Annotated in this window: 48 protein-coding genes, 2 pseudogenes and 1 riboswitch; of the genes and pseudogenes, 44 read left to right on the top strand and 6 right to left on the bottom strand. The window is 55.1% G+C overall.

The features are described 5' to 3' along the window. Positions 1-282: 282 nt before the first annotated feature. The 19 genes and pseudogenes from C230_RS19730 to C230_RS0107140 all read left to right on the top strand — a co-directional run bounded on the left by C230_RS19730 (position 283) and on the right by C230_RS0107140 (position 19395). Positions 283-516 (top strand): GNAT family N-acetyltransferase, encoded by a 234-nt coding sequence (locus C230_RS19730; RefSeq protein ID WP_322786190.1) that lies wholly within the window; start codon positions 283-285, stop codon positions 514-516. A 43-nt stretch (positions 517-559) separates the two neighbouring features. After that, positions 560-853, top strand: coding sequence for an Mpo1-like protein (locus tag C230_RS0107225; protein ID WP_018131361.1), 294 nt, complete (start codon positions 560-562; stop codon positions 851-853). Between the two features lie 163 nt (positions 854-1016). Then, the gene (locus C230_RS0107220; RefSeq protein ID WP_018131360.1) at positions 1017-2195 is read left to right on the top strand and encodes an aminotransferase class I/II-fold pyridoxal phosphate-dependent enzyme; all 1179 of its coding nucleotides are present in this window, start codon (positions 1017-1019) and stop codon (positions 2193-2195) included. A gap of 72 nt (positions 2196-2267) precedes the next feature. Then, positions 2268-2465: a hypothetical protein gene (locus C230_RS0107215; protein WP_018131359.1), complete on the top strand. Its 198-nt coding sequence runs from the start codon at positions 2268-2270 to the stop codon at positions 2463-2465. Between the two features lie 94 nt (positions 2466-2559). Then, on the top strand, positions 2560-2937 hold the full coding sequence (locus tag C230_RS19725; RefSeq protein WP_018131358.1) for a DUF3054 domain-containing protein: 378 nt from the start codon (positions 2560-2562) through the stop codon (positions 2935-2937). Between the two features lie 300 nt (positions 2938-3237). After that, positions 3238-4023 carry an enoyl-CoA hydratase/isomerase family protein gene (locus C230_RS0107205; protein WP_018131357.1) on the top strand — a complete coding sequence of 262 codons (786 nt, stop codon included), beginning with the start codon at positions 3238-3240 and terminating at the stop codon, positions 4021-4023. 66 nt (positions 4024-4089) lie between these two features. After that, a pseudogene (locus C230_RS0107200) lies at positions 4090-4293 on the top strand (ectoine/hydroxyectoine ABC transporter ATP-binding protein EhuA); the annotation flags it as partial. 331 nt (positions 4294-4624) lie between these two features. Further along, a riboswitch (SAM riboswitch) is annotated at positions 4625-4726 on the top strand. Positions 4727-4882: 156 nt separating this feature from the next. Then, a complete protein-coding gene (metH, locus tag C230_RS0107195; protein WP_018131355.1) occupies positions 4883-8347 on the top strand; it encodes a methionine synthase in 3465 nt (1154 codons plus the stop codon). A gap of 231 nt (positions 8348-8578) precedes the next feature. After that, a complete protein-coding gene (locus tag C230_RS0107190) occupies positions 8579-9802 on the top strand; it encodes a type II secretion system F family protein (protein ID WP_018131354.1) in 1224 nt (407 codons plus the stop codon). Between the two features lie 68 nt (positions 9803-9870). Next, positions 9871-10341, top strand: coding sequence for a competence type IV pilus major pilin ComGC (locus tag C230_RS21285; protein WP_018131353.1), 471 nt, complete (start codon positions 9871-9873; stop codon positions 10339-10341). Between the two features lie 96 nt (positions 10342-10437). After that, positions 10438-11211 (top strand): prepilin peptidase, encoded by a 774-nt coding sequence (locus C230_RS0107180; protein WP_026174193.1) that lies wholly within the window; start codon positions 10438-10440, stop codon positions 11209-11211. 126 nt (positions 11212-11337) lie between these two features. Then, a complete protein-coding gene (locus C230_RS0107175; protein WP_018131351.1) occupies positions 11338-11826 on the top strand; it encodes a type IV pilus modification PilV family protein in 489 nt (162 codons plus the stop codon). Positions 11827-11839: 13 nt separating this feature from the next. Beyond that, entirely contained in the window at positions 11840-12337 is a 498-nt protein-coding gene (locus C230_RS0107170) for a PilW family protein (RefSeq protein ID WP_018131350.1), read from the top strand. A gap of 33 nt (positions 12338-12370) precedes the next feature. Beyond that, on the top strand, positions 12371-13585 hold the full coding sequence (locus C230_RS0107165) for a hypothetical protein (RefSeq protein WP_018131349.1): 1215 nt from the start codon (positions 12371-12373) through the stop codon (positions 13583-13585). Positions 13586-13608: 23 nt separating this feature from the next. Further along, the gene (gene pilM / locus C230_RS0107160; RefSeq protein WP_018131348.1) at positions 13609-14724 is read left to right on the top strand and encodes a pilus assembly protein PilM; all 1116 of its coding nucleotides are present in this window, start codon (positions 13609-13611) and stop codon (positions 14722-14724) included. Then, entirely contained in the window at positions 14714-15679 is a 966-nt protein-coding gene (locus C230_RS0107155; RefSeq protein WP_018131347.1) for a PilN domain-containing protein, read from the top strand. The genes pilM and C230_RS0107155 overlap by 11 nt, the downstream gene beginning before the upstream one ends. A gap of 28 nt (positions 15680-15707) precedes the next feature. Further along, complete coding sequence (locus C230_RS0107150; RefSeq protein WP_018131346.1) at positions 15708-16547, top strand: hypothetical protein; 840 nt, start codon at positions 15708-15710, stop codon at positions 16545-16547. Positions 16548-16597: 50 nt separating this feature from the next. After that, positions 16598-18259: a GspE/PulE family protein gene (locus tag C230_RS0107145; RefSeq protein WP_018131345.1), complete on the top strand. Its 1662-nt coding sequence runs from the start codon at positions 16598-16600 to the stop codon at positions 18257-18259. Positions 18260-18348: 89 nt separating this feature from the next. Next, entirely contained in the window at positions 18349-19395 is a 1047-nt protein-coding gene (locus C230_RS0107140; RefSeq protein ID WP_018131344.1) for a type IV pilus twitching motility protein PilT, read from the top strand. 247 nt (positions 19396-19642) lie between these two features. On the opposite strand, the gene C230_RS0107135 is transcribed toward C230_RS0107140, so the two are convergent. Next, the gene (locus C230_RS0107135) at positions 19643-20032 is read right to left on the bottom strand and encodes a DoxX family protein (protein ID WP_018131343.1); all 390 of its coding nucleotides are present in this window, start codon (positions 20030-20032) and stop codon (positions 19643-19645) included. A 176-nt stretch (positions 20033-20208) separates the two neighbouring features. Between C230_RS0107135 and C230_RS0107130 the strand changes: the two genes are divergently transcribed. Then, the gene (locus tag C230_RS0107130) at positions 20209-21282 is read left to right on the top strand and encodes an HAD family hydrolase (RefSeq protein ID WP_018131342.1); all 1074 of its coding nucleotides are present in this window, start codon (positions 20209-20211) and stop codon (positions 21280-21282) included. 30 nt (positions 21283-21312) lie between these two features. After that, on the top strand, positions 21313-22068 hold the full coding sequence (locus C230_RS0107125; protein ID WP_018131341.1) for a metallophosphoesterase family protein: 756 nt from the start codon (positions 21313-21315) through the stop codon (positions 22066-22068). 162 nt (positions 22069-22230) lie between these two features. On the opposite strand, the pseudogene C230_RS23865 reads toward C230_RS0107125, so the two are convergent. After that, positions 22231-22387, bottom strand: a pseudogene (locus C230_RS23865) (class I SAM-dependent RNA methyltransferase); the annotation flags it as partial. Positions 22388-22681: 294 nt separating this feature from the next. Between C230_RS23865 and coxB the strand changes: the two are divergent. From coxB to C230_RS0107095, 5 genes are all read left to right on the top strand, one after another. After that, a complete protein-coding gene (coxB, locus tag C230_RS0107115) occupies positions 22682-23608 on the top strand; it encodes a cytochrome c oxidase subunit II (protein ID WP_018131339.1) in 927 nt (308 codons plus the stop codon). A 33-nt stretch (positions 23609-23641) separates the two neighbouring features. After that, a complete protein-coding gene (gene ctaD, locus C230_RS0107110) occupies positions 23642-25291 on the top strand; it encodes a cytochrome c oxidase subunit I (protein ID WP_018131338.1) in 1650 nt (549 codons plus the stop codon). A gap of 101 nt (positions 25292-25392) precedes the next feature. Beyond that, entirely contained in the window at positions 25393-26346 is a 954-nt protein-coding gene (locus tag C230_RS0107105; protein ID WP_018131337.1) for a COX15/CtaA family protein, read from the top strand. Between the two features lie 12 nt (positions 26347-26358). Beyond that, positions 26359-27321, top strand: coding sequence for a heme o synthase (gene cyoE, locus C230_RS0107100; protein WP_018131336.1), 963 nt, complete (start codon positions 26359-26361; stop codon positions 27319-27321). Between the two features lie 31 nt (positions 27322-27352). After that, positions 27353-27985, top strand: coding sequence for a hypothetical protein (locus C230_RS0107095; RefSeq protein WP_018131335.1), 633 nt, complete (start codon positions 27353-27355; stop codon positions 27983-27985). A gap of 209 nt (positions 27986-28194) precedes the next feature. On the opposite strand, the gene C230_RS0107085 is transcribed toward C230_RS0107095, so the two are convergent. Then, complete coding sequence (locus C230_RS0107085; RefSeq protein ID WP_018131333.1) at positions 28195-28809, bottom strand: TVP38/TMEM64 family protein; 615 nt, start codon at positions 28807-28809, stop codon at positions 28195-28197. Positions 28810-28996: 187 nt separating this feature from the next. After that, complete coding sequence (locus tag C230_RS21280; RefSeq protein WP_018131332.1) at positions 28997-29446, bottom strand: YlbF family regulator; 450 nt, start codon at positions 29444-29446, stop codon at positions 28997-28999. A gap of 174 nt (positions 29447-29620) precedes the next feature. Between C230_RS21280 and C230_RS0107075 the strand changes: the two genes are divergently transcribed. The 10 genes from C230_RS0107075 to C230_RS0107030 all read left to right on the top strand — a co-directional run bounded on the left by C230_RS0107075 (position 29621) and on the right by C230_RS0107030 (position 41923). After that, entirely contained in the window at positions 29621-31138 is a 1518-nt protein-coding gene (locus C230_RS0107075; RefSeq protein ID WP_018131331.1) for a carboxypeptidase M32, read from the top strand. Positions 31139-31270: 132 nt separating this feature from the next. Continuing rightward, positions 31271-32062: an ABC transporter ATP-binding protein gene (locus tag C230_RS0107070; protein ID WP_018131330.1), complete on the top strand. Its 792-nt coding sequence runs from the start codon at positions 31271-31273 to the stop codon at positions 32060-32062. A gap of 175 nt (positions 32063-32237) precedes the next feature. Then, complete coding sequence (locus C230_RS0107065; protein ID WP_018131329.1) at positions 32238-33242, top strand: LacI family DNA-binding transcriptional regulator; 1005 nt, start codon at positions 32238-32240, stop codon at positions 33240-33242. Then, positions 33239-34219, top strand: coding sequence for a ribokinase (gene rbsK / locus C230_RS0107060; protein ID WP_083910487.1), 981 nt, complete (start codon positions 33239-33241; stop codon positions 34217-34219). Before C230_RS0107065 ends, rbsK begins: the two co-directional genes overlap by 4 nt. 2 nt (positions 34220-34221) lie before the next feature. Continuing rightward, a complete protein-coding gene (locus C230_RS0107055; protein WP_018131327.1) occupies positions 34222-35178 on the top strand; it encodes a nucleoside hydrolase in 957 nt (318 codons plus the stop codon). A gap of 252 nt (positions 35179-35430) precedes the next feature. Next, a complete protein-coding gene (locus C230_RS0107050) occupies positions 35431-36510 on the top strand; it encodes a BMP family lipoprotein (protein WP_018131326.1) in 1080 nt (359 codons plus the stop codon). Between the two features lie 168 nt (positions 36511-36678). Continuing rightward, the gene (locus C230_RS0107045) at positions 36679-38226 is read left to right on the top strand and encodes an ABC transporter ATP-binding protein (protein WP_018131325.1); all 1548 of its coding nucleotides are present in this window, start codon (positions 36679-36681) and stop codon (positions 38224-38226) included. Next, positions 38213-39295, top strand: a complete 1083-nt coding sequence (locus C230_RS0107040) for an ABC transporter permease (RefSeq protein ID WP_018131324.1) — start codon at positions 38213-38215, stop codon at positions 39293-39295. The genes C230_RS0107045 and C230_RS0107040 overlap by 14 nt, the downstream gene beginning before the upstream one ends. Further along, on the top strand, positions 39292-40257 hold the full coding sequence (locus tag C230_RS0107035) for an ABC transporter permease (RefSeq protein WP_018131323.1): 966 nt from the start codon (positions 39292-39294) through the stop codon (positions 40255-40257). The genes C230_RS0107040 and C230_RS0107035 overlap by 4 nt, the downstream gene beginning before the upstream one ends. A 130-nt stretch (positions 40258-40387) precedes the next feature. Then, positions 40388-41923, top strand: coding sequence for an NAD(P)/FAD-dependent oxidoreductase (locus C230_RS0107030; protein WP_156807383.1), 1536 nt, complete (start codon positions 40388-40390; stop codon positions 41921-41923). 68 nt (positions 41924-41991) lie between these two features. Here the strand turns inward: C230_RS0107030 and C230_RS19710 are convergent, their stop codons facing one another. Further along, a complete protein-coding gene (locus tag C230_RS19710; RefSeq protein WP_018131321.1) occupies positions 41992-42606 on the bottom strand; it encodes a histidine phosphatase family protein in 615 nt (204 codons plus the stop codon). Positions 42607-42754: 148 nt separating this feature from the next. Here C230_RS19710 and C230_RS0107020 point away from each other — a divergent pair, with 148 nt between their 5' ends. The 8 genes from C230_RS0107020 (at position 42755) to C230_RS0106985 (ending at position 51151) form a co-directional block, all read left to right on the top strand. Next, positions 42755-43978 carry an acyl-CoA dehydrogenase gene (locus C230_RS0107020; RefSeq protein WP_018131320.1) on the top strand — a complete coding sequence of 408 codons (1224 nt, stop codon included), beginning with the start codon at positions 42755-42757 and terminating at the stop codon, positions 43976-43978. Beyond that, a complete protein-coding gene (locus C230_RS0107015; RefSeq protein WP_018131319.1) occupies positions 43971-45053 on the top strand; it encodes a phosphotransferase family protein in 1083 nt (360 codons plus the stop codon). The genes C230_RS0107020 and C230_RS0107015 overlap by 8 nt, the downstream gene beginning before the upstream one ends. 24 nt (positions 45054-45077) lie before the next feature. After that, complete coding sequence (locus C230_RS0107010) at positions 45078-46244, top strand: acyl-CoA dehydrogenase family protein (RefSeq protein WP_018131318.1); 1167 nt, start codon at positions 45078-45080, stop codon at positions 46242-46244. A gap of 139 nt (positions 46245-46383) precedes the next feature. After that, positions 46384-47166, top strand: a complete 783-nt coding sequence (locus C230_RS0107005) for an enoyl-CoA hydratase/isomerase family protein (protein ID WP_018131317.1) — start codon at positions 46384-46386, stop codon at positions 47164-47166. A 19-nt stretch (positions 47167-47185) separates the two neighbouring features. Then, positions 47186-48034 carry an SDR family oxidoreductase gene (locus C230_RS0107000; RefSeq protein WP_018131316.1) on the top strand — a complete coding sequence of 283 codons (849 nt, stop codon included), beginning with the start codon at positions 47186-47188 and terminating at the stop codon, positions 48032-48034. A 29-nt stretch (positions 48035-48063) separates the two neighbouring features. After that, the gene (locus C230_RS0106995; RefSeq protein ID WP_018131315.1) at positions 48064-49038 is read left to right on the top strand and encodes a quinone oxidoreductase family protein; all 975 of its coding nucleotides are present in this window, start codon (positions 48064-48066) and stop codon (positions 49036-49038) included. A 309-nt stretch (positions 49039-49347) separates the two neighbouring features. After that, positions 49348-50103, top strand: a complete 756-nt coding sequence (locus tag C230_RS0106990; protein WP_018131314.1) for an SDR family NAD(P)-dependent oxidoreductase — start codon at positions 49348-49350, stop codon at positions 50101-50103. Between the two features lie 67 nt (positions 50104-50170). After that, positions 50171-51151 carry an NADPH:quinone oxidoreductase family protein gene (locus C230_RS0106985; protein WP_018131313.1) on the top strand — a complete coding sequence of 327 codons (981 nt, stop codon included), beginning with the start codon at positions 50171-50173 and terminating at the stop codon, positions 51149-51151. Positions 51152-51654: 503 nt separating this feature from the next. On the opposite strand, the gene C230_RS0106980 is transcribed toward C230_RS0106985, so the two are convergent. Continuing rightward, positions 51655-52236, bottom strand: coding sequence for a TetR/AcrR family transcriptional regulator (locus tag C230_RS0106980; protein ID WP_018131312.1), 582 nt, complete (start codon positions 52234-52236; stop codon positions 51655-51657). Positions 52237-53113: the final 877 nt, after the last annotated feature.

The raw sequence follows: 53113 nt of genomic DNA, 5'->3' as shown, positions 1-53113 counted from the left end.
GCGTTCATGGGTTCGCTCGTAGGGTTCCGCTTGGATCTGCTCCGATGCTTGCTTCTGTAAGAGTTGGTTCAAAAACGACTGCATGAGAGATGGAGCCAGTTTGCCATGTGTTGTAAGCAGTTGGTGTAATTCTTCTGCGGAAAGGGTAAGATGGAAGTGAGTCATTTCGATTCCTCCTTGGGATATTGTTGTAGACAAACTCCATGATTCCCAAAAAGAGGATTGAAATGACTCTTCCTATTTCAGATCCTTTTTACACATAATACCGGACACAACTAAGGAATCGGAAAACTGATGCTCCGCTCGCTGATTGGGCTGGCCAGCCGCTTGGAGGGCCTGGAGCAAATCGTGTTGTCGGTGACCGCCCATAACGAAACTGCCAAGAAACTGTACGACAGCCTGGGATTTCAAGTGTTCGGACGGGAACCGCGTGCCTTGCGGGCGAACGGGGAGTATTTCGACGAGGAGCACCGCGTGCTGTTGTTGAATATTGTCAAACTGGACGGCGAATGGTAACCTGTTGATAGAATATTTTGATATCTTGTAGGGAGGCGGAACCGTGCAAGAAAAACTGTCTTTCCTGGAGCGCTACAAACAGGATCATCAGCATCCGGTGAACAAGCTGACACACGCAATCGGCATCCCGCTGATCGTCGTCTCGCTGCCGCTGTTTTTCTGGAACTGGCAGTGGGCGCTCGCACTGTTTGTCATCGGCTGGATCTTCCAGTTTGTCGGCCATTACTTTGAAGGCAATCCGCCGTCATTCCTGAAAAATCCCATTTTTCTGCTGGTCGGCCCGTGGTGGATCGTCAAACGGTTCTGGGGATTTGTGACCGGGAAACCTTTAAAGTGACACAGCTGTTGTCGATTGCAGGAGGCATGCTCAAATGGGCATGCCACTTTGTTTTTCAGGAAATACTACCCATCAGCCAGCTGCCGGCTGTGTTATGGGGCGGTATCCCACACCGAAAGGGGGCGATTGGGCCGCGTGGTGACAGCCGGGAAGGAGGATGCAGATGCGCAAAGCGGAAAAATTGGCCGGGCTGCCTCCCTACATTTTTGCCCAACTGGATGAGAAAGTGTATCAAATGCGGGAAGCCGGCAAAACGGACATCGTCGATTTCGGCAAGGCGGATCCCGATCATCCGACACCGGCGGAAGTGGTGAAACGGCTGCAGGAAACGGCCGCCGATCCGGAAAACCACCATTATCCGGCGTTTCGTGGGTCGCTGTTTTTTCGGGAGAAAATCGCCGCCTGGTACAAGGAACGGTTCGGCGTCGAGGTCGATCCGGAAAAAGAGGTGCTCGCCCTGATCGGTTCGAAAGAAGGGCTGTTTCACATTTCGCTGGCCTACATTTCGCAGGGGGATGTCGGGCTGGTGCCCGATCCGGCGTTTCCGGCCTACAACGACGGGGTGTTTTTTGCCGGCGGCCAGGTGTACCGCATGCCGCTGACGAAAGAAAATCGGTTTCTGCCGGATCTCGGCGCGATTCCGGCGGAGATCCGGAAACGGGCGAAATTGCTGTTTCTCAATTACCCGAACAACCCGACCGGCGCGTTGGCATCCGCCGATTTTATCGAACATACGATCCGGTTTGCGCGGGAGAATCAGGTGATCGTCTGCTACGACAACGCCTATTGCGAGATTACATACGAGGGGGTACGTGCCCGCAGTTTCCTGGAATATGAGGGTGCGAAACAGGTCGGCGTGGAATTTTTCACGTTTTCGAAAGCGTTCAATATGGCGGGCTGGCGGCTGGGGGCTGCCGTCGGGAACGCGGAAGCGATCCAGTCGCTTTTGGTGGTACAAAGTCACATCAACTCGGGCGTGTTCGCGCCGATTCAGTTTGCTGGCGCAACGGCGCTCACCGACGTGTGGCACAGCCGGTTCGGCGACGAGATGCGGCGGGAGTACCAGCGGCGGCGGGATTACGCGATCGGCAAGTTCCAACAGATCAACTGGGATGTTCACAAACCGCAAGGCGCCGTCTATCTTTGGGTGCCGGTTCCCGGCGGAATGACGTCGCTTGAGTTTGCCAACCGGCTGCTGGACGAGTATTCGGTGGTGGTGGCACCCGGTACCGCGTTTGGCGAGACGGGTGAGGGGTACGTGCGGGTGTCGTTGACCACCGCCTACGAAAATGTGGTCAAGGGAATCGATCGGTTGTGCGAGGCGATCTGGAAGTGGGCCTGAGCGGGCCAGTCGGGCGGCGGTCTGGTTGGGCGGCGGCCCGGTCGATTTTGCGGCATGGGAGGTGAACGGTTGATGCATTCGTTTTGGGGGTTCATCGATACGATCCGGATGGAGATTTGGCTGGCGCTGATTTTTGTATTTCATCTGCTGCTGTATCTGGCGTTGCGCACGCCGCGCGGGGTTCTCGTCGCCTTGCTGGCGACCGCGGTTTACGGCGTGTTGATCGCCATACTGAAAGCGATCGCGAAACGGAAACGGCAGGAGATGTGACTGCCACCCGAATTGCCGGGTGGTTCTTTTTTGTTTTGTGGTACAATCATTCTCGTAGCAAAAATAAGTTGAGTGGAGAACGGAGGAATGATGGTTGAAACGGTGGATTTTGCTGATCGGCGACCTGCTGATGCTGATTCTGTTTGCGTTTATCGGGCAATCGGAACACAAGACGTTCACCACGCTGGGCGGAACGCTGAAAACGGCCGCTCCGTTTATGATCGCGTGGGGTGTGGTTGCTCTCATTTTTGGTCTGTACAACATGCGTCATTACGAAACGTTTGCGGCGATGTTCAAACGGACATTGCCCGTTTGGGCAATCGCCATCCCGGCCGGTTTGGCGCTGCGGGCACTCTTTTTGGGAAAGGGGATTAAGGTGCCGTTTCTTGTAGTGGCAATGATCTCGACGTTTGTGCTGCTGTTTGTCTGGCGGTTCCTGTTCACCTGGCTGGCAAGGTGGCTGAACACGTAATTTGTAGGAGAAAAGGCTTGCCTGTGTGGGTACCCAAAATTCGTAGTGTTGTACTCCATGTTGCCGAGCGCATGGATCGACCAGTCTCGAATGCGCCGCCTGATGGCGTGTTCGAGACCCGCTTGCCTGCCTCAGCGGAGGACTGCAAGAGTACGGTAAAGCGTATTATTATGTAAGTGGGTGCGATCTGCCATGTTAAAAGGTGGATTGCCTACCGTCCGGTCGGAAGATGGTGCCGGAAGTAGGACGAAGGATCGTAGACTGTAAACCAATAGGCGCAAGAGGAGAGGGGAGAGCGAAATGTACGAGACCGTTTTGTTTGAGAAAGCGAATCAATTGGCGACTGTCACACTCAACCGGCCAGAAGTGTTCAATGCGTTCAATCTGCAGATGCATGAAGAACTGTTTGACGCGCTCAACCGCGCGGCGGAGGACGCGGACGTACGTTGTATCCTGCTTCGCGGCAACGGGCCAGGATTCAGTTCGGGAGCGGATCTGAAAAGCGTCAGCGCGGAAGATGTGGCTTCGCTCGACCACGGGGCTTATCTGCAGCGGACGTACAACCGGTTGCTGCTTCGGATGGCGGAGCTCGAAAAGCCGATTGTCGGCGCTTTGCACGGCCCCGTGTTCGGTGCGGGACTCGGAGTGGCGCTGGCTTGCGATTTGCGGATCACAGCGGCAAGCACCACGTTTTCCATGGCGTTTGTAAAAATCGGTCTGATGCCGGACGCGGGCAGCCATTTCTTCCTGCCGCGGATCGTCGGGCTCAGCCGCGCCATGGAATTGGCGATGTTCGGCGATTCGATCGGCGCCGAGGAGGCGCTGCGGATCGGGCTGGTTAACCGGGTGGTGGCGGACAGCGAGTTTGCCGGGGAAACGCAACGGTATGCGGAGCGGCTGGCCCAATCTCCGACGACGGCACTCGGGCTGATCAAACGGACGATGTACAAGAGCTTCGAAAACGATCTGGCGACGATGCTGGAAGCGGAGGCGGCCGGGCAGACGATCTGCGGCAAGACGGCCGATCACCGGGAAGGCGTCACCGCGTTTTTCGAGAAGCGGAAACCGAATTTTGTCGGAAAATAGGAACATGGTCACTGGCATGCCGGGCGGCATGCCTCTTTTTGATGGCAATACCGGCCAGCAGGAGGGGGAATCGCACGCGCGATGGCGATGGAACCGGCCGTGTTGCTGTTTGACGAGCTGACCTCCGCCCTCGACCCGGAGTTGGTGGGCGAAGTCCTGAAAGTGATGAAAGAGCTGGCGCAGGAAGGGATGACGATGGTGGTCGTCGCCCACGAGATGAACTTCGCCCGTGAAGCGGCCGACAAGGTCGTGTTTATCGACCGGGGCGTGAATATGGACATACGAATTCACTTTCTACATACTATAACTTTTATTCCATCGTTCTTCCTCACAGAAAACGCCTTAGAGGAATCGCTGTGAATAAGTTTTTCTATAATTCATTGGGATTATATTAATAGTTTTTGTGTATTATATAGTTGAAAAACATAAAACATTCTGTATAATTGTTTTTGTAGATAGGATATCATAAGTAATGTGGATACGGGGTTATTGAAATTGAAAAAATGGTTCTTTCTCAAGCTATGAGAGCCGGTGATCACCCTTGACACAACCACCGGTTTCAGTGCAAACTAATAAAAAATCGAAAAACGATTTGTCATAACTTCTATCCAGAGTGGTGGAGGGATCTGGCCCGATGAAACCACAGCAACCGGTGTGCGCACACGGTGCTAATTCCAGCAGAACGCGTTCTGGAAGATAGGAGGAGCCAACTGTGAACGTTCAGCCCTCTCGGATCCGGAGAGGGCTTTTGATCATGGACGATCAACTCGGCGTTGCCTGCACGGATGCAGGCGCTTTTAGCCGAGTTTCCTTTTCAGGTGAGAACGATTGGGATTTGACGGGGAGAGGGGAACCGAACATGAGCAGCGAGACGGGAAAGGTGTCGCAACATCCGATATTGGAACAAATGAAGAAAAAAATCCTGATTCTCGACGGCGCGATGGGCACGATGATTCAGCAGGCCGGTCTGACGGCGGCCGATTTTGGCGGGGAAGCGTACGAGGGGTGCAACGAGTACCTGAACATCATGCGGCCGGATGTGATCCGCCGCATTCACGAGCAGTATCTGGATGCCGGGGCGGATATTATCGAGACCAACACGTTCGGTGCCACCCGGCTGGTGCTCGCCGAATACAACCTGGAGGAGCGGGCGGACGAGATCAACCGGGCGGCGGCAAGGCTGGCGGTGGAGGCGGCAAAAAAATACTCGACGCCGGAATGGCCCCGTTTCGTAGCTGGAGCGATGGGACCGACCACCAAGACGTTATCGGTGACGGGCGGCACGACGTTTGAAAAATTGGTGGAAAATTATTACCAACAGGCGAAAGCGCTGATTCAGGGCGGCGTCGATGTGCTGCTTTTGGAAACGGCACAGGACACGCTGAATGTGAAAGCTGGCGGCATCGGGATTCAAAAAGCGTTTGCGGAGCTGGGCGTCCGCTTGCCCCTGATGCTGTCCGGCACGATCGAACCGATGGGCACCACGTTGGCAGGCCAGAATATCGAATCGTTCTACATCTCGCTCGAACACCTGAAGCCGATTACCGTCGGGCTGAACTGCGCAACTGGGCCGGAATTCATGCGCGACCATTTGCGGACCCTGTCCGAACTGGCGCAGTGCGGGGTCAGTTGCTATCCGAATGCCGGGCTGCCGGATGAGAACGGCCATTACCACGAATCGCCGCAAGCGCTGGCGAAAAAAATGGCCGGTTTCGCTGAGCTCGGTTGGCTGAACATTGCGGGGGGCTGCTGCGGGACGACACCGGAGCATATCCGGGCGTTGGCGGAAGCGTTGAAGGACTACAAGCCGCGGCAACCGGCGTGCGGCCACCTGCCGGCTGTCTCTGGAATCGAAACCGTCTATCTGGAGGCGGACAACCGCCCGCTGTTGGTGGGGGAACGGACCAATGTCATCGGATCCAAGAAGTTCCGGACGTTGATCGCCAGCGGATTGTATGAGGACGCGGCGGAAATCGCCCGGGCCCAGGTAAAAAAAGGCGCGCATATCATCGACATCTGCCTGGCCGACCCGGACCGGGACGAGTACGGCGATATGGAAAAATTCCTGCCGTTTGTCGTCAAAAAAATAAAAGTGCCGTTGATGATCGATTCGACCGATGCGCGGGTGATCGAACTGGGATTGAAACATTCGCAAGGGAAGGCGATCATCAACTCGATCAACCTGGAGGACGGGGAAAAGCGGTTCGCGGAGGTGGCGCCGCTGATCAACCGGTACGGGGCGGCGGTGGTGGTCGGAACGATCGATGAGCAGGGGATGGCGGTGACGCGCGAGCGAAAGCTGGAAATCGCCAAACGATCCTACGATCTGTTGGTCCACAAATATGGCGTCCATCCGCAAGACATTATTTTTGATCCGCTTGTGTTTCCGGTCGGCACGGGCGATGAACAGTATATCGGAGCGGCCCCGGAAACGGTGGAGGGCATCCGCCTAATCAAGCGGGAACTGCCGGAGTGTGCGACGATCCTTGGGATCTCCAACGTATCGTTCGGGTTGCCGCCAGCCGGTCGCGAAGTGCTGAACGCGGTGTTTCTCTATCACTGTACGAAAGCGGGTCTCGACTATGCAATTGTGAACACGGAAAAGCTGGAGCGCTATGCGTCGATTCCGGAAGAGGAGCGGCGGCTGGCGGAAGAGCTGCTGTTCCATACGAATGACGAGACTCTTGCCCGATTCACCGCTTTTTACCGGGAGAAAAAGACGGCCCAGGTGAAGGAAGTGTCCAGCCTCAGCCTGGAAGAACGGTTGGCGAACTATGTGGTGGAAGGCAGCAAGGACGGCCTGATTGACGATCTGAACGAGGCGCTGACCCGGTATGCGCCGCTTGAGATCATCAACGGCCCGCTGATGAAAGGGATGGAGGAAGTTGGCAGGCTGTTCAACGACAACCAGTTGATCGTCGCGGAAGTGCTGCAGAGTGCGGAAGTGATGAAAGCGGCGGTCGCCTATCTGGAACCGTTCATGGAGCGGGCGGAGGCGGCCGTCAAAGGGAAGATTTTGCTCGCGACCGTCAAGGGAGACGTGCATGACATCGGCAAAAATCTGGTCGAGATCATCCTGTCGAACAACGGCTATCAGGTGATCAACCTGGGGATTAAGGTACCGCCTGAACAGTTGATCGAGGCCTATCGCAAGGAGAAGCCGGATGCGATCGGCCTGTCCGGGCTGTTGGTCAAATCGGCGCAGCAGATGGTAACGACCGCCCAGGACCTGCGGGCAGCGGGCATTGATGTGCCGATTCTGGTCGGCGGCGCCGCTCTCACCCGTAAGTTCACGCACACGCGGATCGCGCCGGAGTACAACGGGCTGGTTCTGTACGCGAAAGATGCGATGGACGGGCTGGAACTGGCCAACCGGTTAAGCGATGAAGAGCAGCGGAAAGCGTTGATTCAGGAGTTGCGGGACATCCAACAATCGTATGTGATGGAAGCGGGCAAAGGCGGGACGGACGGCCGGGCGGAAGCAGCGCCGGCGGCCGGGCGGTCGAATGTCAACCGGGACGCACCGGTGTTTGTCCCGCCCGATTTTGAACGGCATGTGCTGCGCGATTACCCGATCTCGTTCCTGCAGCCGTATTTGAACCTGCGGATGCTGTTGGGAAAGCACCTGGGCGTGAAAGGAAACGTCGAGCAGTTGCTAGCGGAAGGGGATCCGAAAGCGGCCGAATTGATGGGCGTGATCGACCGGCTGATGCGGGAAGCGAAGGAGCAGGGAATCATCCGGGCACACGGAATGTACCGGTTTTTTCCGGCGCAATCGGCGGGCAACGACATCCTGATCTATGATCCGCAGGATCATTCGAAGGTGATCGAGAGGTTCTCGTTCCCGCGGCAGAAGCAGGCTCCGTACCTTTGCCTGGCCGATTTTCTGAAACCGGTGGACAGCGGGGTGATGGATTATGTCGGCTTCCTGGTCGTGACGGCAGGCAAAGGCGTCCGAGAACTGGCAAATGAATGGAAAGACAGGGGCGATTACCTGCGGTCGCATGCGATTCAGGCTTTGGCGTTGGAGTTGGCGGAAGCGTTCGCCGAGCGGATTCACCAGATCATGCGCGATGTGTGGGGATTCCCCGATCCGCCGGAGATGACGATGCAGGAGCGGTTTGGCGCCCGCTATCAGGGGATTCGCGTGTCGTTCGGCTACCCGGCTTGTCCGAACCTGGACGATCAGGTGCAATTGTTCCGCTTGATGCAACCGGAAGATATCGGTGTGCATCTGACGGAAGGCTGCATGATGGACCCGGAAGCGTCCGTTTCAGCGATGGTGTTCGCCCACCCGGAAGCGAGATACTTTAATGTTGAGTAAAACATGGGAAGCAAAGCCGCACAGCAGACAGAGTGCCATGATGCACTCTGTCTTTTTTAGTGGCAGACTTGTCGGCAGATACTAGGAAAGTCAAACGGGGTTGACGAATTTTATCGAATTTTATATTTCCTTCCATTTGACAATCGAGTATAATTAACACTAGGGGAAACCGATCATTGCGCAATCATTTTGCAATCGATGAAGTTGGCAGTGGGGGAGGATAGGCTTTCGGTGGCTCAATTTCGTTACAGAGCTGTCAACCGTGCCGGAAAGAACTTGCGCGGATACATAGAAGCCGCCGATCAGGTAGCTGCTGCCGCCGAATTACGCAAGCAGGGACTGTTTCCGACGCAACTTTCGCCGAGGGCCGAGGCTGGCCTCAAGCGGCAGATCAACGTTCGGTTGCTTGCGGGCGGGCGCGTGAAGCTGCAGGAATTTGCGCCTTTCTGCCGCCAGTTTGCCACTCTGATCCGCGCCGGTGTTTCCGTTACCCAATCGCTTCAGGTGTTGGCCGAACAGACGGAAAACCGGCTTTTGAAGAAAGCGCTGCATGCAGTCGAGCAGGACGTCCGGCAAGGAATGTCGCTGCAGGAGTCGTTCGCCAAACACGAAAACGTGTTTCCCGAGATGTTTGTCCACATGGTCGGGGCCGGGGAATACGCCGGGCAACTGGAAACCATGTTGGACCGGATGGCGAACTTTTTCGAACGACAGCGCGTCACCTCACAAAAACTCGTTTCAGCTTTGATTTATCCAAGCATCGTGTTCTTGATCGCCATTGCGGTCAGCATTTTCCTGCTCATTTCAGTCGTGCCCACGTTTGCTGCGACGTTTGCGCAACAGGGCGTGGAACTTCCGTTACCCACAAGGATCACGCTGGGTATCAGCCATTTTCTTGTCCATCAATGGTATTGGGCACTCGCCGGTGTGATCGTGATCGCGCTTGCCGTCATCGGAGCGGTCAGCACGCAAACGGGACGCCTGTTTTGGGATACCCTCAAGTTTCGCGTGCCTGTGTTTGGAAAACTGTATCAAAAGGGTGTGATCGCCCGCTTCGCCCGCACCTTCGCCACGCTGGAAGCGAGCGCCGTGCCGATTTTGGACCAGCTTGAGCTAATCCGCAAAATCATCGGTAACCGGCTGTTCGACAAGGCGGTGACGGAAGCGCAGCAAAACCTGCGGAAAGGCGAACGGCTGTCCGTTACGCTGGCAAAATACCCGCTGCTGTTTCCGGCAATGGTGACTCATATGGTGGCGGTCGGCGAGGAGACGGGGGAACTTGACGGTTTGATGGAAAATCTGGCCGGATTTTACGAATTGGAAGTGGTTGAGTTCTCTTCCCGTTTGAACGCTTTGCTGGAACCGTTGATGATTCTGTTTCTGGCAGTGGTGGTTGGCCTGATCATTTTGTCGATTTATTTGCCGATGTTTACCATGATCAACTTTGCGCAGTAGCTGCCCATGGTGCGATCCCGGTGGGCAGTGGAATAAAAAACATATGGGGAAAAGGGAGAGGAAGCAAGATGTGGAAAACAAAGGTGCAGACGGCACAAAACGTGACAGCGGAACTGCCCTTCGAACAAAAGCGCCGCAAACGCCAGGCAGGTCTTACGCTGGTGGAGATGATGGCGGTTGTCGTGATCCTGTCGATCGTTGGTGGGGTAGGATTCATTGCTGTGACCAAACAAATTGAAGACGCGCGGGTCAAGACAGATATGGCGAACATAAGAACGATTCTCAATGCCTCTCAAAGGTATATCATGGATCACCCCAGTCAAGCTGGTTCCCTGAATTATACCAATGGCGACACTGTACAAAATGTTCTCGTGAATCAAGGTTATTTGGCCGAAGAGCCAAAAGATCCATGGGATGCGGCTGTTTACACCATTACCGTAACATTGCCCAATCAATCCGCATCAGGAACGATCAAAGTTACAAGCCCACATACTTTGAGCAGTACTGGAGTCCAACAGTTCGTTCAAATTAACTACTAAGAACCCATAAGCTATTCGTGCCTCCACCCTGGTGGGGGCACTTCTCTAAATAGTGAAACTTCTATAGCGTACGAAAGTGTGAGTGCCATCAATACGATGCAAACAGGACTATTCGTTTTTTTGCTAGTGATATACGGACTCACAATCGGCTCCTTCCTGAACGTGGTGGCCTTACGCTTGCCTGCGGGGGAATCGATTGTCTACCCGCCCTCCCGCTGCCCGCGCTGTCACACGCGGTTGCGCTCGGCTGATTTGGTCCCGATTTTCAGCTGGCTGTTCTTGCGGAGCAAATGCCGTTATTGCCAGGCTTCGATCCACTGGCAGTATCCGGTGGTGGAAGCTGTGACGGGCATTCTCTGGGGCATGGTCGGGTGGCGGTACGGATGGTCGGGTGAAACGGTTTTTGGCCTTGTCTTTGTCAGTTTTCTTGTTGTGCTTTCGGTGATCGATTTGCACGAATTAATCCTGCCTGACGTACTGACATACCCGTTGCTCGGGGTTGCTCTGATTGCCCGCGCTTTTACGGGGGGGCATGCTTGGTGGAACTATCTGGCTGGTGGTGCATTAGGAGCGGGAATTTTGCTGCTGCTTGCATGGCTGAGTCCGTATCTGTTCGGTAAAGAAGGGATGGGTCTTGGCGATGTCAAACTGATGGCTGGCATCGGTATGGCGGTTGGGCTGGCTGGCAGTTTGGTTACTTTATTTATCGCGTCCTTTAGTGGGTTGCTGGCAGGACTTTTTTTGCGGTGGACGAACCAGTTACGGGAAGGCGGACATCTCCCATTCGGACCGTTCCTCAGTCTTGGTGCGGTGATCGCCTATCTGTGGGGAGATCCGCTTGTTCAATGGTATGCAAATCTGTTTGTATAACGGCGTGCTGCATGTTTAAAACGACGTGTTGTGAGACAGCCCGATTTCGTGGCTTTGTCGCCTTGGTGTGACTTGTGTCATTCGGGTGCAAATAGGGGCAAGACATTCTGTTTCTGGAGGATGGCGATGTTGCTTGCCAGAACGCAAGGGAAGCGGCGTAAGCAGGCAGGGTTCACGCTGGTGGAAGCGTTGGCAGCGTTAGCGCTGCTTGGCATTGTGCTAATCCCGATCCTCACGTTAAAAAGTACAGTGTTGCAATCGGACGTGTACAGCGGGAAACGAAGCCAGGCGATCGGGCTGGCGACCGCCATGCTGGAGTTTATGCAACCAGGCGCCGGTGGGGTTGCCTCCTCCTTTATTCTGACCAGTACCGTACAAGGGCCGGGAGGCGTCGACCAAAATGCGAGCATCAGCCAGCGGATTGACATGCCGCAACCTGGAAGTTTTACTGGCTGGCAGCCGCTGTATTACATGTCCGGGGCTGATACGGGCATGTCGTACAACATATCGGTTACTGACAGGGATGCACACTTTACGGAAGTCAAGGTGCAAGTGAAATATAAAGTTGGAATGCAGGAAAAACAGGAATCGCTCTGGACCATTTTTAAAAAGTAGGTGTAGTATTTTTGTGCCGAACCGGGAAAAAGGGTTGACTTTGCTGGAAACATTGGCCTCGCTTACGATCAGCCTGATGTTGCTGGGAATTCTGTTCACGCTTGTCCTTTCCTTGCTCAAGCAACAAAATGGCACAACCAATTACAATGCGGCGAAACAAACCGTTTTGCTGATCAGCGATACGCTGTCCGCTAAAGTAAAAGAAGCAACGGTGGTCAATGCCGATTGGACGGCAGCTTCGTTTAACTTCCAGCTTGACACGGGGAACGTTTTTACGATGACCCAGAATGCGGCCGACCCTTCCCTTTGGGATGTGGTTGTCCAAGACACGAGTGGCAACCGGGTTGCTTTGGGCAGCGTCGGTTTCTGTTGGGAAAACCGGCCGCAGGTGTCTCCGGCCAACTCGTTGAATCATCTGGTGTTTACGTTCTGGCAGACCTATGTGGACGATACCGGAAAGACGCAGAGATATATTTTGACAGCGGGTTACCACACGTCTGTGGTGCATTGAGTATCCTGGTCAAAGCGGGTGAAGAAGACGAGAATGGGGCAATACAAACGAGAGCATGGACATGTGCTGCCGATCGCGTTGATGCTGGTCGTTTTGTTGACCGTGCTGACACCCGCTTTGCTGTTTTTGAGCAGCAACGGTTTTTTCCACTCCAAGAAAAACAGCCAAAGCCAGCAAGCCCGCTTTTTGGCGGATGCGGCGTACCAGGCGGCTTTGCAAATCATTTATCGAGCGGCAAAAACGGCCGATACGTCACCGCCCTTTCCGTTAAACGCGACAAATGAATTGGACCTGATCAACCAGATCCGACAGATCCGCTCGTCTGCCGATACAACCGACAATGGCTCCTACCAGGTGACCGATCTGCCGGGAACCAGCAATCCGGAAATTCGCAACGGACAACGGATTTATTATTTGCAGGCGCAAGGCATGGCTGGGCCGGTTGTCTCCACGATCCAGTTCAAGCTGCTGTTTGCGCAGAATGTAAGCCAAATTATCGTGCCACCGGGCGGTTTTCCCAACCCTCCCGGCAATGTCAAGGATTTGATCGTATATGATCCAAACACTCGGCAGTACGCTCAAAATCAGCTTTCGACGGGACTTGGCTCAGCAGCCTATACACCGAATGTAACTTGCATGTCGTGTACGACACCGCAAGCTGTGGACAACATCATTCAATCCAACTTGAAATACGATCCGCTCGTGATCCGAGTTGGGACGATTTCGCTACGGAACAACACCACCTGGCAATGCAAACGGTCGGATGGCAAACGATTGGTGATTATGGCTGATCAGGTGGTTCTTGCCGACAATGTGTCATTAACAATGCAAGGAACCCTGATCAGTGAAAAGACTGTCTCATTCGGCAACAATTCCAACGTTCGCGTGGAAGGTGATTTGATCATCAAAAATGGAGATTTCGTGATCGAAAACAACAGCATGTGCACCGTTTCCGGCCAGCTGGCTGTCAGTTCCGACATCCGACAAGATAATCAGAGTGAACTAACGGTCTCTGGATGGCTGGCAGCCAGCCAGATACAAACCCGAAACAACGGGACTCTCAATGCGCTTGGCGGAGCTGCCATCGTCAATACCTTGGTTGTTCGGAACAATGCGGGCTGCATTTTTAACAACCAATTGATTGTCGGGGAAACCATCACACTGCAAAATAATGCATCCCTGAAACCAGGTTCCGGTTCCGGATCGGACGGGGCAAATGTTTCGTTCGTCGGTGTCCAAAAATTGTAACAGCAGGTTAAAGGAGCAAATCTATGTGGTTCTTACTGCAACGGCATACAGGAGTAGGCATCAGCCTCCAGGAAGACCGGATCGAGGTGGCGCAGGTCCGCGGCGGCCGCGGCATCGATGTGGTGGCCCATACGGTGATCCCGTTTGCCCAAGGCGTCTACGAGAACGGGCGGGTTCTTGACGTCGGACGGTTTGCTGCCGAACTGAGAAACGCGTTCGATGCATACGATCTCCCGAAAAAAGGGGTGACCGTCAGTCTGCCGTCTCCCGTCTCTTTTTTGCGGATGCTGGCGATGCCGAACGTCAACCGAAAACAGATGGAGTCGCTGCTGCAGTTTCAGATCCAGGATGAGATTCGGCTGCCGATTGCCGACCCGATCTACGATTTTGCTTATTATCCGCCTGCTTTCCAGGCGGCCGCCAACTCGCATGCGGCAGAAGGGGAGCCTGAGCAGGCGTGGATTCTGCTGGTTGCCGCGCCGCGGGATTTGGTTGATGCTTTGGTCAGAGGTTTTCGGGAAGCGGGGATTCGGCTGGCCGCGATCGAGGTGAAAGGGATGAGTATCCTGCGGGCGATCAAAGCGATCAACAGGCTGCCGGAAAAGGCGGCGATCGCGATCGAGTTTGGCGCGGAACGGGTGGACGTTCATGTTTATCAAAAAGGGGGATTGCTCACCACCCGGTCGCTGGATCTGAGAGCGGATGACTATGTCGAGCAATATGCGGACGGGGCGCTGCAGGAGGTGGCGGCGTCGCAGGAAGCAGACGGCCGGAGGTTGTCTGTTGCCGGCAGCGGCACTTGGCCGACAGGCCAAAGCAGTTGGCGCGCGTTGGACGACGACGGGCAGGCGGCCAGCCTGGATTCGTTTTCACGCGATTTAAGCTTTCAATTGCAACGGTCGATCTCATTCGTACAGTACTCCTTGAAGCAAAGAGATGTGGCGGTCGAGACCCTGTTTTTGGCGGGAGATGTTCCGAATCCGCGACGATTGGCGGAAAATCTGCACAACCAGTTGGATCTGCCGGTTGAGCACCTGCAAATTCCAGCCGTTCTTCGGCAGCCCGACGGACGGCCGCAAATGGTCAGTTTATCCGCAGCAGGCGCCGCGCTTAGGGGGTTCGTCTCGAATGCAGATTAATCTGTTGCCCATCCAGTCATCGTCTGTCACCGTCCGGACGATCGTACTGTCTGCCGCGGCAGGCGCGTTGTTGCTTGGCAATCTGGTGGCGGTCGGTGAGTGGTGGAGCTTTGCCGGCGAAAAGCGACAGGCACAGCAGACGTTGACCAGTCATAAAGGAGAACTGGCGAAGCTGCAGGAAAAAGCGGCACAGGTGGGAAAAGCGCAAGAATTGCAGCGGCAGTCACAAGCGCTGGAAAAATGGGCAGACAGCCGACCGCCGCTTGAGGATGAGGTACGTCTGCTCTCGTCGCTGCTGCCGCCCCGCAGTTATCTGACGGCCGTTCAGTACGACAGCACCGGATTGTATCAGGTGCAAGCTGAACTTCCCGACATGGAGTCGGTCGCCACCTACCTGTACGCACTGCAGCATAATTCGCGGGTTGCGGCTGTTAGCGTCAAATCTGTGATCCTACAGGAGAGCATACAGAATTCAGCGGGTACTAGCCCGGCGCAATCGTCCAGGTCTGGCAGCGTGTCGCTACACCAACCGGGAAGACAGAGTGGATCACAGGCATGGACGCCGCCGCCGAATGCAGCAAACACCTCGCCGACTCACAGGCAACTGGCCCAGGCTGCTTCATCTGCCGGCGGTGGAATCATCGGCCAACTGCTTTCGCTGCTTCCCTGGCATACGGAGGTCGCCCACGCTTCCAGCGACGGCGGATATGTCCCGCAACCGAACCCCGCTGCAGGCGGGTCGGGGAATCCCGGTACACAGCCTGTGCAAGGCGGCGCAGGCAGCGCAAGCGGAATCGGGAGCATGCAGGACGGAGCAGGCGGGCAGGTCGGTCCGCAGGGCGGAGTGAACAGTGCGGGCAGCCCGCAAAGCGGGGGGAGTGCGCCGCAAACGTCCGACGTTCAACCGGTACAACGCAATTACAAAGTAGAGATCGAGGTTACCATCGCCCGCTAACACGGAGTTGGAGGAAAGGAACTGGCAGATGTTTTCCACTTTTACACTCCTTCAAAAAATCGCGTTGTCCCTGTCCGCCGTCCTGCTGCTCTCAGGCAGTCTGTTGGGATATGCCGCCTGGCAAAAAGCAAAGGAGGCCGCAGCGGCTGATACGGAAGCAGACGCGGTCGCTCAACAGGTGCAGCGGCTGCGGCAAAAAGTCGTGCAGCAGGTGAATCCGCCCGATCTGCTGAAGTTGGGGCGGGCGATTCCGAACGATTGGGAAATGGCCCTGTTTTTGGCCGACTTGACGAATACAGCGAAAGCCAACAAGGTGGTGGTCACCAGTCTGACGCCGAGCGGTCCGCAAGCCGACCAGCTCACAAAAAACGGCGGATCGGCGAAGGCGGATGGATCGCAGGCAAAAGGGGGCACGGCTGCAGAGCCGAAACAGGACAAGCAGGGAAGCAGTTCGGCTGGCGGAACACCCGCTCAGCTGAGGGGGCAGCAAGTGGGACAGCAGACGGGACAGCAGCAGCATGCTCAGCTGGGAAGCCAGGGTGCAGCCGTTGGCACCAGTCCGCCACCGGAACTGGTCGGCATCTCTTCGCTTGAAATCTCGCTGAAGGCGGAAGGGAACCCAACCGATCTGGTGGCGTTTGTCGACCGGTTGCAGCAGATGCCCCGTTTTCTCTGGATCAATGACTATAACCTGGACTTTTCGTCAACAACGGCCGGATCGCCGGGTACTGGACCCAAGCTTGCACATTTGCAACTGAAACTGACGATCTATTCGCGGGCGCCGTGGGATGCCAAAGCGGCTGCCTCGGTGGAGTGGCCGTTTTCCATTGCACCGGCCGGAAACGGGAATGCTTTTGGCGCCCCGTGACGGAAATACAAGTCTTGCATTGAACCTATGGGTAAGGAGATGGCAGTCGGATGGCCCGGAAACGACTTGGCGACCTGTTGCTGGAATTCGGTCTGGTAACCGCGGATCAGTTGGAACAGGCGTTGGCCGAACAAAAAGTGACCCGCCAACCGCTCGGCGAGATTTTGACCCAAAGGGGATGGCTCACCGAGGAACAGCTGATTGAAGTCATGGAGTTCCAACTTGGGATTCCGCATATCAACATCGACCGGTATGAGATCGAACGGTCGGTGATCGATCTGGTGCCGGAGGAACTGGCGCGTCGGTATCAAGTGCTGCCTGTGAAACGAAGCGGCAACCGGCTGACGCTGGCGATGGTCGATCCGCTGGATTACTTTGCGATCGATGACGTCCAGATGACTACCGGTTTGCAGATCGATCCGGTGATCGCGACGCGGGACAGCATGCAGCGGGCGTTTGAACAATATTACAGCTTGAAGCGGTCGATCAGCGAGGTGCTGATGGATATCCAGCCGGAAGAGATCGATGAGGAACACGTGCGCGGCGAAGACGCACCGATCGTGCGGCTGGTCAACCAATTGATCGAGCAGGCGGTCGACAAACGGGCGAGCGACATCCATTTTGATTCGCAGCGAACAGGAGTGGTGGTGCGGTTTCGGATTGACGGTTTCCTGTCCACCCAGATGCGTCTGCCCAAACATCTGCAGCCGGTGTTGACTGCCAGGATCAAAATCATGGCCAGCCTCAATATCGCAGAGCGGCGGCTGCCGCAGGACGGCCGCATCCAATTGCAGGTGCGGGGGCGGCCGATCGACGTGCGGGTCGCCACCTTGCCGACGATTTTCGGCGAGAAGGTGGTCCTGCGCCTGCTCGATCTGAAGAATGCGATCACCCGAATCGAAAAATTGGGCTTTTCTGAGCGCAATGAACAGGCGTTTCTGCAGATGATCAACTCGCCAAACGGTATCGTTCTGGTCACCGGACCGACCGGCAGCGGCAAGACTTCGACCCTTTACGCGGCCTTGCATCACCTGAACACAGAGCAGAAAAATCTGATCACGATTGAGGACCCGGTCGAATATCAATTGGACGGGGTCAACCAGGTGCAGGTCAACCCGGCGACCGGTTTGACGTTCGCAGTCGGGCTCCGTTCGATCCTGCGCGAGGATCCGAACATCATCATGGTCGGCGAGATTCGCGACAGGGAAACGGCGGAGATCGCGTTTCGCGCCGGTTTGACGGGTCATCTGGTGCTTTCGACGCTGCACACAAACGATGCGCCGAGCGCCATCACGCGTCTGCTGGACATGGGGCTGGAGCCCTATTTGATCGCATCCACTGTGCGCGGTGTGGTCGCCCAACGGCTGGTTCGCCAGATCTGTTCGGAATGTCGGAAACCGTATCGGCCACTGCCGGACGAGGCGGCGGTTCTGGAAAAATACGGTTTTCGCTTGGACAAGCTGTGGCGCGGGTACGGATGCAGCGGCTGCAACAGGACAGGCTATCGCGGAAGAGTGGCGATTCATGAGGTGCTGCCGTTTGAGGAGCCGGTGCGAACGATGGTCTCCCAGCGGCATCCCGTACAGGCGTATCGGGAGTGGGCGGAACAGTGCGGATACCATAGTATGTTGCAGGACGGCTTGGAGAAGGCGGTACAGGGAATGACCACAGTCGAAGAGGTCTTCCGGGTCGCCATCCAGGGAGGGGCCTAAGACGTCGGAAAGCGGGATGGTACATTGAGCGGCGTCAAGATCACAACGTCGGCAAGGGCCTAGATTCTCAACGGAAAGTAGGGATGTGCATGGCAAGAATAGAGGAACTGTTGCGGGAAACGGTCGAGCGGGGAGCTTCCGACCTGCATATTTCGGTCGGCATTCCGCCGTACCTGCGAATCAACGGCCGGCTGGTCCCACTGGAATACCCGGTGCTGACGGTTGAGGAGTGTGAGGATCTGGCAAGGCAGCTTCTGAGTGAGGAAGCGTGGCGCAGTTTCGAACAAGCGGGGGAGTACGACTGTTCCTATTCGATTGCCGGGCTGGCGCGGTTTCGGGTGAACGTGTTCCGGCAACGTGGCACCGTTTCATTGGCTTTGCGAACGATCACATTCGGCCTGCCGTCGATCGACTCGCTCGGCCTGCCGTCGATCACCGAGGAGATCATCAAAAAGCCGCACGGGCTGATTCTTGTCACAGGACCGACCGGCAGCGGTAAATCGACCACGCTGGCCGCGATGATCAACCAGATCAACCACACGATGGAACGGCATATCATCACGCTGGAAGACCCGATCGAGTTTTTGCATCCGCACCGCAAAAGTATCGTCGTACAGCGGGAGATCGGGCTTGACACGGCCAATTTTGCGACCGGCTTGCGGGCCGCCCTGCGGGAGGATCCGGATGTGATCCTGATCGGCGAGATGCGCGACCGGGAGACGATCGCGACGGCGATCACGGCGGCGGAGACGGGCCATCTGGTGCTGGCCACGTTACACACGCCGGATGCGCCGCAAACGATCGACCGGATTATCGATGCGTTCCCGCCCAATCAGCAGACGCAGATTCGCTTTCAGTTGGCGAGCGTGCTGGTGGCCATCTACGCGCAAAAGCTGTTGCCGCAAAAAAATGGAACCGGCCGCGTGGCCGCCGTCGAGGTGCTGGTCAATATCCCGGCGATCGCCAACCTGATCCGCACGGAAAAGGTGCATCAGATCAAAAACATCCTGCAAACGGGAGCCCGCTACGGCATGCAAACGATGGAGCAGGCGATCAACCGGCTGATTCAGGAAGGAAAAGTCGACGCCCGTGATTGTGAATCACTTCTGCTGGAGTTGCGTCAATCGGTCATTTAATTCTAGGATATACCTTTTTATTTTTAATATTGTATTATGCGATAGAATTGTGTAAGGTGGAGAAAAAAGGTTCAGCAAACCCGTCAGGCCGCGGAGCGGCGGAGAGTCTGAAGAGAAACAGGAACATGCGGTTGGAATCAGGAGCGGTTCAGCGCATGTTCCTGTTTTTTGTTACGGACGGGAGCTGCCGGCACGGTGACTCTACAAGAAAACCCCGCACTTCCGTACGAGGGTGTCGATCGTTGCTTCAGAACAGCGGCAACGTATATTCTCCGGCGCCGATCAGAGCCACACCAAGGACCACCGCAATCAGAACCAGCGGATATTCGATGCCGCCTTTGTCGACCCAGAGACCGTTTGCGGCATGGACTTTCAGAATCGCAACCAGCATGGTGCCGATCAGGAGAACTGCGGCTACCGGCAGCCACAGTCCAGCTGCGAACAGCAATCCGCCCACCAGTTCTGCCAGACCTGCCAGAATCACCATCGGCACTCCCGGTTTGATGCCGATCGATTCCATCCAGCCGGCGGTGCCTTTCACGCCATACCCGCCAAACCAGCCAAACAATTTCTGGGAACCGTGCCCGGCGAACAAAAGCCCTACAACCAAGCGGATAACCAACAAACCTGCGTTCATGCAAAATCCTCTCCTTTTGGTATTATGATCATTAATAACTAACTTTATGTTAGCATATTACTATACGTTAGAATTATATGCAATCCCTATTTTTTTATGCCAGCAAAAAATAAATTTTCTCCCGCGCCAAAACAGGGTATGATGGAAAGAAAGAATTTTTGGAGTGGAGGACAGGAATGAGCTACACAACTGTGTTGTTTGATGTCGATGGCGTTATGTTAGGGGAAGATACATATTTTAACGCTACGTCGCAGACGGTCCACGAGTTGATCGTGACCGACCGGTTTTTGGGGCGTGCGCGGCAGGAGCCGGACCCGAACCGCGAGCGGCTGGCGGAGATCCGGCGGCAGGTGCTCGGACCGCACGACGAGGTGCTCGATTTTCTTAAGGGCCGTGGCGTCAATAGCAATTGGGACATGGTGTATCTGATGGTGTGCCATTCGTTGTTGAAAAATCTGGCCCGTGCCGAAGACAAGCAGTGGGCGCAGGATCTGTGCCAACGGGGGATCGTTTTGGCCGATTTTCCGGGGATTCGGGAGAAGGTCGATGTACAGCCGGCGTTTGCCGATTTTACCGCCGATTTTCCCGGAGAATTGGAAAAGCATCAGTTCCTCAGCTATTTGAACCAGCTTGCCCGCGAATGGCTCGGTGTGGAAACGGATGCGTTCGGACGGACCAGCCGGTTGTGGGAGGAGACACGGCAAATTTTTCAGGAGTTCTATCTGGGGGACGGAAAGCAGAAGCCGGGCTATCTGGAGCGGGAGGAGCCGATCGTGCCGGGCACGGAACTGCAGGCGCTGCTTGCGAAATTGTCCGGTCTCGGCGTGCAGCTCGGAATCGCCACCGGACGGCCGCACCAGGAGACAATGATTCCGCTCGGTGCGCTGGGAGTTCTCAACTACATCCCGCAGGAGCGGATCGCTACTGCCAGTACCGTCTTGGAAGCGGAAGCGGAAACGTCTGTCGCCCCGCTTGCAAAACCGCATCCATTCTCTTACTTGCGGGCGCTGCGCGGGGCTGGCCCAACGCATGCCGAACTGCTGCAGGAGAAGCTGCCGCTGAACCGGCCGGATGTGCTGGTGGTCGGGGATTCGCTGGCCGATCTGCTGGCGGCGCGGGCGCTCGGCGTGTCGTTTGCGGCCACTTTGACAGGCCACGAAGGAGAGCGGGCCCGCGGGATGTTCGAGGCGCACGGGGCGGATCACATTTTGCGGGATGTGCGGGATCTGGCCCAGCTGTTCGAAGTCTGAGGACGGATGCAGGCCGGGAGGAGAATGAGAATGAGACTGGCGTTTTTGTCCGATATTCACGGGAATGCGGTGGCGTTGGAGGCAGTCCTGGCCGACATCGCAGCAAAAAAAGCGGACAAGCTGATCGTGCTGGGAGACATCGCCTACCGGGGACCGGAGCCGAAACGGGCGGTTGAATTGGTTCGCCGCCTGAATGCGGATGTGGTGAAAGGCAACGCGGATGTGTGGACCGTTCGCGGAGTGCAGCAAGGGGAAGTCCCGGACTCCATGCTGGAGATGATGAACCGCGAACGGGAGTGGACTGCCGACCGGCTGGACCACGACGATCTGGCGTATCTGAGCGGACTGCCGACCGAATGGGAGCTCGAACTGTCCGATTCAATCAAGCTGCACGCGTTCCATGCGACGCCGGACAATTTGTTTGACGTGGTGTTGCCAGATGTTGCGCCGGATTTGCTGCGGCAGAAGCTGATGCAGCGGCCTGACGTCAGTCTGTATGTGTATGCCCATATCCATCTGCCGTACGTGCGGTATATTGACGGCAAATGTGTTGTGAACATCGGCAGCGTCGGACTGCCGTTCGACGGAATGGCAAAAGCGTCGTACGCGATCGTGGAGGCGGAGGGTGACCGATTTTCGGTGACGATTGAACGGGTGCCGTATGATATTGAGCGAGTGGTTGCCCAGTTCGAGGAAGGCGGCTATCCGAACCTGGACACGATGACGCGGGTGATCCGCCAGGCGGTCAGTCCGTTTGCCTTGCCGCAAAAAACAGATAAGCGGTAGAAAAAGTCCCGCCCGAGTAGGCGGGATTCATCTACCGGGTGTGCCTGCCAGTGGCGCCAGCACGATTGGCTTCCACCGGGATGGTGCGGTAGCCGCGTTTGTGCAGACCGGTGCCGCTGGTGTCGATCGTCAGCCTGGCGATATCGTTTCGCAACGCCACCTCGACCGCAGCCAAAGATTGGCGCGGGCGATCGCCAGTTCATCGCCGGTGAATGTGACTTTCCCGTTTTCCACCGTGACGTCTTCATATCCGAGTTGTTTGACTTCGCGGACGACAACCGCCTCCAGTCCCATGGGGGGCCGTTGCAGTTAATTCGATCCGATTCTGGGGTATTTTTCTAGAAGAGGAAGCATCGCCAAAAATTGTGACAAATTCTTGAAAACATGCAAAAACTACCGAGCACGATTTCTGCAAAATTTGATGAAAAACTACTTCCATTATCGTAAAATAGGATGTAGTTTGCAAACTGCAGTCCTATTCATATGCAGCGAGACGTACATACGTCTCCGATGGAGATAGAGGCTTGAGAGGAGGAACGGCTTCCTGGGAAACGACAGAATGTATCACTCATTCAGTTGAAGGAATCTCGGATCAGAAACAGGAGGGAGAAACGTGCCTACAAATTGGCTGCCGGAGTCTGTCACTTCTTTGGCGAAACAGACTGACTCTCTGTTCGTTCTCATTTTCGGCATTGCCTTGGTTGTTTTTGTCTTGGTTGAATTCTTGCTCATTTTTTTCCTGCTGAAATACAAACGCAGCAAGCGCAATCAGGAAGGTCTCGCTGTGCACGGCAATACGCGGCTGGAGATCATCTGGACGCTGATCCCTGCGCTGATCTTGGTCGGTTTGGGGATCTACAGTACCCAGATGACCTACAACATCCAGAAGGCGAGTGCCGCCGATGCTTACGAGATCGAAGTGATCGGCCGCAAATGGTCCTGGGAATTCAAATACCCGAACGGAGCTTCGACGATCAATGACCTGCGCATTCCGGAAGGCAAAAACGTGGTGCTGAAGATCACCTCGGCAGACGTGATTCACAGCCTCTGGCTGCCGGAAGCGCGGATCAAGCAGGACGCAGTTCCGGGCCGTCAAACGATCATCCCGCTCGGCCCCCTCAAGCCTGGCACATATCGTGTGATCTGTGCGGAGTACTGCGGTACCGCGCACACGAAGATGCTGGCGACGATGAAAACGGAACCGCAACCCGAATTTGAAAAATTCCTGGCGGATGCGAAGAAAGCGTCCGAAGAAGGACCGCAAGCCGGTCAGAAGCTGGCGATGCAGAACTGCCTGTCCTGCCACTCGACGGATGGTTCCAAGTCGGCTGGTCCGTCGTGGAAAGGCCTCTATGGTTCGCAGCAAAAGTTGACGAACGGAAGCACGGTCAAGGTGGACGACGAGTTCATCAAGAAAGTGCTCGAAGATCCGACGGCGAACGTGCCGGAAGGATACAGCCCCTCAATGCCTTCTTTCAAGGGCAAACTGGATGAAAAGCAGATCAAGTCGATCATCGAGTTTATCAAGACACTGCAATAACGACTGAAACCGCGAGAGGAGTGAAGAGGGTCGATGGCTACTGCTGCAGTTGCTGGAACCGCTCGGCCAAAATCGTTTTGGCGCGATTGGGTTCTGACAGTTGACCACAAGAAAATTGGCATCATGTATGCCGTTACCGCGCTGTTCTTTCTGATTTTCGGCGGTCTTGCCGCGGTTGCGATTCGGACGCAACTGGTGTTGCCGGAAGGAACCGTCTTGAAGCCCGACTCGTTTAACCAGTTTTTCACGATGCACGGGACGATCATGATCTTCCTGTTCGTCATCCCGATGCTGGCAGGTGCGTTTGCCAACTATTTGGTGCCGATCATGATCGGGGCACAGGATATGGCGTTCCCCCGCATGAATGCGCTGAGCTACTGGCTGTACCTCTTGGGCGGTATCATATTGATGATTAGCCCGCTCATGGGGAACATGCCGGATGTGGGTTGGACCGCCTATCCGCCTTACAGTATCGAAACGAAGGGGATTGGGCTCGATCTGTGGGTGACCTCCGTTCATATTCTGGGTCTTTCGTCGATTCTTGGAGCAATCAACACGATTGTGACGACTTTCAACATGCGCGCTCCGGGTATGACATTGAACCGGATGCCGCTGTTCGTTTGGGCCATGCTGGTGACTTCGTTCATTCAGTTGTTTGGTGTTCCGGCGCTCGCGGGTGCCGTTACAACCTTGCTGTTTGACCGGCACCTGGGCACCGTGTTTTACAATGTGGCGGCGGGCGGGGACCCGATGCTCTACCAGCACCTGTTCTGGTTCTATTCCCACCCGGCCGTATACGTGATGATCATCCCTGCGATGGGGATCGTATCGGAGATCATTCCGGTGTTTGCGCGCAAGCCGATTTTCGGTTATCACGCGATCGCCTATTCTTCCGTCGCGATCGGTTTGCTCGGATTCCTGGTGTGGGCGCACCATATGTTCGCTGCAGGGATGCAGGTGGAAGCCGGGATACCGTTCATGATCACCTCGTTGATCATTGCGGTTCCGACGGCGATCAAGATCTTTAACTGGCTGTCGACCATCTGGCGGGGAGCGGTTCGGTATACCACGCCGATGCTGTTCACGACGCTCGGATTTATCTTCCTGTTCACCATCGGTGGGCTGGGCGGTATTTTCCTGGCGGCAGTTCCACTGGATCTGCACTTGCATGACAGCTACTTTGTCGTCGGTCACTTCCATTATGTGCTGTTCGGCGGAACCATGATGGCGATCATTGCCGGCTTGTTCTTCTGGTTCCCGAAAGCGACCGGCCGCATGTACAATGAAAAATTAGGAAAGTGGACGTTCTGGATCTACTTTATCGGCACGAACCTGACGTTCTTCCCGATGCACATCAGCGGTTATCTCGGCATGCAGCGCCGTGTGTACGATTATACGCACACGGATGCCCTGCTGCTGATGAACAAGATCTCGACTGTCGGGTCGTTTGTCGCCAGCGCTGCAACCTTGCTGGTGTTTGTCAACATCGTCTATTCCCTGTTTAAGGGCGCGAAAGCGGAAGCCAACCCGTGGGGCGCACAAACGCTCGAATGGACGGTTTCATCACCGCCGCCTGAACACAACTTCCATGAGGTGCCGGTTGTTACCTCATATCCTTACAACTTCGGCATCTCTGCACAGGAAAAACGCCGGTTCGACGACGAGGAGTCGATCAGAGCATAGTGCTTCTCTGCCAGTTGCCGCAGCGTCTGAAACGGCGCTGCCGGCCGAGCGGCGGAACGCGGAAAATGCGTTGTCTGGCACGGCGAAAGGAGGGTGGGAGAATGAAATTCCGCCTGCCTCTGATCACAACGGTGGCAACCTATATCCTGATCATTCTCGGCGTGTTGGTGGTTGGATTCAAGGCCGGTCTCGCCTGTTCCGACTGGCCGTTGTGCAACGGCCATGTGATTCCACCGCTGCAAGGAATCATCCTGGTCGAATTTGCGCACCGGACGTTTACCACGTTGACCGGGATGCTGATTGTAACCAACGCGATTGTGTTATGGCGTAACTATCGGTTTGACAGGCTTGTGCGGATCCTGTCGGTCCTGTCGGTGCTTCTGTTGGGGCTGGTCGGAGTGATGGGCGGAGTGAACGTTCTCAACAAACTTCCACCCGGCCTGACGGCGATCGATATGGCATTCGCGATGCTGTTACTTTCGGTGCTCGTGGTGCTGACTGTTCGCGTCAGCAAAATCGAGTCGCAGCAATCGGAATCGACGGCGCGTGAAACATCCGGCAAGAGCTCGCTGCAAGTTCTCTTGAAACCGGCACTGTTCGCCTGGGCAGCCGTCTACTTGGAAACGTTGATCGGCGGATTTTTTAAGCACAGCAAGGCGTCCTACACCTATGTGTACCCGACGGAGCCTTTGGCGAACGCGTTGATCAGCCAGTACCAGTCCGCCCAGGTGGTCATGTATGTGCACATGTTTGCGTCGTTTCTGGTTGTAATGGCGCTCTTCCGGCTGCTGGTGTACGCGAGAAAAGAGAAAGCGTTTTTCAGACAAACGATCGGGCTGCTGATCTTGCTGGGCGTGCAGGCGTTTCTCGGATTTTTCTCGCTTGTCACCAAGCTGGAATTGTTTTCGACCACCGCCCATATGGCGGTTGCCTCGCTGATGCTGGCGATCAGTTCCTGGATTGCGGCAAGTGTCAAGTTTGAGCAAACGTACGCCGAATGGGTCGATGAGAACAATCGGATTGCGCAAGGCCGGACGGTTGTAACGAACGGATAGGAGGGGAAACGAGTGGAACAACAGTTATCTTATACGGCTGCTACAGCTACGACGAACCGCGCCATGGAGCCGGGACCCTTCTCCGAAGTGAACCGGACGGGCACCTGGCGCGATTATGTGACCGTTACAAAACTGGGCATCACAATGGGCAACATGATTGCTGTGTTCGCCGGCTATTGGCTTGGCACACGGGCGTTCCTCAAGGCCCACCCGGCCGCTTCATTCGATGTGGTGACGATGATTTTGGCGATGGTCGGAACGGCGCTGGTGATCATGGCGGGAACCAGCCTGAACAACTATATCGACCGCGATCTCGACCAGCAGATGGAACGGACGCGTCAGCGGCCGACCGCGCGCGGTGTTTTGACGCCGAAAAAAGTACTGATTTTCGGTTTGGCGCTGGCCGCAATCGGAACGGCGGCGCTGCTGTTTGTCAATGTGTTGACCGCGGTGCTGGGACTGATCGGCCTGTTTTTCTATGTGGTCGTCTACACGATGTGGTTGAAACGGACATCGTCTCTCAGCACGGTGATCGGCGGTGTTTCCGGTGCGATTCCGCCAATTATGGGATATGCGGCGGCGGCGGGCACACTGGATGCGAATGCGTGGGCAATCTTTGCCTTTATGTTCCTCTGGCAGCCGCCTCACTTCCTGGCGTTGGCGATGCGCCGCGTGGAAGATTACCGGGCGGCCGGAATCCCGCTGCTGCCCGTCCTGTACGGATTTGACGTGACCAAACGGCAATCCTTGCGGTATGTGGCGGCGATGGTACCGGTCACGTTCATCCTCTACGGATTGGGAACGGTCGGATTGGGCTATCTGATCACCGCAGTTGTCCTTGGGATCGGATATCTCTATATCTCGGTGGAAGCTTTTTACGCGAAAGACGATATCCAATGGGCGACGAAAAGCTTCCGTTATTCGCTGCTCTACATGACGACGTTGTTTGTGATGATGATTCTGAGCGCGAACTAGACAGTGATCGAATTGAAAGGAGTGACTTTCATTGGCTACGCAACATTCTCACATTTCGATGCCGGAGCCGGGTCCGGGTGCGAAAGACAACGGTCAGTTGGCGGCTTGGCTGGGCTTGGTCTCGTATACGTTTTTCCTGGCTACGTTCGTTGCGGCAAACGTCTATCTGCGCGGCTGGAGACCGGATGTATTCGGCGTGGAACTGCCGGCGGACGTCAAGAGCTTTTCCTATATCAGCACGTTGGTCCTGATTGTGACAAGCGTCGTACTGCTGATCGCGGGGGTTTCCTTCCGCAACGGCAGCTACAAAAAGTTCCTCGGCACGATGGGTTTTGGCGCGATCCTCTACGCGACCCATCTGGTGTTGCAGATTCAACTGATGATGAAATATATCGCTCTCGGTAAAGCGGTCGCGACAATCAACGCGACGATTACCGCGTTCCAGATTTTGATTACGCTAACAAGCCTTGCGCTCATCGCGGCTGTCGGTTGGTACGGCGATGCGAAAGACGGCAAAGTGCTGCGCCGTTTGGTGCCGGGTGCGATGGCGGTGTGGATGTACGCCGTGGTCGTAGGTATCGCGGTGATGATCATCACCGACGTGGTGTCCGTCGGCCAGTTTGCGGAATGGTGCGGAACACGGCTGAAAGAACTTGTGAAATAACGGGAGGGATATCAGATGGGCTTGATTGGATTTGCTCTGGGACTGTTCGGTTTTGTCGGTTTGTTGGCCTTGGTGTTCTGGTATTCGTCCTCGATCACAACGAAAAAATAGACAGCCGTCGGAAAATCGGCCGGCTGAGCAAAATTGACGAAGGAAAACGGCGGGTCGCCTTGCACTCGGCAAGGAAGCCCACCGTTTTTTTTTTTTACCTACCGGAGCTGCCGTTTATGCAAAAACAGAAACGCTGCCACCGTGATCGCCAGAAAATAGACGGCATAGATCAGCAGCGACGTCAGCTTGTTGTGGGCGAAGTTGCTTCCCGCCAGGTTGAAGACCAGATTGGAGGGGAGCTTGCCCAACACGGACGCCAGGAAAAACGTCGTCGCCGGCACCAGGCTTACACCCGACAAAATGTTGACCGCCTGCGATGGCAGAACCGGAATGAGGCGGACGAACAGGATGCTGAGGAACGCGTTTTTTTCAAAATACCTCTCAAATTCCTGCACTTTCGGATACTTCCGAATATAGTTTTGCGCCCAATCGCGGAATCCGTAGCGGGCCATCCAAAACATCAGCATTGAGCCGATTACAGCGCCGGACAACGTAATGGCGGTGCCGGTCCAGGTTCCGAACACGCTGCCGATCACTCCCGTCACCACGACAAACGGGACAACCGGAAAAAAGGCGATGATCGCCACAAACAAGACGCTGACGATGATGGAGATCATGCCGCCGGCCCGGATCCACTCGAGAAACAGTTCCCGCTGCCAGTAGCCCAGCAGCACAATTGCCAGAAACAGAAGTATGGTCAGGTATCGCTTCACATCTCACCCTCGCTTTGGCTGTATCCTGCAGTTGCCAGGCTTGCTTCGAAAGTACTCTTTTTTATGATACCCTGTCTGATAGAGGAATAGAAGGGGGTGGCCGGATACGGACCTATGAAAATTGCGAGGTCGATGGACATTTGGTAAAACGAAAAGGGTTCCCGGCGAATAGGGAACCTTTTTGCAATCAGTGATTTCTGCAACCACCGCAGCCGCCGCTGCGGCAGCCGCCCGATTTTTCCTCGAAAATCTCGGCCGGAACATCCGGCGCCAGCGTATTGATGATGGTGCGAGTGATGCCCTGCATCAGTTCGTTCAGTTCTTCCTGATACGCTTTGTACTGCTCCATCAGCGGGATCTCGGCGATTTGCCGCAATACTTCATCGTATTCCTGCTTGGCCTTGACGGCAGTCGGGTGGTCGTAGCCAAACCGCAGCGAAGTCCGGGAATAGGCGTTACGCTTCGCTTTTGCAACAAACAGCAGCGCTTGCGCGTCAGGGTGACGGTTTATTTTATCCTCGGCTTGCTGAAAACGGACGAACGTTTCGGTTGACTGAATCAAATGGACCAGTTCTTCCGCTTTCTGCAAGATCCGGGTTCGGTGTTCGAGAGCATCGGGACTTGCAAGATCCTTCATCTGCAGGCACCTCCTTTTTGACAATCAGCTTGCAAGTGAAACGACATAATGTCATTATAACCGAAAAACCGGACGAACGATATTTCCTTTGTTTAGGGAACAGATGCTGCGAGGAAACACGATATGGTATCATCTCGTTAGCAGTGCTTACCAACACGGATAGGGGGAAGCTCGATGGCTAAGGATTTGCAGACCGTAGTCGAGGAATTTCGCCGGTACACCCGGCGCATGAAGGATTACACGGAGGCAATCGGTTTATTGGCGTGGGACCTGCGGACGGGCGCGCCGAAAAAAGGGCAGGAGCAGCGTTCGGAAGTAATCGGCACCCTGTCTGCCGATCTGTTCAAGATGGGCGTGTCGGCGGAAATGAAAGAATTTTTGGATCGCTTGTCGGAACCGGATACATACGAGCAGTTGGATCCGATCACGCGCGGCGTCGTTCGCGAATGCAAAAAGGAATATGAGCGCAGCCAGCGGATCCCGGCGGAACTGTACCAGGAATATGTGGTGCTTGTTTCAAAGTCGGAAACCGTCTGGGAAACGGCCCGAAATCAGAACGATTTTGCGTCCTTCCGCCCGTATCTGGAAAAAATCCTCGAGTATCTGGACCGCTTTATCGAGATTTGGGGGTACCAGGGGCACAAATACAACGCGCTGCTGGATCACTATGAACCAGGCATTACGGTCGACATCCTCGATCCCCTGTTTGCCGACCTGCGGGGCAAGTCGATCGAATTGCTGCATGCGATTCGGGAGCGGGGACGGGCGACGGACACCTCGTTTTTTCAGAAGCGGTTCCCGACGGTCGACCAACGCCGGTTCAGTGAACATGTCCTGCAAAAAATCGGCTATGATTTTGAGGCGGGCCGCTTGGACGAAAGCGCCCATCCGTTTGCGACCGGGCTCAATCCGGGCGATGTGCGTGTGACCACGCGCTTTCAGGAGAACGATTTCCGGACGGCGATTTTCGGGGCGATCCATGAAGCCGGGCACGCGATGTACGAACAAAACATTTCGCCCGATCTGATTGGCACTCCGCTGTGCGATGGAGCTTCGATGGGAATCCACGAATCGCAATCCCGCTTCTGGGAAAATATGATCGGCCGCAGCCGCGAGTTTTGGCGCTATTTCTACCATGACCTGACGGCGTTTTTCCCGGAACCGTTGCAGGGCGTGTCGGTCGACGATTTCTATCGGGCGGTCAACCAGGTCGAACCGTCCCTCATCCGGGTGGAAGCGGACGAACTTACCTACAACCTGCACATCATGCTGCGCTACGATCTGGAAAAAGCGTTGATCTGCGGCGACTTGAGCGTTTCCGAGCTGCCCGTCGCGTGGAACGAAAAAATGCGGGAGTACCTGGGCGTCGAGGCGCCCAACGATGCGGACGGGGTAATGCAGGATGTGCATTGGTCGGCCGGACTGTTCGGGTATTTTCCCTCCTATTCGCTGGGCAATATCTATGCCGCGCAGTTTGAAGCGGCTTTGCGGCGCGATCTGCCGGACTACAAGGAAGCGGTGAAACGCGGGGAGTTTAGCGTCATCAAGCAGTGGCTGCGCGACAACATCCACAAACATGGCAAGCTGCTGGAACCGAGGGAAATCCTCGTGCAGGCAACAGGTGAATCGATCGACGTGCGTTACCTGGTGAACTATTTGCAAGAGAAGTACCAGTCGGTGTACGAACTCTGAGCCACAACAAACGATCAGGAGAACCGCCGCATCCTTCGCAGGTTGCGGGAAGAGCAGGATTCCCGCGCTTTTCGGCATGCATCTGAAGCTGGTGGGATCTGCCCGCTTTTTTGAGTGGAGGTGGAGAACGGGATGAGTGTGATTGAAGTGCAGGATATGTCGTGGGTGCGCGGGGACAAGCAGATCCTCAAGCACATCAACTGGCAGGTGGGAGCGGGAGAACATTGGACGATCATCGGGCTGAACGGTTCCGGCAAAACATCGCTGTTGAAAATGGTGACCGGCTACGAATGGCCAACCCGGGGCAAGATCCGCGTGTTGGGGAACACGTACGGCGAATGTGAAATCCAGCAGGTGCGCAAGTCGATCGGCTGGGTCAGTTCTGCACTGCGGGATGAGATCTACCCGTCCGACCGCGCGATCGATGTGGTAATCAGCGGCAAGTTTGCATCGATTGGAATCTGGCAAGCGATCGATAAGTCAGACCGGGAACGGGCCCTGCAGCTGCTGACCCGATTGGGGTGTTCCCGTTTGGCCACAGCGCACTACGGCACCTTGTCGCAAGGGGAGAAACAGAAGGTGCTGCTGGCCCGTGCACTGATGGCGGAACCGAAGCTGCTGATTCTTGACGAACCATGTTTCGGACTGGATATTCGGGCACGGGAACAATTGCTTTCGGAGATTTCGAAAATGGGGAGCGCCGCCGATACGCCCGCCATACTCTATGTCACCCATCATATCGAGGAGATCTTGCCGATTTTTACGCATGTGCTACTGCTGCGGGAGGGCGAAGTGGTGGCGGCCGGCTTGAAACGGGACGTGCTGACGTCTGACAATCTGCAGCGGGCGTTTGGTTTGCCGGTCACTGTCGAATGGGCGGAAGAACGGCCGTGGATCAAAATTGGCAAGAATCGGGCATGGTGATTCGGGGAACACCATGCCTTCCATTTTTCCGTTGACAATCCGCACATATGGCAGTAGAATTTTAGCGAAACCTGTAAGCGGTTACACATCCAGTTCTATATATGGGAACTCGCTCAATTGTTAGGGTTGGGGGGCTGCTATGTGTAACCGGTTACATAGTCAGGGGAAGGTTCACGTGGCAACCATCAGAGATGTAGCGAAGTTGGCAGGGGTTTCAGTAGCCACCGTTTCCCGTGTTCTGAATCGGAATGGATACGTAAATGACGAAACGAAACGAAAGGTCACGCGGGCGATTGAAACATTACAGTATGAGCCGAATGCGGTCGCTCGGGGACTGGCGGGGAAACGGACGGGCACCATTGCTTTGATTCTGCCCGACATTTCCAATCCTTTTTTTCCCGAAATGGCCAGAGCAGTGGAAGATGTGGCCCGTACCAACGGGTACACAGTGATTTTTTGCAACTCCGATTGTGAGGGCGAAAAAGAACAGTCCTATATCGACATTTTATTAAACAGGTATATTGACGGGATCGTTTTTGCTTCGCATACGCTTCGGCCTGATGATGTGAAGCGAATGAAGCAGCACAATATCCCGTTCGTCGTTCTGGATCGGGCACGTGCCGATCTGGAGTGCAGCGTCGTTCGTTCGAAAAATTTTGAAGGGGCAAGCATGGCGGTTCGCCATTTGTTGGAAGTTGGTTGCCAAAAAGTTGCCCATATTTACGGTCCGCAGGATGTTATTCCTGCCAGGGATCGACTGCTGGGCTACGAACAGTCCGTGAAGGATTTCCACTGGTATACACCGACTCTGATGGAACCTGGAGATTTCCGGTTGGATGGTGGAATGAGGGCGGCAGAAGCATTGATGGAAAGACATCCGGATCTCGATGGAATATTCGTTGGAAACGATCTCATGGCGATAGGAGCATTAAAGGCATTGCTGAGGCTGGGCATTCAGGTTCCCGAACAGGTGGCTGTGTGCGGATTTGACGGAATCTCTCTGGCTGAGATGACAGAGCCCGAATTAACCACCATAGCGCAGCCCATATATGAAATGGGGGCGCTGGCTGCCGAATTGCTCATCAAGAAAATCGAAGGTGCGGTTGCAGAAAACCGGATTCATGAGCTGGATGTAACCTTGATCCCGAGAAAATCCACACAAAGGGAGACCCGATCATGAGACAACCCCATATCCTGGTTGTAGGAAGTTTAAATATGGATGTCGTGATCGAAGCGGACCGAGCTCCCCGCCAGGGGGAGACGGTGATGGGCAAACATGTCCATTTTATTCCCGGGGGCAAAGGGGCAAATCAAGCGGTGGCAGCCGCCAGGCTCGGCGCCCGGACAACCATGATCGGTGCTGTCGGAACGGATCACTTCGGCGCAAATCTGGTGGGTTCCCTGACCCGCAACGGAGTGGATACGCACGGAGTCAAGGCCGTGAGCGGAGTCTCTACAGGGATTGCTTCCATCCTGTTGGCGCACGGGGATAACCAAATTGTAGTCGTTCCGGGAGCAAATGCCCATTGTCTGCCGACAGATATCCTTCAACACGCGGAACTGTTTGCCGGGGCCGATGTGGTTTTGCTTCAACTGGAGATTCCTCTGGAAACCGTGTGCATCGCTGCCGAGACAGCCAAGCGATTCGGCAAAACCGTGATCCTCAATCCGGCTCCTGCACAGCGGCTGCCGACCGCTTTGCTGCAGAATGTGGATTATATTACCCCGAACCGTTCGGAACTCGTGCTGCTGGCGGGACTCGATCCGGAAGCATTCGAACTGGAGAAGGCGATGGAATGGGTAAGGGGGATGGGGCCGCGGCATGTAATTGCCACTCTGGGATCGGAAGGTTCGGCATATCTGCAGCGGGAAGGGAAAATCACGATTGTTCCGGCGTATAAAGTTCCCGTTGTAGATACCACCGGCGCCGGAGACGCCTTTAATGCAGGACTGGCATATGCCTTGGCCGCAGGCAGTGAGATCGTTGACGCCGTAACGTTTGCCAGCAAAGTTTCCGCACTTGCGGTTACAAAATTTGGCGCGCAGACGGGAATGCCCACCTATGGGGAGGTTGCGGCGTATGATTGGTCGAGCCTCGGGCTTTCTGACAGACCAGACGGAGACATGCAAGGTCCGATCTTATCCAGGGAGAGATGAGAGTGAAATACGTCATTTTGGATGTGGATACGGGGATTGATGATGCCCTTGCCATTGCCTATGCGGTACAGTCCCCCGAATTGCGATTGCTTGGCATTACGACCTGCTATGGGAACGTTTCGGTGGAAGAAGCAACCCGCAATACACTGCAGGTGCTCGACATTCTGGAAGCTGAGGAGATCCCGGTTGTTCCGGGGGCGGACAAGCCGTTCGCCCGTGAACACGTGAATGAAGCGGGCAGACGAATCCACGGTCAAAACGGATTGGGCAATACCAGCCTGCCGTCGCCCCGGAGAACCGCCCGGTCCCAGCAGGCAGCCGAGTTTATCGTGTCAACAGTCAGGGAATATCCGAATCGGGTCACATTGATTACTGTCGGCAGCCAAACCAACTTGGCGTTGGCGATTCAAAAGGATCCTGCGATTGTAGATTTGGTAGAGCGCGTTGTGATTATGGGAGGCGCGGTTACGGTTCCGGGGAATGTAACCCCTTATGCGGAGGCCAATATTTATGCAGATCCGGAAGCGGCATCCCTGGTCTTTCAATCGGGGATCCCGATCACGCTGGTGGGACTTGACGTCACGATGCAGACCCTTTTGACCAGAACGCACGTGCAGGACTGGCGAGCCCTGAACACGCCTTTCAGCCGCTTCCTCGCGGACATTTGCGATTATTATATCGACGCCTACCATCAATTTGACCCTTCTCTGGGCGGGTGCGCCCTGCATGACCCGCTGGCTGTAGGTGTCGTGATCGATCCTTCTTTTGTCAAGTGTGTCCCCATGCACGTGCGGGTTGACCTGGAAGGCGAGGTTTCCAAAGGCAGAACCGTGCAGGTTCATCAGGCAGAACCAAACATGGAAGTTTGCCTTGAAGTCGATGTTGAGCGGTTTGTGTCCCATTTTTTACAGCGGGTATGCAAGTCTGACTGCAAGGCCGATCAGGTTGCCGTACGCTAAAAGGGGGCGGCAGGAGTGCAGACGGGCGTTAAGCTGCCGCGCGTTGAGGGGGTGAAACAGAGCCTGTCGAGCATTTATGGAACTGGCGGGCGTGGATAAATTTTTCCATGTGTGTGGAATAGTAACAGGAAAGAGATCCGTACTGCGTATTTGGAAACCGTAAAGACTGGCGACTCTGACACAAGTTTTGTAAAATGGTTTGTTGTGTTACCAGAGCTTGTCGAAAATTGATGCGAAGGTGAGGAAAGACGGATGAAAACCAGAACGATCGCAAAAGTACTGTTGGCGGGAACGCTTTCCGCTTCCCTCGTGCTTGCAGGCTGCGGCGCCGCTTCCAAAAAGAAGGAAGGGGCTCCCGACGCAGGCGCGGGCGAACAAGTCAAACAAAAGATTCGGGTGGCGATGGTGACCGATACGGGCGGGGTGAACGACAACTCGTTTAACCAGTCCGCCTGGGAAGGTATGAAGCGGTTGGAAAAGGATTTGGGCCTGAAGGTGCAATATGCCGAATCCAAGAAAAAAGAGGATTATGTGCCGAACCTCAACGGTTTCGTCAAAGACAAATGGGATCTCACCTGGGCGATCGGCTACCTGATGGCGGAAGACCTCAAGCGGGTGGCAGCCGAAAATCCGAATACCAAGCTGGCGATCGTCGACTCCAACCTGGACGGCAATATCCCGTCTAACGTGACCGCGGTTACGTTCAAAGAACAGGAAGGATCGTTCTTGATGGGCGTGATCGCAGGTTCGATGACGAAATCGAACAAAGTCGGGTTTATCGGCGGGATCAAGGTGCCACTGATCGAAAAATTCGAGTACGGTTTCCGTGCCGGCGTTCACGCGGTCAATCCGAACGCGCAGGTGGTCACCGCTTACGTGGGTGCGTTTAACGATGCTTCGAAGGGGAAAGTGCAGGCTGGCGCGATGTATCAAAGCGGGGTGGACGTGATTTTCCACGCGGCTGGCGCAACGGGTGACGGCGTATTTTCAGAAGCGAAAGAACGCGGCAAAGGATTCTGGGTGATCGGCGTCGACCGCGACCAGTCGTATCTGGCGCCTGACAATACGCTCAGCTCGATGATCAAGCGGGTGGACAACGCGGTCTACAGCGTGTCGAAGGATCTGGCAAACGGTATTTGGAACGGCGGCAAACAAGTCGAACTCGGCCTGAAAGAGGACGGGGTCGGCTATGCGCCCACCACCAGCAAAAATACGCCGGCTGACGTGGTTGCAAAAGTGGAGGATTACAAAAAGCAGCTGATTGAAGGCAAGATCAAAGCGCCGGGGACGGCGGCCGAATTTGAGCAGTTCAAGGCTACGTTCAAGAAGTAACTGGCGGCGCCCTTTCGTTCCGCGAAAGCGACGGAATGCGCTTCGGCCAATCCCCGATCGCTTTTGCGGAACCCATAACTGGATTTGGAAAGGCGAGTTGTCACGCTCGCCTTTTTTCTGGTGTCAGGAACAGCGGGACAAAACATCCTGTTTCAAGGGGGGATCGGTGTGGCGGCGGTAGTGGAGATGCTAGGCATTACCAAACGGTTTCCGGGGATCGTGGCGAACGACAAGATCAACTTGGTCGTGGAACAAGGCGAGATTCACGCTTTGCTGGGAGAAAACGGGGCCGGCAAATCGACGCTGATGAATATCCTGTTCGGCCTGTACCAGCCGGATGAAGGCACGATCCGCATCCGAGGCACGGAAGTCAAAATTACGGACCCGAACATGGCGAACCGGTTGGGAATCGGCATGGTGCATCAACATTTCATGCTTGTTCAGCCGTTTACGGTTACAGAAAATATTATCCTCGGCAGCGAGGTGACGAACGGACCGTTCCTCGATCTGGCGAAAGCGGAGCGGCAGGTGGCGGAACTGTCAAAACGCTACGGGCTGGACGTCGACCCGCAGGCGAAGATCGAAGACATTTCGGTCGGCATGCAGCAGCGGGTGGAGATTTTGAAGACTCTGTACCGCGGTGCGGACATTCTGATTTTCGATGAGCCGACAGCCGTGCTGACACCGCAGGAAATCCGGGAATTGATGCAGATCATGCGCAACCTTGTAAAAGAGGGCAAATCGATCATCTTTATCACGCACAAATTGAAGGAAATCATGGCCGTTTGTGATCGGGTGACGGTGATCCGGCGGGGAAAATATATCGGCACTGTACCGGTGAAGGAAACCAACCCGAACCAGTTGGCCAACATGATGGTCGGCCGCGAGGTGACATTTGCCGTACAAAAACGGCCCGCCAATCCGGGGCCGGCGGTGCTCGAACTGAACGCGGTGGAAGCTGAGTCGAACCGCGGGGTGAAGGGGCTGAACGGCGTTTCGCTGACCGTGCATGCGGGAGAGATCGTCGGCATTGCCGGTGTCGAGGGAAACGGCCAGCGGGAGCTGATCGAGACGATCACCGGACTGCGGAAAGTCACGGCCGGTTCGATCCGTTTGAACGGCAACGACATCACCAACCGGACACCGCGTGAAATTGCGGAGGCGGGCGTCGGCCACATTCCGGAGGACCGGCACAAAAGAGGGCTGGTGCTCGACTATTCGATCGGCGAAAACATGGTGCTCAACACCTACTACAAGCCGCCTTTTGCAAAATCGGGCATTTTGCAGTTTGACCAGATTTTCTCGCACGCGCGACGCCTGATCGAGATGTTCGATGTACGGACTCCCAGCGAGTATACGCGCGCTCGTGCCTTGTCCGGCGGGAACCAGCAAAAAGCGATCATTGCGAGGGAGGTCGACCGCGATCCGGATCTGTTGATTGCCGCCCAACCGACGCGGGGCCTGGATGTGGGAGCGATCGAATTTATCCATAAAAAATTGGTCGAGCAGCGGGACAACGGCAAGGCGGTGCTGTTGGTCTCGTTTGAGCTGGATGAGATTATGAGCCTCTCCGACCGGATCGCCGTGATCTACGAAGGGCGGATCGTCGCCGTGGTGAAACCGGAGGAAGTGGATGACCAACAACTCGGCCTGTTGATGTCCGGGGCGACCGCGCAGCAGGCGGGAAAGGAGGCGGCGCCGGGTGCAACGCATTAATCCGCAACGCATCAACACAGGACGGAACTCGTTCCTCGTTCCTTTGATCTCCATATTGCTGGGGTTGTTGGCGGGCGCGATCATGATGATCGCGATCGGCTATGATCCGGTGGCCGGCTATTTAGCATTGTTCGGCGGAATTTTTGGCAGTCTTTACAATATCGGAGAAACGCTGCGGGCGGTCACACCGTTGATCTATACCGGACTGGCGGTTGCGTTCGCGTTTCGCACCGGCCTGTTTAACATCGGGGTGGAAGGCCAGTTTATCATCGGCCAACTGACGGCCGCTTATATCGGGGCCGCCTGGAGTTTGCCGCCGGTCGTGCACGCGCTGGTGGCGATCCTGTTTGCGATGCTGACGGCCGGAGCCTGGGCGGGCATCGCCGGTTACCTGAAGGCGCGGCTGCAGATTCACGAGGTGATCACCACGATCATGCTGAACTACATTGCCTTGAACCTGTCCAACTATTTGATCCGCGCCTATTTTCACGGGCAGCAGGAAAATACGCCGCCGATCCGGCCGAGCGCGTCGCTGGAGATGCCGATTTTGTCCCAACTGTTCGATAACGCGCGGCTGCATTGGGGCATCCTGATTGCCGTCGGGCTGGCGGTCATCGTGTACTGGCTGCTGTTCCGTACGACCAAGGGATATGAACTGCGGGCAGTCGGATTCAATCCGCATGCGGCGGAGTATGCCGGAATGAACGTGTCCCGCAATGTCGTTACGGCGATGGCTGTGTCCGGCATGTTGGCGGGTGCCGGGGGGGCGGCCGAGACGCTCGGCGTATATGGGTATTTTGGCATCCAAGGCGGATTTTCTGGCGTCGGTTTCGATGGCATTGCGGTCGCCTTGATCGGCGGCAACCATCCGTTTGGCGTGATTTTGTCGGGGTTGCTGTTCGGTAGCCTGTCGTACGGGTCATCCAGCATGCAACGGCTGGAAGGGATTCCGACTGAAATCATTCGCGTCGTGATCGCGCTGATTATCCTGTTCGTGGCGGCCGCCTCGTTTGTGCAGTGGCTGATCGGCCTATTTCGACGGAAAGGGCAGGAGGTGAAGCGCTCGTGAGCTGGACGAACCTGTTGGAGATCATCCTGAACAACACGATTCTGTACGCGACACCGTTGATCCTGGCCGCTCTCGGCGGTGTGATGTCGGAACGGTCGGGAATTGTCAATATCGCGCTGGAAGGCTTTATGATCATCGGGGCGTTTGCCGCAGCAGTGACGACCATCTTCACCGGCGAAACATTGGGGCTCGCCGGGCTGGCGCCATGGCTCGGCCTGTTGGCGGCGTTTCTGATGGGGATTCTGTTCGCCGTGCCGCATGCGGTCGCGACCATCCATTTTCGGGCGGATCAGGTGGTGTCCGGTGTCGCGTTAAACTTTCTGGCAGCCGGGTTCTCGATTTTCATGGTGAAAAATCTGTTTGACGGAGCGGCGCAAACGACGACCGTCCAACATCCGTTCGAAAAAATCCGAATCTCCGGCTTGACCGACATCCCGGTCGTCGGGAAAGGGATTTTTTTCGCCTACCCGACATCGTACCTGGCCATCCTGCTGGTGATCATCGTCTACATCGTCCTGTATCGAACTCCGTTTGGGCTGCGAATTCGGGCTTTGGGCGAGCATCCGCACGCGGCTGACTCGGTTGGCATCCGCGTTTATCTGTACCGCTATATTGCCGTCTTGCTGGCAGGCGGTTTGGCGGGACTGGGCGGGGCCAGCATGTCGATTGCTGTCACAAGCAACTTCCAGCACAATACGATCGCCGGACACGGCTTTATGGCACTGGCGGCGATGATCTTTGGCAAATGGCATCCGGTCGGGGCGATGGGGGCCGCCTTGTTTTTCGGGTTTGCCACGGCGCTGGCGGCGTCCGGACAGGTGATCGGGCTGACCAATTATGTACCGGCCGAATTTTTGATCATGCTGCCGTATGTGCTGACTATTTTGGCGCTTGCCGGCGTGGTTGGTCGCGCGAATGCACCGTCCGCGTTGGGAAGACCGTTTCTCAAAGGCGAACGATAGAGCACGCTCTAAGGGGCGTGCTTTTTCGTATAAAAAAGCGGTGGTTTTGGGTAATGTTCGGATTTGACAGATGAACTGAATCCTGATAGAGTAGACGAGGGAATTTTAGCCCCTGAAACACGAACATTATATGTGCTCATGTGACTGGTGGCTGCATGTCACTTTGCTGGGCCATAGCAGGAGGGGATGCAACGTGCCATATGATGTGATTATTGTCGGCGCAGGTCCCAGCGGGATCTTCGCTGCTTACGAACTGACGCTGTTGAATCCGAACTGCAAAGTGTTGCTGATCGATAAAGGCCACGATATTTTTCACAGAAGCTGCCCGATTTTGCAAGAAAAATTAGTCAAATGCCCGCCGCCCACCAAGATGAAAGAATATGCGGGCTGTCTGCCGGCGTGTTCGATCACGTCCGGTTGGGGCGGGGCCGGTGCGTACAGTGACGGAAAGTTTAACCTGACCACCGAGTTCGGCGGCTGGATGCAGGATTATCTGCCTCCGTCGAAAGTGCTGGAACTGATCGAGTATGTGGACCGGATCAACCTGGAACACGGGGCGACGCTGGCGATCACCGACCCGACTACCCCGGCTGTCGCAGCGATCGAACGGAGGGCGGCTGCTGCCGGTCTGAAACTTCTGAAGGCGCGCGTGCGTCACTTGGGGACGGAAGAGAACCTGAAGATCCTGACCAATATTTACCACACACTGGAAAACAAGATCGAAACAAGGTTCAAGACGCTGGTCGACGACATTCTGGTGGAAGAATTACCGGGCAGTACGGCGAAGCAGAAAGCATACCGCGTCACCGGCGTCCGCTTGAAAAGCGGGGAGGAACTGCGGGCCGACCGGGTGATCATCGGGCCGGGACGCGACGGTTCGCAATGGCTGGCGGATATTTTGAAACGGCGCGGCCTGACGATGACCAACAACCAGGTGGACATCGGGGTGCGTGTGGAAACGTCCGATGTGATCATGCAGGAGATTAACGAACACCTGTATGAAGCGAAGTTTGTGTTCAACACGTCTGTCGGAACCCGTGTCCGCACGTTCTGCGCCAACCCGAGCGGACATGTGGTGGTCGAGAACCATTCGGGCGTAATGACCGCCAACGGTCACGCGTACAAGGACCCGGCTCTCGGCAGCCGCAATACGAATTTTGCTTTGCTGGTGTCGCATACGTTTACCGAACCGTTCGACAAACCGATCGAATACGCGAAAGAGATCAGCCGGCGCGCCAATGACCTGTCGAACGGCTCCGTGATCGTGCAAAAATACGGCGATATCCTGAAAGGCCGCAGGTCGACCGAAAAGAGAATCCGAGAAGGGTTCATCGAGCCGACCTTGAAAGAAGCGGTACCGGGCGATCTCGGCCTGGTGCTGCCGTACAATACGATGAAATCGTTAATTGAAATGATGGAAGCGCTCGACAAGGTGACGCCGGGCATCGCATCGGAACACACCCTGTTTTATGGCGTGGAAGCGAAATTTTACAGCGCCCGTCCGCGCCTGACGGATCACTTCGAGACGGAAGTCCGGGGCTTGTTCGCGATCGGCGACGGAGCGGGCATCACCCGGGGGTTGGCGCAAGCATCCGCCGCCGGTGTACACGTTGCACGGCATATTGCTTCCACATTGCCGAAGAAAGTGCAGATGGCAGCCAACTGATTTTTTCGCATGAGGCCGGTGAGAGATTGCGGTTCACCGGCTTTGTATTGTCTTGCAGAAGCCAAGCGTCACGGAACAAAAATCTTTTCATGCCGATACTCCCCATCCGTTTCCCGAACGGCAATCACAGCCCCATTCTCCACCGGTTCAAAATACTCCATTTTTTCAACCGGCCAATTCATTAAAAAAGCCAGCAGCATCTGAATGAAAGCGGCATGCGTCACGACGATCAGGTTCTCGTATCGTTGTTGCTGCATCAGCCGCTGGACAATCGTATGCATAAACAGGGTCGAACGGAGATATACATCTGCCAGGGATTCCCCGTTCAGATAACGAAAGTAGAAGCGGCCCGCCGCTTGAAACTCCTTTTTCGATTCGAGGGTTCGATTGTTGAAATCGTACAGGTTCCCCCACTCCCATTCGCGCAGCAGCGGATTTTCATAGAAAGGGGTGCCGGTCGGCAGTAGGGAGTGGATCGCTTGCGCTGTTTCGATGGTTCTGCGATACGGAGAGGAGTAAAGGATGCTGCTGCCTTTTGCCAAATCCCTGATAAATTGTGCGGTGGCCGCGGCCTGCTGCCGGCCCGATTCGGTAAGAGCATGTTTTGAATCATGCGTATGGGCCATGCGAAAACGGTCTACATTATGCTCGGCTTCGCCATGGCGAATCAGATACAGGTTCATTGTTCCTCCCCCATCCTGTCAGTTCCCTGGAGATCTGATTTCATCCTAACAAAAAGTATTTGAAAAATCAAATCAATTGAGATAAAATAAAAAACAGAGCAAGACATACCGACCGGTTGGTTTGTCTGCAAGCAGGGGGGATCGTCTGATGAATTTTGCGTACAGCGATAGGGTGAAAGCGTTACAGGAGCGTTTGATTCAATTCATGGATGAAGTGGTGTATCCGAATGAGAAAACGTATGAGCAGCAGCTGAATGAAGCCCCGACCCGCTGGCAAATTCCGCCGATCATGGAGGAGATGAAAGCCAAGGCAAGGGCGGCCGGTTTGTGGAATCTGTTTTTGCCTGAAAGCGAATGGGGAGCGGGTCTGACGAACCTGGAGTATGCACCGTTGTGCGAGATTATGGGGCGCTCCTTCATCGCGCCGGAAGTGTTCAACTGCAGCGCACCGGACACCGGGAACATGGAAGTGCTGGTCCGCTATGGCACGAAAGAGCAGCAGGAGAAGTGGCTGGTCCCCCTCCTGAACGGGGAAATCCGTTCCTGTTTTTCGATGACCGAGCCGGAAGTGGCCTCTTCTGATGCTACGAATATTGAAGCGAGTATTGTAAGAGACGGCGATGAATACGTCATTAACGGGCGGAAGTGGTGGTCATCCGGTGCCGGCGACCCTCGGTGCAAGATTGCGATTGTGATGGGAAAGACCAATCCGAACGCCCCCCGGCACGAACAGCAATCGATGATTCTCGTTCCGCTCGACACGCCGGGTGTCAAAATTGAGCGAATCCTGCCGGTATTCGGATATGACGACGCGCCGCATGGGCATGCGGAGATTACATTTGACAATGTGCGTGTGCCGGCAAGCAATATCATTTGGGAAGAAGGAAAAGGGTTTGCGATTGCGCAAGGCCGACTCGGACCTGGGCGGATCCACCACTGCATGCGCTTGATCGGGTTGGCCGAACGGGCGCTTGAGCTGATGGTGGCGCGTGCGAAAAATCGGGTTGCTTTTGGCAAACCATTGGCGGAACAAGGAGTGATCCAGGAGTGGATTGCCGACTCTCGGATCGAGATTGAGCAAGCCCGCCTCTTGACGTTAAAGGCTGCGTACATGATGGATACAGTTGGGAACAAAGTCGCACGAAAGGAAATTGCAATGATCAAAGTGGTGGCGCCGAATATGGCATTGAAGGTGATTGACAGGGCCATCCAGGTGCACGGGGCCGCCGGGGTCAGCGAAGATTTCCCGCTTGCCAGGATGTGGGCGACGATCCGGACATTGCGTCTGGCAGACGGGCCGGATGAAGTCCATCGTGCCGCCATTGCAAAGCTGGAGTTAAAAGCCCATCAGTCGGGTGATGCCAATGGCTGATCAAACACAAGCAAGGCAGGTCCTGCAGGATACGATTCCTGTCCGTAAAGGAGAGGAATTGAATTTGCAACGATTGGAGACCTTTCTGCGCCAACACATCGAAAATTTGCCTGATTCACCGCTGGAAGTGAAACAATTTGGGACAGGAGCTTCCAATTTGACGTACGCACTTCGCATCGGGGATTGGGAAGCGGTGCTTCGCCGGCCTCCGCTTGGTCCCGTAGCCCCCAAAGCGCATGACATGGCCCGTGAATACAAGATCTTGAGCAAGCTGCATCCTGTGTTTCCGCTTGCTCCCAAACCATTTTTGTTTAGCGATCATGAGGAGATCGTGGGCAGTCCGTTTTTTTTGATGGAGAGACGGTATGGGGTTGTATTGGATCCCGGATTTCCGGAACCTTATACCCCGACACGGGAACTCTGCCAACAAATCTCGCAAACGATGGTCGATCGGCTGGTGGAACTTCACAGTATCGACTATCAGGCGGCAGGCCTGGGGGAAATCGGGTATCCTGAAGGGTTTATGGAACGTCAGGTGCACGGTTGGATTGGTCGCTATGAACGGGCGAAAACGGATGAAGTGCCGGGCGTGGATGAACTGAAACGGTGGATGGTCGACCATCTTCCTGTTTCTCCCCCGCCGGCCGTGATCCATTACGATTACAAGCTGAACAATGTGATGTTTGACGCAGCCGATCTGAGCCAAATGGTCGCGATTTTTGACTGGGAAATGACGACCATTGGAGACCCCCTCGCCGACTTGGGCTGTGCTTTGAGTTATTGGACGCAGGAGGATGATCCGGATGTTCTCAAGCAATGGCGGGGGAAGCCTTCCGTAACTCTGCTGCCAGGGTTTATGTCGCGTGAACAGTTTATTGAAGCCTATGCAAAAAAAAGCGGACGGGATGTTTCGCAGATCCATTTTTATTTGACGTTTGCCTACTTCAAGCTGGCGGTGATCATTCAGCAAATTTATTACCGTTGGAAAAAGGGCCAGACACAGGATGAACGGTTCGCGGCGTTCGGCGATTTCGCCCGCAGTTTGCTACTTCGGGCGCAGGAATTATCGCAATGACAATGAGTCCTGGAGGGATCGGGTGTGCAGTTTCGCTTGACGGAAGAACAGAGGATGATTCAGAAGACGATCCGGCAATTCGTCGAACGGGAGTTGATGCCGTTGGAGCCGGAGGTGCTCCGCAATGAGCGGCAGGGAAAACCGGGAATTACGCAGGAAAAAATCAGGAAACTGCAGGAGAAAGCAAGAAGCGCGGGGTTCTGGGGCATCAATACGCCGGAGGAGTACGGGGGCGCCAATCTGGGAGCCTTGATGCAGGCGATCGTTTTGATGGAAACAGGCAGAACGTTCGTGCCGTTCCGGTTTGGCGGCCATGCGGACAATATTCTCTACTACTGCAATGAGTGGCAGAAGCAAAAATATTTGATCCCTACCATCAATGGCGAGCGGAAGTCCTGCTTTGCCCTGACCGAGCCCGGCGCCGGTTCCGATCCCTCGAATATCCGGATGCGGGCCGAAAAAGTCGGCAAGCACTATGTTCTGAACGGCGAGAAAATCTTTATCACCAACGGAAACGAAGCCGATTTTGCGATGGTGTTTGCGGTCACCAACAAGGATGTAAAGGGGCACGGCGGCGTCACCTGTTTTCTGGTCGACAGGGAAATGGGGTGGCGCTCCGAACCGATCCAGACGATGGGGGAGTGGGGACCTGCTTCCCTGATCTTTGAAGATGTGCGGGTGCCGGAAGAAAATATTCTGGGTGAGCTGCATGGCGGTTTCCGTTTGGGGCTGGAATGGATTTCCTACGCCCGCTGGGTGGTGGGAGCGATTGCAGTCGGAGCGGCGGAGCGGCTGCTGCAGATGGCGATCGATTATTCCAAGCAGCGGGTTACGTTTGGCCAGCCGATTGCGGAAAGACAGGCGATCCAATGGATGATTGCCGATTCGGCGGTTGAAATTGAAGCGGCCAAATGGCTGGTTCTAAACGCGGCCTGGAAGCTCGATCAAGGGGAAGACAATCGGCATTATGCGTCGATTGCCAAGCTGTACGGAGCGAATATGGGCAACCGGGTGGTCGACCGGGTTCTCCAGATCCACGGAGGCATGGGATATACGAAGGAACTGCCGATCGAACGCTGGTACCGGGAAGCGAGACTTTGGAGAATTTATGACGGAACGGATGAAATCCAGCGTTTGATTATCTCAAGAAATTTGCTGAAAGGTCATGTGAAAGTGGGAGAGCTGTTATAGACCCCGCTATCATGCGAGGCGGAAAGTTCGCGGGCGGTCGCTTGAATCCCAAACGACCATTGAACGAAACAACGGAACATACTATAATGATAAAAAATTTAACCGACCAGTCGGTACAAACCATGGGAGAGGTACACATATGTACGAAACTGTAAACTACCGTGTTGAGAACCGGATTGCCACGATCCAAATCTGTGTTCCGCAGAAAATGAACGCGTTGAATCTAGCGGTGCATCGTGATCTGTATGCCGCTTTTTCCGCCGCCAATGAAGACGCGGACGTTCGCTGCATCGTCCTGACCGGGGAGGGGAGAGCGTTCTCGGCGGGGGCAGACCTGTCCGAATTTGACGGCACAATTGAAAAACCGGATTACGCATCCTACTTGAAAGATACGTACAACAACCTGCTTCGTCTGATGATGCAGATCAAAAAACCGATTCTCGCAGCCGTTAATGGTGCGGCGGCCGGAGCCGGTCTCAGCCTCGCGTTGGCCTGTGATTTTCGCGTGGCGTCGCAAGATGCCAAATTGTCTCTGGCGTTTATCAAAATCGGCTTGATCCCGGATGCGGGTGCCTGCTTTTTCATGCCGCGGCTGGTGGGCCTGGGGAAGGCGATGGAACTGGCCGCTCTCGGCTCTGCCATCACGGCGGAAGAAGCGGAAAAAATCGGGCTAGTGAACAAAGTGCTGCCCGCCGGCAGATTTGCGGAGGGGGTGGCCGAGTTTGCCGGGCAGCTGGCCGATCTGCCGACACTTGCTTTCGGCAAGATGAAAGAGATCATGTACAAAAGCATGGAAAACGATCTGGACACGGTCTTGCGATGGGAAGAGGAAGGGCAGAACTTCGCTGGCGCGACCCTGGACCACCGGGAGGGAGTCATGGCTTTTCTGGAAAAGAGAAAGCCGACGTTCAAAGGTGTATAGGAGAGGAGAAGGGGACAATATGTTTCAACCGGAACTGTTAAAAGACAAAGTGGTGCTGATCACGGGCGGCGGCACCGGACTCGGCCGGGCGATGGGCGAAAGGTTTCTGCAGTTGGGGGCCAAGTTGGCGATCACCAGCCGCCGCGAGGAAGTTTTGCAAACGGCAGCGAGAGAAATGAGCGCTGATGGGGGAGAAGTATTCTATACCTGTTGTGACGTTCGGGACGCATCGCAAGTCAGCCAAATGGTCGATGCGGTTGAGCAGCATTACGGCCGCATCGATGTGCTTGTGAACAATGCGGCGGGCAACTTTGTCAGCCCGACAGAACGTCTGTCGCCCCGAGCTGTGGATGCGATTTTGGGAATCGTGCTGCACGGGACTTTCTATACAACGCTGGAAGTCGGCAAGCGTTGGATTGAGCAGAAGAAAGGCGGCGTCATGCTGAATATTGTGACCACCTATGCGGAGACAGGCTCCGGCTATGTGGTGCCGTCGGCGGCCGCCAAGGCTGGCGTTGTGGCGCTGACCCGCTCGCTTGCCGTCGAATGGGCCAAGTACGGAATTCGCCAGGTCGCGATTGCTCCTGGTCCGTTTCCGACAGACGGTGCGTGGAGCCGTCTGGCGCCGACCCCGGAACTGTCCGAGTCGTTGGTTCGGCGGATTCCCTTGCGCCGCGTGGGGGAAAAAGAGGAACTCGGCAATCTGGCCGCTTTTCTCATATCGGATTACGCGGGCTATATTAACGGCGAAGTGGTCACCATCGACGGTGGCGAATGGCTGCAAGGGGCGGGGCAGTTCAACGGACTGATGGACCTGTCGGAAGCGGATTGGAAGGTACTGAGCGAGTTGACACGCAAAGGGAAATAGCGAACGAATCGGCGGGGGCGGTGAAGCGGATGAAAGCGATTCAGTTTCGGGAATATGGCAAGCCCGATGTTTTGCAACTGGTTGACGTTCCGGCACCGGCATTGAAACCGGGTTGTGTGCTGGTGCAAGTCAAGGCGGCCGGAGTGAATTTTGCCGATACGATGCGCCGCCGCAACCAGTATTTAGCGAAGACTTCCTTGCCTTATATACCGGGTTCGGAAGTTGCAGGAGTGATCATAGAAGTGTCCCCCGATGTCACCAAATTCAAGTCAGGGGACCGTGTGGTGGCTTTGACCGACCAGGGGGGCTATGCCGAGTATGTGGCCCTGCACGAAGATGAGATCATACCCCTGCCGGAACGTGTCGATTTTGACCAGGCTGCCGCCAGCTTGCTGCAGGGGCTTACCGCCTATCATATTTTGCGGACATCGGGGCAATTGGCGGCAGGGGAATCCGTATTGGTTCACGCCGCGGCCGGAGGAGTGGGAACGTTGGCCGTCCAGTTGGCGAAGCTACTGGGCGCGGGGCAGGTGATCGCCACGGCAAGCAGTCCGGATAAACTGGAACTCGCCCGTTCGCTGGGCGCCGATGCCGGGGTGAATTATACGGATGAAAATTGGGACGAGCAGGTGGTTGACCTGACCGGCGGGAAAGGTGTCGATATCGTTCTTGAGATGGTGGGCGGGGAGATTTTCCGAAAAAGCTTGCAGTGCCTGGCTCCCTTCGGACGGCTTGTCATTTTTGGCAGGGCCGGCAAGGAAGTGGCCCACTTCGATCCCAGCCTGTTAATGAAACGCAACACGACTGTGACCGGGTTCTGGCTGCCGCGTATTATGCAGCGCCCCGCACTCTATCGGGAGAGTGTCGCGGAACTGCTCAACTATTTGGGCCAGGGGAAACTGAAAGTGATCATCGGCCACAAACTGCCGTTGGCAGAGGCGAGAACCGCCCACGAACTGCTGGAAGGGCGGCAGACAACAGGCAAGGTAGTTCTAATACCTTAACATGAATTCGGTATTGACCGGCAGCGAAGTGAGAACCCGATTTTCCACAGTTGATGATGCCTCTTTTTTCAGATTGTACAGTTTCAAATGAAACAGGAAAGGGACAATTCCGGTTGAATTTGCAAAAAAGTGATCGAATGGGAAGCAAAAGAGGAGAATTTCGGCTGGATTGACGGACGGGTCTTGTGACATCGACAGACATTCGAATGTTGCAAGAAGCAGATACCAAACGGTTGGTATGCGGCCTGCAACGAGCGGAGGCCGGTTCAATCGCCGAACAGTCGGGTTGTAATGAGACGGGGGATGGAAATGAGGTTCGCCAACAAAGTGGCAATCGTAACTGGGGCTGGGAGCGGCATTGGCCGTGCGAGCGCCCAACAATTCGCCCGTGAAGGTGCCAGGGTGGTTGTTGCGGATGTGAATCCCGAATCCGGAGCCATGACAGCCGCTGCAATAAAAGAACGAGGAGGAGATGCGGTTTTCATTCCTGTTGACACCTCCTCCTATGAAAGCGTCGCATCGCTTGTTCAACAAACACTGGGGACTTACGGACAATTGGATATCATGTTCAACAATGCGGGGATCGTGAACGCGCAATATGCTGTCCACGAGATGCCAGTTGAAGAATATCATCGAACGGTAGCGGTGAATCAACATGGGGTTTTTTACGGAATCAAGGCCGCAGCCAACGCGATGAAAGATCGCGGAGGGGTGATCATCAATACGGCCTCCATCTATGGATATATTGCCGATCGCAAGCAATTCCCCTACCACGCCAGCAAAGGGGCGGTGGTGATGATGACAAAATCGGCCGCTCTCGATCTGGCCCGGTACAACATTCGAGTCGTCGGAATTGCGCCGGGCTTGATCGAAACCGGCATCGTCAGCGAGTGGAGGAAGAACCCGGCTCTCTGGAGCAAAATTGAAAGGGCGCAGATGAGAGGCAAGGCAGGTACACCGGAGCAAGTCGCTCAGATGGTAGCCTTTCTGGCGAGCGACGAGGCTTCCTTTTTGAACGGACATGTTTTTTGCGTTGATGACGGAGCAGCTTCATTCAAGCGGTAAGCACGAGTAATTTTCTGTCGGCTGCCGTCAAACCGGTGTAGAGAAACACGGCAAGGAGGGAAAGATCATGCTAGCCTGGGTGGTGAAACAACTGGGGGATCCGAGTGAGGCGTTGCATCTCGCGGAAGTACCCAAACCGGATCCGAATTCGGGAGAAGTGCTGATCAAAGTGGAAGCGGTTGCCTTGAATTTTTTTGATATTTTGCAGTGCCTGGGAAAATATCAGGAGAAGCCGCCGCTGCCGTTTACGCCTGGCGCGGAGATTTCCGGAACCATTATGGCGGTTGGAGAAAGCGCTTCTTTCACAGTGGGGCAGCGGGTAGTGGCTACCCCGCCATTGCCGCGGGGAGGTCTCGCAGAATGGGTGGCGGTGCCGGAAGAGTTTGTCTATCCGATTCCCGATTCGTTATCCTGGAATGAGGCTGCGGCGATGTTTATCACCTACCAGACCGCCTACTATGCTCTCCATCGATGCGCCAGACTGCAACCTGGTGAAGTGCTGTTGGTGCATGCAGGATCTGGCGGAGTGGGGTCTGCTGCGATTCAATTGGGAGTGGCTGCCGGGGCGCGTGTGATTGCCACCGCAGGAGGTGCGGAAAAAGTTCAAATTTGCAAAGAACTGGGTGCGGAAGCGGCAATCGATTACCTGACAGAAGATTTTGCAGAGATTGTGAAAATGGTTACAGAAGGGCGCGGGGCAAACGTAATTTTTGACCCGGTTGGCGGTGATACGTTCGATCGCTCCCGAAAATGCATCGCATTTGAAGGGCGTTTGCTCGTCATTGGTTTCGCCGGAGGTCGCATCGCGGACGCCCCCACGAACCACGCTTTGGTGAAAAATTATTCGGTGGTCGGAGTCCATTGGGGCTTGTTCCGGCGCCTGATGCCGGAACGGGTGGCAGAAGCTCATGGGGAACTGATGGCGTTGTACGAACAGGGAGCCATCCGGCCGCTGGTGTTCAGGGAATTTCCGTTTGAAGAGGTTCCGCAAGCCTTGCATCTTTTGGCGGGGCGGAAGACGTGGGGGAAACTCGTCGTGAAGCCGTAACCCGATTGCCAGACTCTTGGTCAGCCCTCTTGCGTCAAGGCGTAAGGGGGCTTTATGCTAGGCATTTGCGCGTATAGGCGCATTTGTGAATTGTTAGGGAGAATGGAGTTGAAACGATTGAAGTCCCGGTCTCAATTATATTTTGTGTTGTGCCTTTTATTTTTCTTATCCGCATCAGTCCTTTGAAGGAGTGACGGTGGACCAGATCACGAAGTTGGTGACCAGCCGGGCGGTGCGTCCGAACGTCGCCATACAAACAGTTGGATGTCTCGGCCCAGTTTTTCGTTTAAATCCGTAAGCCGCTTCCGCCTGGTGTCGAGCAGAAAAAGGAGCCTACAATCAGGACGACTACCATTCTCGGAACTTGCATGATCATGGGAGACCCCGCCGCCTCTCGTCACCGGCTAATGTGCTGTTGGCACGCTTTCCTCTTCCAAAATTAAATATTTTTGGCCTCTAAGTAAGAATAATGAAGTGCAGAGAACACAAACAAACACCCTGCTCTACCTTCTATAACCATTCATGAGCATTTCATAGATCAGTTGAGCTATTTCTTCTTTACTATAGCTTTTTGAAGGATTATACCATTTGTAGGCCCAGTTGCAGGCCCCAAACAGGGTTTGGACCACCAAAGAGGGGTTCCTGTCTACAAAATGTCCGGTTCGTACACCTTCCATGTACAATTCTGTGAGATTGGCATAGTATTTGTCGATAAAGTCAAGAGTCTCTTGAATGATAGATTCCGGCATATTCTTCAGTTCCTCAAAGAATATCCCCATTTCGATCCGATTATCGAGAATAAACAAAATATGCTGATACAGAAATTCTTCAAATTTCCGATGTGCAGGAGCTTCCTTTGCTAGGATTTCATTGGCATATGCATGGACCTTATCCTGTACTTGAACTACAATAGTGTGAATTATTTCTTCTTTATTTTTGAAGTAGTGATAGATAGCTGGGCGCGTGATCTGTAAAATATTTGCTACTTCTTCCAGGCTGGTGCTCTTGTATCCCTTCGTAAAAAAAAGTCGTGCGGCTTCCCTAACAATGATCTGCGGAGTGATATTTCGTGAAGTTTTTCTCAATGCAATCTTCCTTTCATAGGTTTATTAAAAGTTTACAATGCTCTAACCCCATACGCAATGTCTATAGTAGAACAGGTTCCGTACACCCGGTTGGGACACCGCCTTTCAGGAACCGGGGCGGAAGCTCAAAGGCGGTGGACTAGTATACCATGGATAGACGTATCGGCTTGAACGAGTGGTCGGGCTTGTCAAGCCGCCAAGCACAGGCATTGTGGAAGTCATCCCTCGGCGGGACGGAATCGTTATTAAGCACGATTCAACGGAGTGGTGTATCGACTGCAACCGGTCAACGAGAAGCCTGCTGAGGACGGGAAAGCAGACGGGAGGCCGAAAAAAGAGGGCTGCGTTACGACGCAAACCCTCAGCGGATCACCCGTGGTGAATACGGGCGATTCCACCAAAACCAATATCAGTATAACATACATCCCGGCGCCCTATACAGGGGACCAGGGAATTGTCAAGTGACATTTTCTCGGACGAATAAAAGGGACAAAGTCACTGACCGCTTGACACGTCTTTAGTAGAGCTTTTTGCGATGTCCGGGAAGCCAAACGGGACAAGGGCTGAGAAATAAGCGAAAATAATCTTTCCCCCAAAAATCAGCGGAAAACGTACCCTTTCAGACACAAAAATAGGCCGGGTTCCGAAATTCCACCCCAGCCTCTTGATGTGGTTAAAAATAGTAAACAGGCGAGTTCATCCGTGGTAAAATTGTAGTTGACGAAGCCACAATTTTATTTTCTGGAGGGTCGCCTGCTATGGCTATTATACCACAACTGAAACTGTTTGCGTGGAATGAAATTCAAACGCTCGGAGACTTGGAGCGTTTGCGTCTTGTTCTTGAGTATATGCCGGACGAGGAACTCATGAAAGCGCT

Origin of the sequence: Effusibacillus pohliae DSM 22757 (assembly GCF_000376225.1) — a bacterium.
Lineage (GTDB): Bacteria > Bacillota > Bacilli > Tumebacillales > Effusibacillaceae > Effusibacillus > Effusibacillus pohliae.
Note: the sequence above shows the minus strand (reverse complement) of the source record. Positions and strands in the feature narration are given on the sequence as shown.

What these genes read in the sequence shown, in the direction of transcription:
- C230_RS0107135 (WP_018131343.1), bottom strand. Translation starts at nt 20,032, where the DNA reads ATGAACGCAGGTTTGTTGGTTATCCGCTTGGTTGTAGGGCTTTTGTTC.
- C230_RS0107050 (WP_018131326.1), top strand. Translation starts at nt 35,431, where the DNA reads ATGAAAACCAGAACGATCGCAAAAGTACTGTTGGCGGGAACGCTTTCC.
- C230_RS0107020 (WP_018131320.1), top strand. Translation starts at nt 42,755, where the DNA reads ATGAATTTTGCGTACAGCGATAGGGTGAAAGCGTTACAGGAGCGTTTG.
- ctaD (WP_018131338.1), top strand. Translation starts at nt 23,642, where the DNA reads ATGGCTACTGCTGCAGTTGCTGGAACCGCTCGGCCAAAATCGTTTTGG.
- pilM (WP_018131348.1), top strand. Translation starts at nt 13,609, where the DNA reads ATGTGGTTCTTACTGCAACGGCATACAGGAGTAGGCATCAGCCTCCAG.
- C230_RS0107155 (WP_018131347.1), top strand. Translation starts at nt 14,714, where the DNA reads ATGCAGATTAATCTGTTGCCCATCCAGTCATCGTCTGTCACCGTCCGG.
- C230_RS0107005 (WP_018131317.1), top strand. Translation starts at nt 46,384, where the DNA reads ATGTACGAAACTGTAAACTACCGTGTTGAGAACCGGATTGCCACGATC.
- C230_RS0107140 (WP_018131344.1), top strand. Translation starts at nt 18,349, where the DNA reads ATGGCAAGAATAGAGGAACTGTTGCGGGAAACGGTCGAGCGGGGAGCT.
- C230_RS0107125 (WP_018131341.1), top strand. Translation starts at nt 21,313, where the DNA reads ATGAGACTGGCGTTTTTGTCCGATATTCACGGGAATGCGGTGGCGTTG.
- C230_RS0106985 (WP_018131313.1), top strand. Translation starts at nt 50,171, where the DNA reads ATGCTAGCCTGGGTGGTGAAACAACTGGGGGATCCGAGTGAGGCGTTG.
- C230_RS0107205 (WP_018131357.1), top strand. Translation starts at nt 3,238, where the DNA reads ATGTACGAGACCGTTTTGTTTGAGAAAGCGAATCAATTGGCGACTGTC.
- C230_RS0107105 (WP_018131337.1), top strand. Translation starts at nt 25,393, where the DNA reads ATGAAATTCCGCCTGCCTCTGATCACAACGGTGGCAACCTATATCCTG.
- C230_RS0107075 (WP_018131331.1), top strand. Translation starts at nt 29,621, where the DNA reads ATGGCTAAGGATTTGCAGACCGTAGTCGAGGAATTTCGCCGGTACACC.
- C230_RS0107150 (WP_018131346.1), top strand. Translation starts at nt 15,708, where the DNA reads ATGTTTTCCACTTTTACACTCCTTCAAAAAATCGCGTTGTCCCTGTCC.
- C230_RS19710 (WP_018131321.1), bottom strand. Translation starts at nt 42,606, where the DNA reads ATGAACCTGTATCTGATTCGCCATGGCGAAGCCGAGCATAATGTAGAC.
- C230_RS0106995 (WP_018131315.1), top strand. Translation starts at nt 48,064, where the DNA reads ATGAAAGCGATTCAGTTTCGGGAATATGGCAAGCCCGATGTTTTGCAA.
- C230_RS0106990 (WP_018131314.1), top strand. Translation starts at nt 49,348, where the DNA reads ATGAGGTTCGCCAACAAAGTGGCAATCGTAACTGGGGCTGGGAGCGGC.
- C230_RS0107180 (WP_026174193.1), top strand. Translation starts at nt 10,438, where the DNA reads ATGCAAACAGGACTATTCGTTTTTTTGCTAGTGATATACGGACTCACA.
- rbsK (WP_083910487.1), top strand. Translation starts at nt 33,239, where the DNA reads ATGAGACAACCCCATATCCTGGTTGTAGGAAGTTTAAATATGGATGTC.
- C230_RS0107165 (WP_018131349.1), top strand. Translation starts at nt 12,371, where the DNA reads ATGGGGCAATACAAACGAGAGCATGGACATGTGCTGCCGATCGCGTTG.
- C230_RS21285 (WP_018131353.1), top strand. Translation starts at nt 9,871, where the DNA reads ATGTGGAAAACAAAGGTGCAGACGGCACAAAACGTGACAGCGGAACTG.
- C230_RS0107220 (WP_018131360.1), top strand. Translation starts at nt 1,017, where the DNA reads ATGCGCAAAGCGGAAAAATTGGCCGGGCTGCCTCCCTACATTTTTGCC.
- C230_RS0107070 (WP_018131330.1), top strand. Translation starts at nt 31,271, where the DNA reads ATGAGTGTGATTGAAGTGCAGGATATGTCGTGGGTGCGCGGGGACAAG.
- C230_RS0107175 (WP_018131351.1), top strand. Translation starts at nt 11,338, where the DNA reads ATGTTGCTTGCCAGAACGCAAGGGAAGCGGCGTAAGCAGGCAGGGTTC.
- C230_RS0107030 (WP_156807383.1), top strand. Translation starts at nt 40,388, where the DNA reads ATGTGCTCATGTGACTGGTGGCTGCATGTCACTTTGCTGGGCCATAGC.
- metH (WP_018131355.1), top strand. Translation starts at nt 4,883, where the DNA reads ATGAGCAGCGAGACGGGAAAGGTGTCGCAACATCCGATATTGGAACAA.
- C230_RS0107215 (WP_018131359.1), top strand. Translation starts at nt 2,268, where the DNA reads ATGCATTCGTTTTGGGGGTTCATCGATACGATCCGGATGGAGATTTGG.
- C230_RS0107130 (WP_018131342.1), top strand. Translation starts at nt 20,209, where the DNA reads ATGAGCTACACAACTGTGTTGTTTGATGTCGATGGCGTTATGTTAGGG.
- C230_RS0107015 (WP_018131319.1), top strand. Translation starts at nt 43,971, where the DNA reads ATGGCTGATCAAACACAAGCAAGGCAGGTCCTGCAGGATACGATTCCT.
- C230_RS0107145 (WP_018131345.1), top strand. Translation starts at nt 16,598, where the DNA reads ATGGCCCGGAAACGACTTGGCGACCTGTTGCTGGAATTCGGTCTGGTA.
- C230_RS21280 (WP_018131332.1), bottom strand. Translation starts at nt 29,446, where the DNA reads ATGAAGGATCTTGCAAGTCCCGATGCTCTCGAACACCGAACCCGGATC.
- C230_RS0107000 (WP_018131316.1), top strand. Translation starts at nt 47,186, where the DNA reads ATGTTTCAACCGGAACTGTTAAAAGACAAAGTGGTGCTGATCACGGGC.